Consider the following 56,016-nt stretch of genomic DNA (forward strand, 5'->3'; position numbering starts at 1 on the left):
CAATTCAAGTCTCACCAACCCCCTCGGGGCACAATATGAATGGACATGGCAGGTTACAATACCAAGCTTCGAAGGCGTGTTCTCACCAATCCTAGTATCATACACAGACAATCAAGGCGAGGAAATCCCACTAGAAGCAGGTGTTAAAAAGATAGTGGACATCGCAGATAAATGGGCGAAGCTAAGAGAACTCGAAAACAGCACCAAAAGGTTGGCCATTATAGTATACAACTACCCCCCTGGAAAGGATGGGCTCACAGCATCCTACCTTGACGTCTTCCAAAGTTTACATGAACTACTCACCAAACTCAAAGAAAACGGTTACAATACAGGAGAAATACCATCCCCAGAAGAACTCTACACACTATTGATAGAATGCGGTAACAAGGGCACATGGGCAAAACCACTACTAGAAGAATACATTTCAGAACACAAAACCGTGCTAGAGGAAAACGGGCAACTCATAAACCTTGAAACATATCTTAGATGGTTCAACGGACTCCCAGGGGAACTAAAGGAAGAGGTTATCAAGAAATGGGGAGAACCACCCGGAGAGGTTATGACAACAAATGGGACCATAGTAATCCCAGGGATAGTCCTCGGGAACATCTTCATAGGGATACAACCAAGCCGCGGATGGGAAGAAGCACAAGACTACCATAACTCCTACTTACCACCACACCACCAATACATAGCATTCTACAAATGGATAGAAGAGGTTTTCAGAGCAAATGCCATGATACACCTCGGAACCCACGGAACCCTCGAATGGCTCCCAGGCCGCATGATAGGATTAACAGAGGAAGACTGGCCATTCCAACTCACGAACTTGCCAAACATCTACCCTTATATAGTCTCCAACCCTGGTGAAGGGCTCGTAGCGAAGGACAGGAGCAACGCGCTTATAATAGATCATATGACACCAGCAATGGTCCAAAGTGGCCTCTATGGTGATCTCATTGAAATCCATGATCTCATACACCAGTACCAGAACGCATTGAAAGTGGGTAACATGCAAATACTCCCTGAACTTGAAAATGAGATAAAGACAAAGGCTTCAAAGTTGGGCTTTAAAATTTCAGGCAACTTTGAAGAGGCTCTAGAAGAACTCCATCTGAGATTACATGAGATCGAAAATGATATAATACCCCTTGGACTCCATTCCCTCGGCAAGGTTCTCAGTGGAGAAGAGCTCATCGAAGAAGTTTTTACCATAGCATCTTCAAGGTCAGATCTTCTCGAAAATGTGAAAAGGAAACTATACCCTTCACTCACATTAAGCTATTCTGAAATGTCCACAGACGCATCCTATGAAGATGAAGTGAAAAATATCAAGGAAACAGCAAAGGAATGGATAAGGAGTATAGTAAATGGCACCATACCAGATGATATCGACGTTAATGACCTCCAATTCATAAATGATACAATAAATAAGATCAAAGCTAACAGAGAATGGCAGAATCTCCTAGATGCCCTGAATGGGTGCTTCATAGAACCTGGATTGGCAGGGGACCCTGCATGGAGTGATGTGTTGCCAACAGGCGTTAACTTCTATGCCGCCAACCCAAAGAAGATGCCTACAAAGGCTGCGTGGGAAACCGCCAAGAAGATCGTGGACAATCTACTCATAGACTATTATAAAGTCCATGGCAAGTTCCCAGAGCTCGTGGGCATGGTCATGTGGGGCACGGAACTATTACGGACAGACGGACTTGCAATAGCAGAATTCCTATACCTACTCGGTGTAAAGCCAGTTTGGAACCCTAACGGTGACTTGAACCCGGAACCCGTCCTTATGAGTCCATCAGAGCTTAAAATAGTAGTCGATGGTGTGGAGATACAGCGGCCAAGGATTGACGTTTTTGTAACAGCTGTCACAGGATACCAAGGTTGGATAGACTTGATGAATAGGGCTGTTGAACTGGCAGCTTCAGCCAATGACACCATAAATTATGTTAAAAAACACTATGAGGAATGCCAATCCCTCGACAGAGTATTTGGTCTAAGGGGACTTGTACTTGAAGGCACTGGAGTTTCAGATCTTCTACCAAACACTTCAAAATGGCAATTGACAAGTGAACTCGCCGATGTTTATCTTTCCAGGGTTTCATATGCCTGGAGGTCAACAGCCACCGGCATCAGTATACAGCAGAATAAGGGAACATTCCAATACTTGCTCAAAAATATGGATCTCATGACACAGAATCTTGACAGCACCTGGCGTTTGCTCGACACAGACGACTATTACGACTGGTTTGGTGGAATGTTACTCGCTTCAAGACAACTAGGTGGAAACCCACACACTTCACTCGTAGATATAAGAAACAAGAATACCATCATCACAAGAAGCATCGAAGAAGAAGTTGAATTGGAAATAAGGTCCCAGCTTCTTAATCCAAGGTACATGGATTCTCTCCTAGGTTCCCCAAGTGGTTGGATGGAATATGCTTCAAGGTACAAGAATGCATTCGCAATAGCCGTCACCAGCAATTCTATAAGCGAACAACTATGGACACAAATGGCTGAGAACCTTTTAACGCCAAGATTTGGCGCTCCAGGACCTTATGGGGCGTTCGCAGTCCAATCAATGATCGGATGGGTGCTTGAAGCTAACAGACGCGGGATATGGACCCCAAGTGACAGTAGCCTGGTGACAAGCCTCGTAGACCGGTACATAGGAATCGCAAACCAGTATGGTGTGGCTTGTTGTCATCACACCTGTGGTAATATTGTGTTTAATCAGTGGCTTGTGAGTGTTTCATCATTGAATTCTGCGGCTCTTCAAAAATTTGCAGGTGTTTTTGCAGCGGCTACTGGAGCGAAACTCGTTGTTCCAGGCGGGTCAGAGACTCCCGGACAACCAGGCGTGCCGGGCACCCCAGGACAACCAAGTCCTGGTTATACTCGTAGTCAGGGGCATGGTGTGAGTCCCGGTTATACTGGTGGTCAAGGACAGGCAGGTGGACAAACCAGTTCAGGAGCTGGAAGTGCTGCAGCCGCCACGGCTGAGGGTGCAGGGCCAGGACCATCTGCAAGGAGAAGTGGCAGGGTTTTTGAGGTCTCAGCATCATCTGCAGGGGGTTCAGGGAGTCAAATGCCATTTTATGCACTACTAGGTGTCATAGGCATCGTACTCCTCATAGGCGCCGGTTACTTCCTCAAAGGACAAATATGATCTCTTCTATTTTCTCCTTTTTTTGTTTAGCTCTCCTAAATCTGGGTGTGAAGACTCCATGATAATGTATGTCATGTGATCTACAGGGGCTAATTATAAGAAGATACCCTTTTTTATATAATGTGAATAATCTATTATTATTGATTTTCCTAATTATCGGGGTGCTGTTAATGAAAGAGAAAACTAAAGAGATAGGTGCAAGAATCAAAGAATTAAGAGAACTTTCAAATATCACAATAGAAGAAATGGCAGACCATTTAGGGGTCCCTAAGGAAACCTATGAGAAATACGAGACAGGAGAGGAGGACATACCCGCCAGCATATTATTCGAGGTGGCCCATAAACTCGGTGTGGACATGGGCCTTCTTCTCACAGGAGAAGAGGCTAGAATGCATATTTTCACCGTCACAAGAAAGGGTAAAGGGGTTAAAGTTGAAAGGCGCAAACAATACAAGTATGAGAGCCTCGCTGAGAAATTCATCCACAAAAAGGCCGAACCATTCATAGTAACCGTAGAACCCCGAGAAGATAAACCAGAAATGAACAGCCACCCAGGACAAGAATTCAACTACATCCTAGAAGGTAGTATAAGATTCTATATCCACGATAATGAGATAATACTCAACGAGGGCGACTCAATATTCTTCGACTCATCATACCCCCATGCAATGGAGGCCCTCCACGGTAAAAGGGCACGATTCCTGGCCATAATAATGTAGAGGTGACATAGGATGGCATCAATACTAGGAAAATTCGTCAACAGGATAGAATTTGACTCATATGAGGACTTCAAGGAAAACTTCAAAATAATAGTACCAGAAAGTTTTAATTTCGCCTATGACGTAGTTGACTGGTACGCCCAAAAACACCCACGAAAGGAAGCCCTAGTATGGTGTAACGATCACGGAGACGAACGCATAATAAACTTCAAAGAGATGAAAGAATACTCAGAAAAGGCAGCCAACTTCTTCAAAGAATGTGGGATAAAAAAAGGCGACAGGGTAATGCTAACCCTAAAGGGCAGATACGACTTCTGGTTCGCCCTCCTAGGCCTCCACAGGATAGGGGCCATCGCAATCCCAGCAACCCACATGCTAAAAGAAAAGGACATAATATACCGTGTAAAAAAGGTGGATATAAAGATGGTGGTCTGCATAGCCGAAGACGGTGTCCCAGACTGTTTCGACAGGGCACACGAGGAGATGGGTAACATCCCCCTCATAAAGGCTATTGTAGGCGACGAGGACAGGCCAGGTTGGACTAACTTCAGGGAAAAAGTCGAGAAGATGCCGAAAACCTTTAAAAAACCTGAAGATTATCCATCAGATGATGACATACTACTAGTATATTTCTCATCAGGGACCACCGGGATGCCCAAGATGATAAAACATGATCACACCTATCCCCTAGCTCATATAGTCACTGCAAAGTATTGGCAGAACGTCCGAGAAGACGGTCTACACTATACAGTAGCTGATACAGGATGGGCCAAATCAGTATGGGGTGGGATCTATGGCCAATGGATCTGTGGAAGCGCAGTATTCGCCTATGACTATGACCGTTTCAACCCCATGAACATGTTAGAAAAACTAGAAAAATATAATATAACAACATTCTGCGCCCCACCCACAGTATACAGGTTCCTAATAAAAGAAGACATTTCAAAGTATGATCTTTCAAGCATAGAATATGCCGTGACGGCAGGAGAACCCCTAAACCCAGAGGTCTTCCATAAATTCTATGAACAAACAGGCCTGAAACTCATGGAAGGCTACGGGCAGACAGAATCCGTCGTATCCATCGCCAACTTCCCATGGATGGAACCCAAACCAGGATCAATGGGAAAACCAGTCCCGTTATATGATATAGAATTAGTTGACAATAACGGGAACCCAGTAGATGTGGGAGAAGAAGGGGAGATAGTCATAGACACCTCAAAGGGCAAACCATTAGGACTCTTCGGCGGCTACTACCGCGACGAAGAAAAAACAAAGGAAGTATGGTACGATAACAAATACCATACAGGTGACACAGCATGGAAGGACGAAGACGGATACTTCTGGTTCGTCGGGAGAACCGACGACATGATAAAAAGTTCAGGGTACCGTATAGGACCATTCGAAGTCGAAAGCGCGGTCATATCCCATCCAGCCGTCCTAGAATGTGCAGTTACAGGCTACCCAGACCCTATCAGGGGACAAGTAGTAAAGGCTACAATAGTACTCGCCAGAGGATATGAACCATCAGAAAAACTCAAAAAAGAAATACAAGACCACGTAAAGAGGGTTACAGCCCCCTACAAGTATCCTCGTGTAATAGAATTTGTTGATGAACTACCCAAGACCATCAGTGGCAAAATAAGGAGAGTTGAGATAAGAGAAAGAGACATGAAAAAAGCAGGAGAACAATAAATGGAACCATATCCAGTAATCAATCCACTGGAATGTAAAGGATGTGAAAGATGCATACTCGCCTGTAAAGGTAAAGTACTCTTTATGAGTGATAAGATTAATGAGAGAGGATACCACTATGTAGAATACAAAGGAAGCGGATGTAAAGGTTGTGGAAACTGCTACTACACCTGTCCAGAACCCCACGCCATAGAAGTGCACATCCCACTCAAGAAGAGGAGGAACTGACAAAATGGCGACACAGATGGTGAAAGGGAACACAGCAGTTATCATAGGGGCCATGTACGCTGGATGCGACTGCTACTTCGGGTATCCAATAACCCCAGCCAGTGAAATACTCCACGAAGCCGCTAAATACTTCCCAATGGTCGGCAGAAAATTCGTGCAAGCAGAATCCGAAGAAGCAGCTATAAACATGGTATATGGGGCAGCCGCGGCAGGCCACCGTGTAATGACAGCATCATCAGGGCCAGGGATAAGCCTCAAACAAGAGGGAATATCATTCCTCGCAGGCGCAGAACTCCCAGCAGTTATAGTCGATGTAATGAGGGCCGGCCCAGGACTCGGTAACATAGGACCCGAACAAGCCGATTACACCCAACTAGTCAAAGGTGGCGGGCACGGAAACTATAAAAATATCGTGCTAGCCCCCAATAGTGTCCAGGAAATGTGCGACCTTACAATGGAAGCATTTGAACTCGCAGACAAGTACAGGACGCCGGTTATTGTGCTGGCGGACGCTGTTCTTGGACAAATGGCAGAACCCCTGAAATTCCCAGAGAAGGCCATAGAACATGAACCAGACACTAGCTGGGCGGTCTGCGGCAACAAAGAGACCATGAAAAACCTTGTAACATCCATATTCCTCGATTTTGACGAGCTCGAAGAATTCAACTTCTACCTACAGGAGAAATACGAGCAAATAAAAGAAAACGAGGCGAAATACGAATCTTACATGTTAGATGATGCCCAGATCATCCTAGTAGCTTATGGTATAAGCAGTAGGATATCAAGGACAGCCATTGACATCACAAGAAGAGAAGGTATAAAAGTTGGACTATTCCGTCCAATAACAGTATCCCCATTCCCAGAGGACGAACTATCCAGGTTAAGCGAAGACAACCCAAAGTTCATATCAGTGGAGATGAGCAACGGCCAAATGCTAGAAGATATAAGATTGGCAACAGGATGCAAGGACATCGAACTAGTCAATAGGATGGGTGGAAACCTAATCCAACTAGAAGATGTTGTAAAAAAGATCAGGGAGGTAGCCCATGGCAGATGAGAGGATCATCAAAAAACCAAAATGCATCCATGACATCTTCGAGAGAAAAGGTGGAAGCGCGCCCACAGCAACACACTACTGCCCAGGCTGTGGACACGGCATACTACACAAGCTCATAGGAGAAGCCATAGACGAACTAGGAATACAAGAGAGAACAATCCTCATAAGCCCTGTTGGATGCGCAGTCTTCGCATATTATTATTTTGACTGTGGTAACGTACAAGTGGCCCATGGAAGAGCGCCAGCCGTGGGCACAGGAATATCACGTGCAGAAGATGACGCCATCATAATACTCTACCAGGGGGATGGGGACCTCGCATCAATCGGCTTAAACGAGACAATACAAGCCGCCAACAGAGGAGAGAAAATGGCGGTATTCTTCGTTAACAACACAGTATATGGTATGACAGGAGGCCAAATGGCCCCAACAACACTTATAGGCGAGCCAACCATAACATGCCCAGAGGGTAGAGATCCAAAATTCGCAGGCTACCCATTACATATGTGCGAATTACTCAACAACCTAGAAGCGCCTGTATTTATTGAGAGAGTCTCCCTGGCTGATATAAAGCATATTAGGAAGGCTAAAAGGGCTGTTAAAAGAGCCCTTGAGATACAACGTGACGGTAAAGGTTATGCATTCGTTGAGGTTTTATCTCCATGCCCAACAAACCTGCGCCAGGATGCTGAAGGCGCCCAGAGGTTTATAAACGAGGAAATGGAGAAGGAATTCCCTGTTAAAAATTTCAGGGACAAGACCGATAAGGTAGAACCCATCAAACGTGACAATAGCGATTTCTCCAAAGAAAGCCTTGACAGGATATTCCAAGTAGACGAGTCCCTCCCAGAACCCGAGGACGACCCGGAATTCGAGGAAATAAAGGTGAAAATAGCCGGATTCGGGGGTCAGGGGGTGCTTAGCATGGGCTTGGCCCTTGCACAGGCGGCTTGCACAGAATCAAGGCACGTTTCATGGTATCCTGCTTATGGACCCGAGCAGAGGGGTGGAACCTCAAGCTGTGCAGTTGTAATATCAGGCAGAATGATAGGCTCGCCAGTAGTAGATGAACCAGACATACTAATCTCATTCAACCAACCTTCACTCGAAGAATTCGCCCACACCGTCCCAGAGGACGGTTACATCCTATATGACTCCACAACCATAAAATACAAGGGCAAGGGTAATATCATCGGCGTTCCAGCCCTTAAAATCGCGAAAAGCCACGGAGTAGAAAGGGCTGCTAACACGGTCATGTTAGGGGTTCTCATGGAATCAGGCCTCACCAAAATCTCCAGAAGATCATTCGAAGAGGCTATAAAATTCATATTCAGTGGAAAAAAGAAAATCATAGACATAAACTTGAAACTATTGGATATAGGGGCCAGATGGGCCCGAGAAAACATAAAGGGGAGCTTATAAAATGGCCTATAGGGGTTTTGCAAAAAAAGTACTCGAAAAAGAATCTGTTAAAATCGGTGACAAAATCCGTGTGAAAAAGGATGATATAACCTATGAGGGAATGCTACTTGACAGGCCAGAGGATGCCGATGACAAACACCTCATACTAAAACTAGATAACGGCTACAATATCGGAGTAGAACTAGAAAGAGCCAGCATAGAATTATTAGAGGAAGGTTCAAGGCCGAGGATAAAGCTCCCACCAGTCGATGTTGAAAGAAACCCCCAACTCCCAGACATCTCAATAATATCAACAGGCGGCACCGTAGCATCAATCATAGATTATCAAACAGGTGCTGTTCACCCAGCATTCACAGCAGACGACCTACTAAGGGCAAACCCAGAACTCCTAGACATCGCCAATATACGTGGAAAGGCAATATTTAACATTCTAAGTGAGAACATGCGCCCAGAATATTGGGTTAGAGCCGCACATGCCATAGCAGATGAAATAGAAGATGGAGCCCATGGCATAGTAGTGGCCCATGGAACAGATACCATGCACTATACAGCAGCAGCACTAAGCTTCATCCTAAAAACCCCCGTACCAATAATCCTTACAGGAGCGCAACGAAGCTCCGACAGACCATCCTCCGACGCACACCTCAACCTTATAAGTTCAGTCATAGCAGCGAAATCCGACATAGCCGAAGTCATGGTTTGTATGCACGCCAGCATAGATGATAAAAGCTGCCACCTACACCGGGGAACAAAAGTAAGGAAAATGCACACCTCAAGAAGGGACACCTTCAAAAGCATAAACACCACACCCATAGCAGAAATCAAAGACAACAAAATAAAGATCCTAAGAGAAGACTATAAAAAGAGGGGCCTAGAAGAACTCCAAATCAGAGACAAGATAGAACCAAGGGTAGCACTAATAAAAACCTACCCCGGTATAAACCCTGAAATATTAGAATACTACATTGACAAAGACTATAAAGGGATAGTAATAGAGGGCACAGGCCTTGGACATTGCCCAGAGGACCTCATACCCGCCATCGAACGTGCGAACGAAATGGACATCATAATCGCCATGGCATCACAATGCATCAATGGTAGAGTAAACATGAATGTCTATAGCACCGGCAGAAGACTGCTCAGGGCTGGTGTGATACCAGTAGCCGACATGCTACCCGAGACAGCCTACGTAAAACTTATATGGGCCCTCGGCCAAAGCAGCGACCCCAAGACCGTGAAGAATATAATGCTTAAGAATATTAGTGGCGAGATCGAGGACAAATCATCACTCAGACACTTCCAAGGGTGAAAAAGTATGGACTGGGATAAAATCGGGTTAAAGATGGGCCTAGAGATACATCAACAACTCGACAGCAAAGGTAAATTATTCTGTCCCTGCAAGTGCGAGTTAACAGATGATGAACCAGAATATAATATAATGAGGAGGTTGAGGCCCACACAAAGCGAACTCGGTAAAATAGACCGGGCGGCCTTCGAAGAGGCTAAAAGGAAGCTCAAATTCTATTATCAAGCCTATTCTGATCATACTTGTCTTGTGGAAGCCGATGAGGAACCACCCCACCCAATAAACAATGAAGCCCTAGAGACTGCTGTGACAATAGCATTACTACTCAACATGAAAGTAGTTGATGAATTCCACACAATGAGAAAACAGGTAATAGACGGGAGCAACACCGGCGGATTCCAACGGACAGGACTCGTGGCCACAGACGGTTACGTTGAAACACCCCATGGCAGAGTCAAAATAGAAAACCTATGCCTCGAAGAAGATGCTGCGAGGAGAATAGAAGAAAAAGAAGATGGAATAGTCTTCCGCTTGGACCGGCTTGGCATACCCCTCGTTGAGATAACAACAGACCCATCAATCAAAGACCCCATCCAACTAAAGGAAGTAGCATATCAGATAGGGCAGATACTCCGCAGCACCAAGGTTAAAAGGGGTATAGGGACCATAAGACAAGACCTCAACATATCAATAAAGGATGGTGCAAGGGTCGAAGTCAAAGGAGTCCAAGACCTCGACCTCATACCAGAAATCGTTAAAAGGGAAGTTAAAAGACAACTAAAACTATTAGAGATACGAGAAAAACTTAAAAAGAGAAAAGCAAAAGTTGAAGATAAAATATATGACGTAGGGGACGTATTCAAACAAACATCCTCCAAGATAATAAAAAGGGCTGAAAAAGTCCTCGCAGTCAAATTAACAGGATTTTCAGGGATTATTGGCACCGAACTCCAACCTGACCGGAGATTCGGAACCGAATTGGCTGATTATGCGAAAAAGAGGGGTGTAACAGGTCTATTCCACACTGATGAACTCCCAGGTTATGGTATAAACAAGAAAGAAGTTGACGCACTATTCAAGACCCTAGGAGCTGATGAAACAGATGCCATTATAATCATAGCCGATGAAGAAGAAAAAGCAAAAGCAGCCTTAAAAGAGGTTATAATGAGAGCCAGGATGGCGATTGAAGGCATCCCCGAAGAGACGAGAAAAGCGCTCCCCGACGGCAACACCGCATATCTAAGACCCCTCCCAACCGCCAGTAGAATGTATGTAGAGACAGACATACCCCCATTCAAGATCGGGAAGAAAATGATCAAAAAGTTGCAGGAAGAACTCCCCGAACTGCCAACAGAAAAAAAGGAAAGGATAATGAGAGAATATAATCTAAGTGAGGATCTCGCATCTCAACTCGTCAAGAAAAACCTTGTAGATGATTTCGAAAAACTAGCCACCCTAAATGTTGACAAAAAAATAATAGCATCACTTCTTGCCTATTCACTCCAAGAACTTAAAAGAGACGGACATAACATCGAAAAATTAAAACTTGAAAATCTAAAAGATGTGCTCAGATTACTAGAAGAAGGTAAAATTTCAAAGGACGCCCTAAAAGATATAGTAGCTTGCGTAGCCGATGAAAAACTCGAAGCCCTCGAAGCCGCTAAAAAACTGAACCTACTACTATTAACAAGGAAAGAAGTAGAGAACATCATCAAGGAGATAATAGAGGAAAACAGCTCATTAGTAGCGGAAAGAGGAATGGGTGCCATGGGACCCCTGATGGGACAGGCAATGAAAAAACTCAGAGGAAAAGCAGATGGACAACTCGTAAACAAGATACTCAAAAAAATGCTAAAAGAGAAAATCTAATGTTTTCATAATTTTTAATAATAAACTATGAAAATAGTAAATTTAAAAAAGAAAAACCATCTACTTTTTGTTAAGTATTGAACATCCATACTACTAGGGTGTTCATGATGAAAAAATGGATGCTACTACTTATCATAGTAGCTACACTTGCATATCCAACAATAATATTAGAGTCAAATCATGTAAAAGCTGCAGATATAGAACATAACACGATAAACCTCAATAAGCTTCTACTAGAGAAGGGATATGCCACACTTTATGATAAAACGGAGCTTATACCACCAAAATTTCGCACAAGCCCTGATACATGGCCAGACAAGATACCAACAAGTGATGTTGACGCCGAGGGCACCTGTACACATGTAGTTGACGGGGACACCATAGACGTTCAAGGAGTTGGAAGAGTACGCCTAGCCGTAATAAACACACCCGAAGAGGGAGAACCGGGATACCAAGAAGCAAAGGATTATGTGACACAAGTTTGCCTCAACAAGAAAGTATACCTTGACATCGACCCCGAAAGGTCCCTCGACCAATATAATAGGATCCTTGCAATGGTGTACGTTTCCAATGAAACAAATAAAACACAACCCTTAATGAATCAAACACCAACAACACTTGCAATAGAGAATAATACAACAACTCCCCCCACCACCAAAATGCCACCAACAGGCACCCCCATCACCATCCTAGCCCTCGGAATCCTAACAATACTAACAGGAATAGTCTATAGTCACATGAAAAAATAAACTCCAAATATACACCTAGAAGAATTATGGCACCTCCCCTCCCACAACATCCACCTTTCTTCTCAACTTTAGTTCAACATCCCATTGGATTATCCCACAACCTTCCCATCCCTTTTTACGGAATATCCCACCTTTCCAACTTCATCAAGGGGGAGAAGACCTTCCATCAAGGAAGATCCACAGATGCTAACAATATCCTTAGGGGGGATGTTCCCACACAATGGTGAATAGGAAAGTTTCCAAACCAAATGTCTCCCATAAAATTTTCAAACCCCATGGATAGGAAGAGAATGGGGAGAGCAGGCAAGAACCTGCTTTTGGACGCTGGAAACCCCTCATTCGATAAAATGGGGTAATTCACTAGGATAAGCCAATGGAAAAGACTGAAGGGCTGACAGGCCAACTCGTAAAGCAAGATACTCAAAAAAATAAAGGGGGGTTAAAGCATGGGTTAATGAAGTTCCCTAGGTATTCCATCATATACTCATTGTTCTTCCTCTTCTCTGAGTGCTAATTCCCTGACTAGTTTTGTTATTTCCATTTCAATGTTTTCTATCATAATATATATTCTGAAGAGGAGATAGTAGGCTCCTATTATGGCTAATATGAGGATCAGGTCTAATCCTCGGCCGATCCCTATAACATTAGCGAGATATGATGTTGCATTGGGACTGATTGAGATTATGATCAGGGAAAACCAGACAACTAGCCAGATAATAGAGACTGTAGGGGATGTTCTACCCTCCTTAAACCTTTTCAAGGATACTATTATCCCTATCAGGCCAGTTAGCACTCCTATGATCTGGTATAGCAATCTCGCGCACCTTTCACAACTTTTTTAGTATGTTGATTATCATTTTTATCAGTATCTTAATACCTACAGTAATGTTTGTGCCCTTTGATATGGTCTGGGGTGTGTATATAGTTTTTATAGGCACGGCCTTTAACCTTAATCCATTCTTTTTAACTTCACTTATTATCTCAGATGATACACCATAACCCCTATCTTTTATTTTTATCCTCTCAGCCGCTTTACGGGTGAATGCCCTTAATCCAGATTGTGAATCTGGAAACCAGACCCCATAGAATATCAAGGTTATGATGTTCATGATGAGGTTTCCAATGTTCCTTGAGAATGGCATTTCATTGAAATTTCTTTGACCGATAACAACATCTGCCCTATCCTCAATTAATGGCCTGCAAACATTTTCTATATCATCTGGGTCATGTTGTCCATCAGCATCAAAGGTGAGAATATATGATGATCTTCTGGAGAGAGCCGCACTTATACCTGTTTTAAGGGCTGCTCCAAGTCCCCTGTTTATTATATGCCTGTAAACGTGGATTCTATCATCATCCTTAAACTTTCTGAGTAGATGGGGTGTTGAATCGGTTGAGCCATCATCTACAACGATAACAGTATAACCTCTATCCTTTAGTTCGCCTATAACCTGGAGTATTGTATCCTCCTCGTTATATGCGGGTACAATAACTGTAATGTCTCTTGGGTTCGCCTTTTTTGCCATTGCCACTCCCACTTTTATCCTAGAGGATCATACGATGACAATCATGGGTTTCTCTTGTTAGAGTGGGCCGACGTCTGGTTTGCCTTCCCTCATCCCCATACCGGCTTCCCTGGTCAGTTTTTCAGGTTTGAATAACATTTTTATAACATTCTGGGCGTGTTCACGGGCGCGATTTTCCGCGAGTATTTTAAGATCCTTTGGGTTGGATTCCTCATCCTCGTGGACGAAAACCTCGATTATGTGAGTGTTCGTCATGAGCTGTGCTTGTATGAGTCCTGTTGAGGCTTCATGGGCGCATATCTTATCTATTTTTTCAGGTCCGGGCATCCCAAAGGCCATCACAATCTCGCAGCCTTCTTCTTCGATGAGTTTTTTGCATGCTACTGGGAGGTCCTTGACACCCGGGACGGTCCTCCTTATAATCTCCAGGTTTGGAGCGTGCATTTTTAGTTCATTGATGGCAGCCTTCGCCATATCATATCTTGCGAAGGTGGTGTCACATATTCCTATGCGTTTCATCTTCTCACCCTGGATGGGGATGGTGCCTTTATTAACTTCCATTTTTCTAGTAGCCTTTTTCTTGCTTCCCCAATAGTCAGGGGGTAGGGTCTATGGAAGGGTAGTCTATCCTCCTTTTCAAGTATCTCGATGAGGTGAGCGATCCTTGGAAGCCTTAAATTAGCCTCTCTTATGGTTTTAACGTCCTTGAATACTTCCATGGGCGTGCCCTCTTTAATTATCTCCCCATTACTTATAATGTATATTTTATCAGCATATAATGGTGCCATATCAACATCATGTGTTGCTATGATTATAGTCATACCCTCTTTGTTGAGCTTGTAGAGTAATCTCATTATATGGGATGCGCCCCTCGGATCAAGGCCAGATGTGGGCTCATCCAATACCATTATCTGTGGGTTCATTGCTAGTATACCTGCTATTGCAACCCTCTTTTTTTCCCCGCCACTCAGATGATGTGGTGGTTTATCTTCAAATCCTAACATGCCAACTTTCCTCAGGGAATCCTTTACTCTTCTTTCGATCTCCTCCACTTCCAAGCCGATGTTAAATGGGCCGAATGCCACATCCTCCTTTACTGTTGGGGCGAACAGCTGATCGTCAGGGTTCTGGAATACTATACCAACCTTCTGCCTTACCTTCATAAGCCCCTCTTTGGTATACTGGATGGGTTCGCCTTCCACCCTTATTTGTCCCCTTTTGGGTTTGAGTATCCCGTTAAAGTGTAAAAATAGGGTTGATTTTCCAGCGCCATTAGGACCTAATAAGGCTACTACTTGTCCCTTTTCCACGTTAAAGTTGACACCTTTAAGGGCTCTTGTCCCATCCGGATACTCATATGTGACATTGACTGCTTCAAGTATCATATCCTACACCAAAAAACTGTATAATAGTGTTATTATGGGGATTGTCTAAAAAAGTTTATATAATTTTTATAGTCCTTGTAAAGTATACTCCGAAAAGTAGTGTTACCTCGAAGACCACTACTAGTATTATCCATTTTTTATCTGTTTCATGGATTTTCATGGTTGGAATTTCCCCATTATAACATCTGGCCTCCATCGCCTGGTATACCTTTTCTCCCTGCAACCAAGATCTTATGAATAGGTTGCTTGCAAGCAAGCCCAACGACTTTATAGAATTTCTGATACTATTATAGCCTAGTCTTGTCTCCTGTGCATTGTACATGGTGGACGCCTCCTCGAGGAAAATGAATATCATCCGATACATTAGGAGGGCTATCTCAATTATGATCCTGGGTACTTTTATCTTCTCTAATTGTTTGAATATCTCGTTAATGGGTGTTGTAAGTGAAAGGAAGGCCAGGCAGGTGAAACCTCCCATTATCCTCGAGAATGCCAGGAATCCCGTGTGCAGGCCATCCAGGTACACTCTAAACCAGGAGAATCCTATGGATGATGGTTTAACCCCGAAGAATAATGACATTAATATTAATGTTAAAAACCCGAAGGCGAATGGTACGCTAACAAATTTCAGATAATAACGTGATGGTACCCCGGCGATGAATACAATTATAAATGACATTAAGATGGCCACTATAATCGGGATTATAGGTGAAGGTGACAGTAACGATAATATCATTGTTAGGATACCCCAGGATAACTTCACCCCCGGGGGTATCCTGTTAAGATTATTATGGTGGGCATAGAAGTCTGTTGAAATGTTCATACTCCCCCAACTCTTTAGGCTGTTTTCTGTTTACCTTTATAGTAGCCGAATACATAGCCTATGATGAGGGCTCCTATAGTCGCTTGCACTGCGAAGAGCAGACTTTCTATTTCACCACTTGGGGGCTCCCATATGGGTTCAAACCATGGTTTGTAGCCGGTTTCTTCTATTATTTGGCTTGCCTTATCATCCGCGCCCCCGAAGTAGCCTTGTTCTTCCCCCAGGCCATTATAGAGTAGGAACGGTATAATGCAAATGAATGCGACGATTATCAGCATTATAATATGCCTTTTCTCCATTTTAATCACCCTGTGCTTGTCGGTTTTCTAATTAGCAGGTTTAGTTTTTCTGTGATGTCTGGTTTCAATTTTAGGATGTTTTCGAACACCACCACTGTGAGTAATCCTTCAGCTATCCCGAGGGGTACTTGCGTGTATGCGAATATTAACATAAACTTTGAAGCTGCCGCCATCAAGGTGGGTGTTGGGAATGCTAGGGCTAACTGGAATGATGTTGTTACATAGGTCATGATATCACCTAGGAACGCTGCAAAGAAAACTGCAACTGAAGTTGGTAGGTTTAGTTTCATGGACCCCCTGTATGTTAGCCATGCGAATACTGGGCCTATTATACCCATCGAGAATGTGTTAGCGCCTAATGTTGTTAACCCTCCATGGGCTAATAGGAGAGCCTGGAATATGAGTACTATGCTCGCCATTACCGTGGTTATCCATGGTCCGAATAGTATTGCGCCTAGTCCGTTTCCTGTGGGGTGTGAGCAGCTTCCCGTGACTGATGGCATTTTAAGGGAGGATAATATGAATATGAATGCTCCGCTCACTGCAAGTAATGGTTTTGATTCTGGGAGTTCATCCGCGACCTTTTTTATCCTTGTTATACCGTATATGATAACCGGTACTGATATGGCATACCAGAGGATGCACCATTGCCATGGTAGAAAACCTTCCATGATATGCAAGAATATCACCATCTTTTATTTTTTTTAAAGTAAACTTGAATAAGAGTTCGGGTTAGATCCCCTATAAATATTTTTCCCCCCAAACTTATCCGAAGAAAAATAAGCCCCCCGCCTATAAAATAAGTAATCTGGAAACATTACCGCAGCTTTATTGGTATCTGGAAAGTGCCTACACTCACACCACCAAGACCAACTCCACATATTATCTCCAGTCTGTTCCCCGAAGACTTGTAGGATCCTGTTTCCATTTCAAGGTAACTTGTCGTATTCCTTATAACATTGAAACTAGTTGATTCAAATGTGACTCCTCCAATGTCAACATTTGCCACAATCCTAAGAGGGTATGATGGGTCCATCTGAGCTACCGTTACACCACCAATAGTAACATTCGTAACTATCGAACCATTACCTTTAAATTCTGGGTTTAATAATGCTATAGAGAATCCTCCAGTGTTCACATTCATCGACACGTTCTTGAATGTTGCTTTATCGACTAGCAGCGTCCCCCCACCAGCATATTGAATCGTTGAATTTACCTTATCAACCTTTGAATCGTTTCCAAGGACTAGTGTGATTCCACCAACCTTGCTCCGAGTAGTTACATTGTAGATATACCTATTCGACAATAGGATATTCACAGAACCCTCATCTAATCCCATATCAACGTTGAGAGTGTCGCCTTCAACTGTATAATTGACTATGGGCTTAGCATCCTCAAGACCTCTCTCAGTTTCAATAGAATAAATAAAATCCGTACCATTCTCAAACTTCACAGCCACCCCTGATACATTAGATTCAACATTTATATTCACCCGTTTTATGCCTGATACTTGACTCTCATTTAAAGTGAAGGCATCCTTGATAGTCTTCTCCTCCGGTGGCCTGAAAAGTGGCGCCACCACCCCAGTTAAAAACGCCACTACTAATACCATGATAATTATGGTGCTGAAAAATTTCTCAAAATTCACTGGAACACCCCCACGAGCATCATTACCCCTATTATTACAAGGGCCGGTACTCCAAGAACCGATAAGAATGATCTCCCAAAACCGATCCTGTGCTCAATGCTTACAGCCGTTGACCCGATTATAATAGCCCAAATATACATTATGACAAAGAGCATGGCTGATGTGAAAATTGTCCCAATCAATATTAGTGTCATTAGAGCGAATATCCCGAGGATGAATGGCGCTGCTGAAAACCCCATGAGCTTAATGGTATTTGTAAGGCTCCCCTCTCCCTTAAAGACGAAAACTGCGACAACATGTGAAATAATAGCCCATACTATAAGTTTTAATAATGCTATCACCGTGACCACCACGGCAAAGGCTATTGGGAAAACTATCCACACCCCAGTTATCGCGGATACCACTCCACCTAACATAAAACCAAGGAATGCGCACATGAAAATGTAAAGGTACAAGCCTTGGTTTTCCAAACCCTTATCCTTCACAGCCTTAAAAGTCTCCTCTGGGGAGACCAAGACCTTTAGAAGGTCCCTGGAGAAATTCGCCACAATTTTAACCAGAAAAGACACCTCCACGTCCTCTTCTAGGGGGATAATCTGTCTATGAGAGGAAAATCCGGTTTCCTATATGAGACTTTCCAGGGTACCACCCCCCCACAATGGTAGAATGTTTCCCAAAGGTTGTATATAACCCTTTTTAATGAACCACCCTTCACCCCCATCAGATGTCGCTTCCTGCTTCAATGATGAGAGGCAAGAACATGGACTAGTGGGGAATGTCCCAGCCCGTTTCAAATATTCGGTTTATCAGATGATAATCCCCCGGGCTTGTGCCCTCCTGATTATCCTACTGGCTCCTTTAGCCCTTATAGGATAGGGTAAACTGAACACACACTAAATAAATCTTTTCTGGGCTCATGGGTTCTCCGCTGATAAAGTTAAAACCCGGGAATGTTTACTATTATGAGATTATTAGAGTGAAGAAAGGGAAATCAAATGCTTTCAGCGATTTTCTTTCTGATTTTTTCCTTTTCAACAACCTTTAGGTTCAGATCATCCACCACCTTTTGGAAGTCCTTCCATCTTATATTAAGCCATCTCGAATACTCATGGAATAACTCCTTTTCAATCAGAGCACTCCTATCTACTCTTATTTTATGTTTTGGCAGTTCTTTTCTGAGCCGCCATCTTGCATCCTTGTATGGTTGGACTTCGAGGACGGCCTCCTCCATATTCTTACCCTCGAATATCATCTTAAGGAGAATCTCCAAGATTAGGTTTATCCTATCCGGGACTCCTACCGTATCCCCCCTCAGTGATATTCTCCTCCTTTTGACTCTTATCCCATTTTCCTGGAGTTTTTCACCTATCCTGGGGGTGGCGCCTTTTTTGTCACCTGTTTTATCAACTATACCCCCTATTATGAAAGCCCTTGAAGTGAGCTCCTCAGGTCTTATATCCTCCTCTGCCCATAGGTCTAGGAGTGTCGCCTCTATAATCCCATTTTCAGCCAAAAATTTATGCGTGGGGCCCCTGAAGCCTGTTATCCTCTGGAGTGGGAAGTGCATGGAAGATTCCGCTCTCTTGTTAAGCCATGTGAGCACCAGTCTTTCACCCCATAGATAATCCCTTATAAGCCCATAGGATTGGTTTAATTGGAGAGCAAGCTTTCTTTTCTCCTTAGGTGTGTGCCGGTCCCAATACATTAAGTCTATTATAAAATAAGGGTGTTCATATTTTGAAAGTTCGCCTTTGATTTCTTCTATCCCTACCAGAATATCCTCATGGTCACCTTGTGAATAAGCGAACTGGCTGGATCCTACAAGCTCGCCATCTAAGCTCCAGGCTGGTTTCACAGGATCTTCTAATCTTACTATCACCCCTTTCCCATCCAAGATTGAAATAGCCATCTCCTGGAATGGATCATCCCCTCCCAGCCTATGAAGACTCCCAATCTTATCTATACCTTCACTCCTTAACAACTCCTTGAATATCATACCGAGACTCTTCATAGGAGGACACCTCCACATGGGGATAGTATCCTATGAACAGCCCCCCAAATCTAGGGTTTTTGAACCCTTCGTCAAAAAAAGAAGAGAATCTTCCAGTCTATTAGGATATTATCTTCCCTTGAAGATAAATATGATATGCTATTATATTCTACTATTATGAAGATAAAAAATAATATAATTTTAGCAATGGATTTAACAGACCCCTCAGAGGCTCTCAGGGTAACAGGCCAGGTAATAGATTATATAGACACGGTTAAGATAGGTTATCCGCTTGTACTCTCCGCGGGGATGGGATGCATACAAGAATTCAAAGAAGAATTACAATGCAAGGTCATAGCAGACTTTAAAGTTGCTGACATACCCGAGACAAACGAGAAAATCTGTAACATAACATTTGAGCATGGTGCAGATGCCATCATAGTACATGGTTTCACAGGCCCCGACAGTATAAAAGCTTGCATGGACGCCGCCAACAAAAAAGGGGGGGAAATATTCCTACTCGTGGACATGTCACATCCAGGATCCGGAAAGTTCATAGGCAGGGTATCAGAGGAAATGGCAAGACTCGGAGTACAACTAGGAGTGGAAAATTATGTGGCCCCAGCCACGAAACCTGAAAGTCTCATGGGGATAAGGCGCATAGTAGGTGAAGGGGCGTTCATCATATCCCCTGGTGTGGGATTCCAGGGTGGTGAAGCCACTGAAACACTAAAATTTGCAAATGCCATCATAGTCGGGAGGACGATCTACCTTTCAAAAAATCCGAGAAAGACAATAGAGGAACTTATAAAGATCCTAGGAGATGTTCATCAAACCGGCCCGTGAACTCATAGGATAATTCAAATAACAAGAAGAATATGAAGGAACACCATCCTATCCCATGTATCCACACTATAAAGTATGGGACTATTACAAGGGCTAATATTCCCATTTTAAGGATTAAACGATACTCAAATATCATGGAAAGATAACCCCCACCTTGTAGCCGGTCATGTCCAAACTCGTCCAAGAAGGCCCCGAGGACGCACACAAGCAAAGTCACCGGTTCAAGGACTGGTAACCCCCCCATGAGGGCTACTAGGAGGAAGAGGGCCCCTGCAAGGAAGTGGTTTAAGTTATCGATTTTACCAGCTAATAGGGTGCCTATAAATACCCCAAAGAATATATATGGGGCGTCAGAGCTTATAGTGACGAGTAATCCGACGAAGGCGCCGCAGAGGATCCCTGTGATGGCCCCAGCTATCCTAGTTGTGGTGTCATCGGCAAGATCGTCAGCAAGCTTCATAAGAAAACCAGAAGAAAAATATAAAAGCGGTTCTATCATACCCATTTCCTTCTCTCTTTGTGTAAGGGCTAAAGTGCGCCTGCCAGTATCAGTGGGAATAATATTGTAGCATCACCTATAACAGTCACTAGTTTAGAGTCTGTCTGCGCTTTTGCCCATGTTCTAGCCTCTTCTAATGGGGCTCCGCTAAGGCTTCCCGCCTCGCTCCTGTCCATGATTATCTGGATAGCCGCATCAACTCCCCCTCTGAGTATGGTTGATGCCAGAGTATAATGTTTAGGCACACCACCACCTAATATTATGGCACCTATCCTCTCGGATTCGAATACCAGATCTGACAGATGGTGCATATCAGCTACCGCGTCAAGGCATAACTGGTTTTCCTGGGTGAACATCCAAAGTTGGAGTCCTATCATACTATCGATTATCCCAGGGGCATAGATTGGTATGTTATTATCAGTTGCATTTTTTATTATGGAATTTTCATCCTGGATGTGTTTTCCTATCTCATGGATAAATTCTCTTATGGAAAAAACCTGCCTAGTGGAAGTTATCGATTCTAGGATCTTTGATATTCTCTCCTCGAAAACTTCGAAGTCTTCCGTTTTTGTGTAAATGTCCTTGATATGGCCCACTTTTGCCTCGCCGGGTTGGAGGTTGTGGTAGTGTCCGCCACCGAATGCCTCCAGTAGGTCATGGGTTAAGTTAGCCCCACTTGTGATAAGGGCTTGGATTCTACCCTCCCTTAGAAGGTCTGATATGATCCTTCGCATGCCACCAGCTACAAGGGGTCCTGCCATGCTAAGGAAGATGTTCATTTTATTGTCTTGGAACATTTCAGATAACAGTCTGGTGGCCTTGTATACTCTCCCAGCTCCAAGGACTCCCGCCCGGCCCATTTCATCTATTAGTTCTTTGACTTTCATTTCACCCTTTATTGTCATGTGTTGGACTCTCATGGTCATTTTCCTACCTGTTTTTGAGTCCTGAGATCGCATCTAGTATGTCTGTGCGTGTCACGATCCCTATGGGCCTCTTTTTAGAATCTACTAGGATTAGGCGGCCTATGTTGTGTTTGTTCATTATCTCTATCGCATCTGATATCATAACTGTCTTGTCAACTGTTACTATGCTGGTTGACATGATATCAGCGACTTTACATTGGTCCTTGCCTTCTGCTATTGCCCTGTTTATGTCGCTGAGTGTCAGCATCCCCACTATCTTGTCGTCTTCCGTTACTGGGGCGCCCTCAATGTTTTTCTCTGACAGTATCCTCGCCACTTCTTTAAGTGTCATTTCTGGTTTTATTGTCACCAGATCCTGGGTTGCCACTTCCATCACCGTCTTCTGTGGTATGCTCCTGATACCAGTCGTGTCTAGCAATATCATGTTATCCATATCATCTCTACCCACTATGATACCATCCACCACGAGCTTGTTCACCGGGGTTGGCCCCACCCTTATCCTGTCTCCCAGATCAAGATTTTTTATGCTGCCAACTACCTTTATGGCTGCTTCACATTCTCCTGGGTGTGGTATGCTTGTGAATTCTATCTTTGAAACTGAAAGGTCTTCAAGTTTTTCCCCGTTCTTGTAGATGGGGACCTGGGCTTTCATCTCCATGGGTGATATCTCAAGGTATTGGAATGCTTTTATTGTCGGCTTGTACCCGCCCCTGGGCCCTGGAACCCCCTTCACAAGGCCCAGGCTCCTCAGTGCCTGCATCTGGTTCCTTATAGTCCCCGGGTTCCTGTTCATTATCGCCGCTATCTCCTCGCCCTTGATAGATTTTCCATCAGCTTTTTTGTAAAGGTTGATGAGCGTTTGCAGTATCTCTTTCTGGACAGCCGTTAACATCTATAACACCTAAAATCATATCTATTATGAACAATAATTATAATTGTTTTTTAATATTAACTTGTCCCCAATATTTTTATCGGAGATCATCCAGCATCTAAAATTTTTTGACAAAAATTACACCACCGATATGGGGAGACTCCCCATTTCATGACAGAGGAAAACCCCCCAAGTGACCTCTTCTACCGGGGGGTTCACACTTTCATATCCTAGGGTAGTTTGGAATCGCCAAAGTGGGAGATAAACCCTTGAAGAAGCCCCATCCAAAAAAGCTCCTAAAAGGAGAAGGCTAAAAAAAAGGAACTGATGGGATACCTAACATCAGAGGACAAAACAAGTATCCTGCCAATAGGAGGTTAAGTGGAGAATTATGAAACCACCCTGGCTGAGACCCCCCCAGAATATTATGAATCTATAGGCTGGGTTCTGAAACATGCCCCCTCAGAAGTTTAATCATCACCCTAGAAAATATACCTTTTTTCTAACAATCTCTTAAAGACCGGGATGGTGAAAAATATCAGATTACTCCAAGCATATAAATAAGGGGATAAGCTCATCGCCATGATAGAGCATGTTGGTAAGATGAGACTATTGGCCCTTATAAATTTTATCCTCCTCGCATCAACATCATCTACCAGACCTTTTTTAACGGAATAATCCCAGTTAATATAAGATAGGGTTCCTACCAATAGTTGATTAACCTGGAATATTATATTAGCTGTGAAGTAACTGGCACCATATTCTGAGACCATTTCAGTGGAGAATGGTATCATAGCTATAAAGATCAAGGAGAAAATATTTATAGTTATCAGGGTAGGGTTTGTGCGTTTGATAAAATTGAACTGCTGATGATTAACACGCCACAAGCCACCCAGTATCCAGAAGGAGAAAAAATAGCAAAAAAACTGGGGCCATAACACTCCAAGTTGTTGTTAGAATGCTGCTTCAGTTAAAGAATTGGAAATTCTTGGAACATCCAATGTTAATACGAGAAGTGTCATTGAAATAGCGAATATACCATCCACAAGTGTTTCAATACGACCAGTCCTCATCCACAAATTAGACATTGAATAAAATCTCCACATCATATAATATTAGTATTTCCATAGGATGATAGAAATTCTTAAAAGAAACTAGAGGGGGATGATAAACCATGAAGATTATCCTAGGTTTGCCAAAGGGTAGCCTGAATAATGTTAATCGCGGGAACACCTACCAGGTATTTGTAGATGCCGGATACGAGATCAGAGGCTATGAACCCGGAAAAGAAGAAAACGAGATCAGGATACTCAACGATCCTGAGATAAAAGCTTATCTTACAAGACCGCAGAGCGCCCCAGTAGAATTAAACAGGGGCATGTTAGATATTGCGATAATAGGCGACGACTGGGTGCGTGAAGAATCCATAAACAACAATAATATGATAAAGAAGATAGGCAGCCTAGAGTACGGTCAAACACGCCTAATAGTTGCAGTGCCCAAAGAAAAACCGTATAATTCCCTACAAGAGTTTTTCCTAGCCAATAGGGATCGTGAAACCCCAATATTATGCTTCACAGAATACCCCAACATCACAAGGGAATTCTTCATGAAAAACCCCGGTTACAAGGAAATATTCGGTGAAAGCACTCCAATGGTCCAGATAAGGGGTCTTAGGGATGGTGATAATGAAATGGTCCAGATAATAAACTCAGATGGAGCCACCGAAGTATATATTGCAAAGGGCGCCGACCTTATAGTGGATAATACACAGACCGGCACCAGCCTAAGGAAAGCCGGCCTAAAAATTATCGACACCATAATGGAATCCAGCGCAGGATTATACGCCGGGCCAACCTGCAAAGGAGAAAAGTTGGAGAAGGCTAAGATGATATATCAGCAATTATTCGGGGCTATAAAAGCCCGAGATTACTTTGACGTTAAATTCAATATAAAGAATGAAAAACTAGAAGATGTTAAAGAATTCCTAATCTCCAGAAGATATTGTTCACAAGAGCCGACAATAGTAAAGGGTATGAAATTCTCACAGGTAAACGTCCTAATACCAAAAAATAAATTCCCAGAGATGCTAAGCGGCATTAAAAGCCTTGGAGCATCATCCATAGTAAGGGAGAAAGTCAAACAATACGTGGAATAACAATAATCCATGGGGGAGTGGAAACTTTTATAATTTACAAATGTTTAAAATTTGGAGAGAGGATAAAAAAATGAAATTTGAAGACTTGTTTAAAGAATGTCCACGTTGCGGTTCCAAGGATAAGATAGTTAAAAGGAAGATAGTAGACGAACATAAGGCCTTCGCCACCCTCAGGGAGATTGTATGCGAAAAATGCGGGTACGTATTCCAAAAAGGGGAATAGGAGGGTTATTCCTTGGCTTTTCATGTTATGATAATCCCTACTATGAATTGTCCATCAAATTGTAGTTATTGTTGGGGTGTTGAACGGGACTCCACCATAATGAGCATAGACATTATAAAGAAGATCGTCTCCTGGCTTAAGGGTTTCAGGATGGAGCCAGTGACCTTCACATTCCATGGAGGCGAACCCCTACTGGCAGGTTACGAGTTCTACAAGGAGGCCCTCTCCCTACTGAGCGGGGAATTAGCCATGTTGAATCCTGCCTTCGCAATACAGACAAACCTTTGGTTAATGGATGATAGGTTGGCTAAGCTCTTCGCCAAGTATAATATACCCATCGGCTCCAGTTTAGATGGGCCAGAACAGATAAATGATTTTCAGAGAGGTGAGGGATATTTTAAGAAGACCATGCGCGGGTACGAGGTTGCCAGGAGACATGGTCTGAATGTGAGCTTTATTAGTACTTTCACCTCCTATTCCATAAATTTTAAGGAGGAGGTTTTCAAGTTCTTTTTGGAGAATGGTCTGAATCTTAAATTGCACCCGGCCTTACCGTCTCTTAAGAGTGAGGATCCTAGAGAGTGGAGTATAAGTGCTAGGGAGTATGGTGAGCTCCTTGTTTATCTTCTTGATGAGTATTTGTCCCATTTTGGCGAGATTGAGATAAAGAATCTTGACCATTTTGCCAAGAGCATGTTTATGAGGCGGGGTGTTGTATGCACCCTCGCAGATTGTGTTGGTAATACCTTTGCTGTGGATCCCCATGGTGATATATACCCCTGTTATCGTTTTGTGGAGATAAAGGATTATGTTATGGGTAATGTGGAGGATAAGCCGAGTATGGATGATCTTGAGGAGTCCGAAGCTTTGAGGAGGCTTAGGGATTGGAGAAGGCTCGTGGATGAGGAGTGTTCATCCTGTGATTATTATCGTTTTTGCCTTGGTGGGTGTCCATACAATGCCATAAATATTGTTGATGGTAGGATGGAGCTTGATGGTGTGGATCATCAGTGCGAAGCCTATAAGATGATATTTGGTGAGATGAAAAGGAGGGTTAACAGGGATTTCATGGTCCATGGGATTGAAGGTGGGGATAGGAAGGCTAGGATTATCGATTTGATGTTGAAAGAGCTTTAATCTGCTTTTTTTAGTTTGTTCCCGTTGCAGTAGTATATTTCTGCTGGTATGTTGAAGACTTCTAGTTGTAGTTTTATCGTCTCCACAAGGTCTGGGGTTGTGACTATCCAGAATCTTGTGCCGTTGTTGTTGAATCCGAATCTTCTCCATTTTCTCATGTTCTGTGATAACCTTTTCTGACCTTTAGTGATTTCTATGATTATGTCCTTGAAGCTTTTAACCGCGTAGATGTTTGGTTTGAATCCTTGGATTTTGGGTATGTGTTTTTCATTGCATTTTACAGTGTAGCCTTCTCTTTTTAAATGTTCGGTGATTGTTCTCTTTATTTTCTCATGGTCTCTTTTCTTCATTTTTTTATCCCCACCCACAACAACTTTCTTGAACATTGTTTATAATCTTGGATCTTATAGTATAAATACTTATAGGTTATCATGGATTTAATACACAAAAGATATATATAGGTTTCTATCAATTGAAATTCGTGGTGATAGCATGGGCGTGTTAGATGATGAAACCATAAAGATGAGATACATCGAACTAGTAAAAAAAGGTATAATAGAAGAGGACGAATGCGCATCCTATACAAAAAAGATAGACCTCAAACCCTGCATGAGAAAAAAAGTAGAAGAATTTAAAGATTTTTTCATACCAGGCACAGTCCTGGTCAGCGAAAGGGCATCCTACCGACTAAGGATAGGATACCCAATGGAATAAACTTATATTATAACGAACCTTCCCGCTTTTGTAATAGAATATTTTTCCAGGAGATGGGACTGCTTCACAAGTCCCATCTCTATAAGGTCGCTCAGATGCTTATAGACCATGGCCCTTGATACCCCAACCCTTTCTGCGATTTCTACAGCTGTTAAATTTTCATCCTCTAAAACCTCCAAGATTTTGAGTTTCGAATCTGAAATATCAAGCCTGGGTAGGGGTAATCTGACTGATGTTTCCCTGAAACATGTGAAGATAGCGTCAACACCCTCTTTAAAGGCTGCGAATGCTAAAAGACCCCCCAAATCGTCACCATTATAGGCTACATAGACTTCACCATGCTTTTTAGCCCCTCTTATGATCTCGGATATCTTATAACATGCCTTGAGTGGGTCCTCGGTTTCTATTTTTATAAGACCCCCCTTAACGAATTTTTCAAGGGATAAATCATCAAATTTTTCACTCTGGACTAATATCAGGCCATCTATCTTATTTTTCATTGTAACATCAAAGAGGCATCGGCCCCTTAAATTTGTAACAAGAGTCTTCATATAATCACCCTCCAATGATCTCATATATGATCATATCAATCTAATATAAGTATTGACTCATCCATGGTATGATTCTAATGGATGGGAAGGTTTAAATAAACCCCACAAAAAACCAAATTATTAGACTTCACACAACAAACTCCCAAGGGGATAACATGAAAAAGGAATTAGTAATCTCAGGAGATGACCTATCCACCCGGAAAATCAACAAAATGATAAAAGAAGGCCTAAAAGACAACACAAAAAAATTCATAATAGAAAACGACAAAAAGCTCGACTCACTCGTCGTGGGAATCCGAGAAGAAGCAGAATTCATACTAAAAGGAGAATTCGGCGACTTCATAGGAGCGCTCAACGACGGAGCCCATATAAAAATCATCGGAAACACAGGAAGATACATAGGAGACAACATGACATCAGGCGAAATAATAGTTGAAGGATCAGCCAAAGACGGCGTCGGATTCGGAACATACAACGGCACAATAGTAGTACACGGAGACGCGGGAAACGGCGTCGGACAACTAAACAAAGGAGGAACAATAATCATAGACGGAGACATAAAAGACCTCGCAGGATTATACATGCTAAGCGGTGACATAATAGTAACAGGAGACGCTGGAAAAGACACAGGAGACTGGATAATCGGAGGCAACATCTACATCGCAGGAGACTTCGAAACAGGAACCAACGCCAAGGTAAGCCAACTAGAAAAAGAAGACACACTAAAACTCTCAAAATTATTCTATAACTATGGAATAGAAGCCCAAGTAGAAGAATTCAAAAAAATACACCACAAAAAACTCCGCCCATTCTACGGCTAAAAAAAGGTGATCTAAATGGTTCAAATACTCCTAACAGACCCCGAAAAATGTGACGGATGCAACGAATGTATAGAAGCATGCGAAAAAATCACAGGCCACGCTTCAATCTTTTTAAATGAACTGGAAGACGGCTACCACGCCATCGTATGCCAACAATGCGTCGACCCAGCCTGTGCAAGAGGATGCTTCAGAGACGCCATAAGAAAAGAACACGGGATAGTTAAAATAGAACAAGAAGCATGCATAGGCTGCAAACTCTGCATGCTAATGTGTCCAATAGGCGCCATAACATACTCAAAAGACGGTATGATAAAATGCGACCAAAGTTGCATAGAAAAACCAGGTGACACACCAGCATGCGTAGCAGCATGCGAAAAAAAATGCCTAGAAGCAGTCGACGTGAGAGAAGTTGTAAGCGACATACAAAAGGGATTCGAATTAAAAGCTGCAACATCATCAAGTTCACTAACACCATCATCACCATCATCAGACCTCGCAGCAGCCACCCAAGGACTCTGCGTATTCTGCGGAACCTGCGAAATGGTATGCCCAGTAGACGCCATAAAAGTCGTGGACAACCACCCAGAAATAGACAGAAAAAAATGTATAATGTGTGGGTCATGCCTAGCAGCCTGCCCAGTACTATTACCAAGCGGCGCTGGGAGCATATGGGACCCAAGGACAATAGCAAACATAAGATACACATCCAAAGCCGGTAAATACGTCCTGAGGGGTTTCGGAACCGAAAGGAGACTGCCAAACTTCGACGACATACTAATAGTACCCGCACAAGCATCAATAGCACCAGTAGACAAATACAGAGAACCCTGTAACACCCAAGTAACCCTCGGGACAAGATACGCAGAAGAACCCCTCACACTCCAAACGCCAGTACTCATAGCAGGAATGTCATTCGGAGCACTCAGCAGAGAAAGCAAACTGGCACTGGCTAAAGGCTCAACGATGGTAGGATCCTGCGCCAACACAGGCGAAGGCGGCATGCTACCAGAAGAAAGAGAACTAGCAGACAAACTCATAGTACAATACTCATCAGGAAGATTCGGAGTCTCATCAGAATACCTAAACGTTGGAGATGCAATAGAAGTAAAGATAGGCCAAGGAGCCAAACCAGGAATGGGAGGACACCTACTAGCCGAAAAAGTAAGCCCAGAAGTCGCCAAAATCAGGGGCATACCCGAAGGTACAGACGCCCTAAGCCCTGCAAGATTTCTCGACGCAACAGACAAAAAAGACCTGGCAAAACACATAGAACTACTCAGAGAAGTCACAGACTGGAAAGTGCCCATCATAGTAAAATTCGGACCAGGAAGAGTATACGAGGATGTTAGGATAGCAGCAGAAGCCGGAGCCGATATAATAGCCGTGGATGGTATGGAAGGCGGAACCGGAGCGGCCCCAGAGGTTGTGATAGAACATACAGGTATACCAACACTCTCAGCACTGGTGCAGGCAGTGAACAGCCTCAAAGACATGGGCCTAAAGGATGAAATAGACCTAATAATAACCGGCGGCATAAGAAGTGGTGCAGACGTTGCCAAGGCAATGGCGATGGGGGCAGACGCAGTATATATTGGAACAGGTGCAATGATAGCAATGGGATGCCGAGCCTGCAGAATGTGCTACACAGGAAAATGTCCAGTTGGTGTTGCAACCCAAGACCCAGAACTGAGAAAAAGATTAGACGTCGACATAGCAGCAAGAAAAGTCGCAAATTACATAAAGGCCATGACAGAAGAAACCAAAATGCTAGCCCAACTCGCAGGACATGACGACATAAGACAATTCAACCCAGACGACCTACGCGCCCTAGACACGAACACAGCAGCAATAACCGGACTAAAACTAATAAACGAATAAAACCCAAAGGGCATAAAGGACCATCCTCTTACTCTTTTAAAGCCCCATCATATTATTTTCTCTTTGAAATTCTATAGAACAGGTATCCTATGGTTGCAAGGCCAAGGGTAACTATTGAACAGAATCCCAGGATTAAGCCTTTGACTATCAAAGGGGACCTGTGGTGCACCCTGTATATTTTTATACTGCTTCTCTTAAGCTTGGGCGCTTGCCCTTCTTTTTTAGAGGGGGTGGATGGTGCAGATTTCACTCGAGGTTGTCTGCATGGACTATAATAGTCCCCTTCACGCTCTTCCTCCAATCTGGCCTCATCCTCTTCATCTCCCACCAATAATAGAATTATTTAATCTTAGGGTTAATATTGTATGAATTCTATCATGGGGATAAGGTCTTGGGCGCTTTCTATTCTCTTTTTTATGTCTAGGTTTATGTAGGCTTTTCTCCCTGCACTGTAACTTGATGATAGTATGATCTGGTTGCCTATGATTTGGAAGCCGTCTACTGGGGTGTGTCCTACTATCATGGCGTTACATTTAACCCTGTCTAGGAATTCATCTATATCCTTTTCTAGGTAGGAGCCGTAACGGTTCCATAGCATCTCATAGACTGCTGGGCTTTGGTAGCCGTCTTCTTTTATTCTGATTATATCATCTAGGCCCTTTATGTGCTTTGACGGTCCTGCATGGCTTATAAACACCCTATTTTTTGTCCGGATGGCGAATGGGAGTTCTTTGAAGAATCTTTTGTAGGATTCAAATTTTTCGATCCATTTATCCCCGAATTTTTCTTTTAATAGCATTTCAAATTCTAGGCTCTGGTTTATACCACCTTTAAACACGTCTATTCCTGTGATGTGTGACCATTCATGGTTACCCAAGAGGAGGTAAAAGTTCTTATAACGCCTATAATATGCAATTAGGGTTTCCAGGATTTCTATTGACCCGTCCTCGTATCCCATGGAGTGTATGAAGTCTCCGGTGAAGACGATAGGCGATTCTCTGCCATGATCCTCTTCCCATATTCTAAGGTAAATTTTAAAGTCTGTGAAATTTCCATGGATATCAGTGACAACCAGTAGGTTTTCGTTGCTGCCAATTTCGATAAGACTTCCCTTGATTGACATGTACATCGACCATTCTTTTATGATGATAAAACCTATATATAATAATTATGAGGATCTCCCATATCTCCTTGAGTGATAAGATAACACTTCTAACATATGGTTGTAATTTCAAGTGCAAATATTGCTTCTTCAAACCGTTAGCTTACAAAAACTTGCCAATAAAAGAATTATATAAGATCATATACAATATGATGGGAGAATACGAGCTTTCGAGGATTATGATAGCGGGTGGCGAGCCAACTCTACAAGAAGACCTTCCAGGGTTGACAAAACTCTTAGATGGCAAATTTTACACGATATTATCCACTAACGGCTCCCATCTCCTTAAGATAATAGACGAATTAAAGGTTAATGAGGTTCATGTGAGCCTTAAAGCCTTCAATGACAAGAAACATAAGATTCTCACCTCCAAGTCGAACAACAGCACCCTCGAGGCCATAGAATACCTTGGAGAAAACAAGGAAGACCTCGGATTTAAAGTGGAAATCTCAACCGTACTCATACCAAATATTATAGAAATTTCCGAGATTGATAAAATTGCGAAATTCATTGGAGAATGGGATCTGCCATATCATATCATAGCCCATGTTCCCTCCAAGTTAAAGGCGCCAAGACCAACCAAGAAACTGATAGAGGAAGCGAAAAAAACTAGCAAAAAATACCTCTCAAAGGTGTCAACATCACTAGAATCCAGAAAGCATATAAAAGGAGAGAAGATAATAATCTAAATAGGTGCCTGGATATGAACTCAACAATCTTATCCCTCGTAACATTATTCATATTAGTCTTGGGAGTTTTTGTAGTTGCAGCAGAAAATCAGACAACAAATGAGTCTGTAGGGAATAAATCAAAGAGTGCGAATAATACAAGTGTACAACCATTATCATTGTGGGTGTCTGTTAATGTAGAGCCCTCGGTTTTAAATCTTGGGACAGTACCCCCAGATGGTATAGAGAGAAGCTATCCGGAGGTTGCAACCGTAACAGTAATATATTTTTTGGCTTTTAATGATCGTCTTTCTGTGAGGGCGAGTGGCGATTTAGTAAATGCGGACGGTTCGACCATCCCCTTGTCGAATCTTAAGTTCAGCACACCCAATGTTCCTAAAAGATCCTTCACAACATCAGATTATACCATATTAACCTATAGCGGTTTGCGGGGTTCTCGTACAGTCCCTATAAGTTTCTATATAACAGTACCATTTTATAGTGACCCTGGAACCTATTCCGTCACTATAATCTATACAGCAACCTAACATACTTCACCTTCCCTAATTGCTTTATACCCACTATTGTGACAATTGTCACAAGATCTCCTTTTTTAAGTTCCAATTTTCACATAAATAGAAAATCTTAAATACAATACAAATCAATTAACAATTATAAAATAACCAGTCAAGGGTGATCTTATTGAATGGGAAAATAGGAGGACTACTGGCACTGCTAGTGGCCCTAACAGTAGCTATCGCAATAGGAACATATGACACATCATCCGCCGCCACTGCAGAGCAGACAGTAACCGTAACAGTACCAGAGGCCATATCAATAGAAGTCACCAACCCATTAGACTTTGGCAGCATAAGTGCAGGTAGTACCGGAGATAGTCCAGAGTATACTATTAAAAATACGGGGAACGTTAAGATAGACCTCTATGCAAAAAACAAATGATACAGATTTCAGGCCAACCACCGAAAATGTAACAGATACCATACCCATAGATGGTAACTACAAGATAAAGAGTAACGTAACTGGAAATTTCGAACAACTTTTAACTACCAATACGAAGATTTATGATAACATGAACAAGGCCCAGCAGGGCACAGGTACACCAACAACATGGACTACACTCCAGAGACTCACGGTACCATCATTCACAGAAGCTGGACAATACATAATAACGGTAATCTATACTGCTGTGAAACACAACGCACCAGCACCATAAAATATATAATGTTCTTTTTTCTATTTTTTCTTATTAAAGGAGGGAGTATTATGAGGTTTAGGGTTGGGTTAATTCTTTTGGTATTTATTTTCGTTGCGGGGTTATTGTATCCGATTTTTGCAACTGGCTTGTGGGCTTCGCCGGCTGAATTCCGCTACGATCTTAAACCAGGTGAAACAGTAACTGGGGAAGTTACAGTGAAGAATATAGGTGATGATGAGGTTAAAGTCACAGTTGAAAAAAAGAGGCTCCTCATGGATAGCATACACCTGGTATACTCTGATAAGGGTATTGCAAATTGGATAACAATTGATGGTAATACAACATTCAATCTTAAACCAGGAGAATCCAGGAAGATAAGATTCACGGTAAAGGCACCATCCCGGATAAATTACTCAGATGCCATGGGGGCCCTTGTAATAAGGGGCCTTCCCGTGACCCAGAGGGCTGCTGGTGGAATGCAGGTCACCCAGGGAGTTGAACTGGTAATCCCGATAAGGGTGGGGCTCCCAGGGCCTATCATAGAATCCCTCAAACTTCTAGATCATAAGGTTCCAAGTGTACTTTTAAGTTTTATCCCTGGCGAGTTTGTCTATGAGCTTAGGAATGATGGTACGGTCCAAGCCAACATGACCGGGATGATAGAGATCAAGGGTCTTACCAGGCACAGTCTACCCATAGATGGTGTGGTATACCCTGAGGACAATTACACCCTCGTTGAAAGGTGGACTCCTGGTTGGGCGGATATCGGATTATACAAGGTAGATACGAGGATAGAGTATGGGAGATTCCAAAAGGCCAAGAGCATAGAAACTACTGACACCCTTGTGGTTATACCAGTATGGCTTATAATCCTAATCATAGTAGGGGCGGTTATCTGGATATTGCGCAGAAAAGGCGTGGAACCACCCATAAGAGTGAAGATCGAAAAAAGAAAATAACTTATCAGAACTCTAATCCTTTTATCCTCTCCATTGCCCTTTCTGTATTTTTTCGACTGTTAAAGGCTGATATTCGGATGTATCCTTCCCCGTGGGGTCCGAATCCCGTGCCTGGTGTCACAACTACCTGGGCTTCTTCTAGTAGTTTGTCGAAGAACTCCCATGAACTCATACCCGGTGTTTTAACCCAAATATAGGGTGCATTAACCCCCCCATAATATTCTAGTCCAGCTTCTTTTAGGTTTTCTCTGATTATCCTCGCATTTTCCATATAGTATCCTATTGATTCTTGGATTTCCCTTTGTCCCCTTTTTGTGTATGTTGCAGCTGCTGCAACCTGTACTGGATATGATACCCCATTGAATTTTGTGGTCTGTCGCCTGTTCCATAACCTGTTTACCTGGTGGGTTTTGCCCTGGGTGTCCTCTGCCTCCAGTTCCTCGGGTACGATTGTATAGGCACACCTTACACCAGTGAAACCGGCTGTCTTTGAAAAGCTCCTGAACTCTATTGCAACCTCCCTAGCCCCCTCTATCTCATAGATACTATGCGGTATCCTCTCCTCCTGGATATAGGCTTCATATGCTCCGTCAAATAATATTATACTCTTGTTGTCCATGGCATAATCCACCCATTCCCTCAGCTGGTCTTTTGTCAAACTCGTCCCCGTGGGATTGTTCGGATAGCAAAGATAGATCAGATCTACTCTTTCCTCGGGTAAGGGTGGTTGGAAGTTGTTCTCTGCGGTGCATGGCAAGTATGTGATATTCTTGTAACGGCCTTCCTTGTCTAGTGGCCCTCCGCGGCCTGCCATGACATTACTCTCCACATACACCGGATATACCGGGTCTGTTATGGCGACTTTATTGTCTTTACTGAATATTTCCTGGATGTTTGCAGTGTCGCATTTAGCACCATCACTTATGAAAACCTCCCCTAGGCTTAGTTTAACGCCTCTTGGCTTGTAGTCGTTTTCTATTATCGCCCTCCTTAAGAAAGGGTAGCCCTGTTCAGGACCGTATCCCTTGAATGTTTCCTTTTCGGCCATTTCATCAACTGCCCTGTGGAATGCTTCTATAACAGCATGGGGTAATGGTCTTGTAACATCCCCTATACCCATGCTTATTATGTTGGCTTCTGGGTTTTTTCCCTGGTAGTCTTCCACTTTTTGGTTGATCTTGGAGAACAGGTAACTTTCTTCTAGGTGTAGGTAATTTTCATTGATTAGCGTCAAAATTATTATCCTCCTTTTATTTGTGGGTGTAGTAGAATATGATTTTCTTGTTTGTCTTGTCTACTCTTGCGAATCCGAATCTTTCAAGTTGTACTAGCTGGTCTGTTTTGAGTTTCTTGGCGTCTGGTTCAATTAGGCCTTCTATGATCTTTGTGCTTGGCATTATCACATTGGCTGGTATGCTCCCTTCTATGGGGACCCAGTGTATTATCCTTGCATTGTGCCTTCTAGCCTCCTTTAGGCTACTGCTGTGATATTCTAGGTCTTTGTTCTTTATTTTCACGTTAACCGCATCTACGAGCCTCAGTAGTTTAGCGCCCTTTAGGTCTTCTTTTTGGATGTAGACCCTGCCATTGAATGGTATTTGTCGATAGCCCCTCTCTGGGTGGTCTGGGTGCAGTGGCCTTTTGATCGTGGCTTTCAAGTCCTCTGGGAGGTTTCTGATCTTGAATGGTATGGGGTCTGAGACGAAGAAGTATCTGTCAGCAATCTCATCTACTATGTTTTTGTTCAGGCCATAAATCTTCTCCCAACTTAGGGTTGAATCAGCTATCTTGGCGCCGATTTCTATCATGGCTTCTCTTATGGCCTGGGCTTGTATTCCCCGCCTTTTTATGGCTCTTATTGTCCCGAGTCTTGGGTCGTCCCATCCCTTGTATGTTCCCTCTTGTATCCCCTTCCTTGTCTTGGATGTGCTAAGTTGTATGTTGTCCATGTGTAGTCGACCGTAGTGTATGAATGTTGGGGGCTCCCAGTTGAAGTGATTGTAGAGGTATTTTTGTTTTTCTGTGTTTGTTATATGGTCTTTTCCCCTGAGTACGTGTGTTATGCCTAGTAGGTGGTCGTCTATTGTTACCGCGAAGTTCATTGTAGGATATATGCGATATTTTCTGCCGGTGCGTGGATGGGCTTCTTCTACTATGCGGAGGCCTACCCAGTCCCTGATTGCAGGGTTCCTATGTTTGAGGTCTGTTTTCACTCTGAGGACCGCTTCTCCTTCTGACATTCCCCGCATTTTCTCCCAGCGTTTGAGGTTTTCCTCCTTTGGGAGGTTTCTGCACGGGCATGGTTTGGATTCGTCCTTTAATTTTTTGAATCTTTCCGGTTTACATGTGCAGATGTATCCTCCACCTTCCTGTAGTAGTTTTTTTGCATGGTCATAGTAGGTGGGGATTCTGTCGCTTTGTATTATGAGCTGGTCCCATTTTATCCCTAGCCATTCTAGGTCTTCTTGTATCATCTTGTAGGCTTGGGGGTCTACCCTGCGGGGGTCTGTGTCTTCCATGCGGAGTATTAGCTTTCCATTGTATTTTTTGGCGTATTCATGGTTTAGTATGGCTGCTCTTGCATGGCCTATATGCAGTGGACCGCTGGGGTTGGGCGCGAACCTCAGGATAACCTTTTCTTTGATGTTGGGTAGTGGTGGTAGTTCCTTCTTCTTTTTTTCAGCTCCCCTTTTTTCTTCTACTTTTATCCCTAGCCTTTTTAGTTCTTCTTCTTGTTCTCTGGGGGTTAGTTTGTTGACCTTTTCCACTATATTCTTTGTCTCCTCTAGGACTTTTTGGGCTTTTTTTCTGAGTTGTGGTTCGTTGCTCATAACCGCTCCTATCACTGCTTTTTCCATTGCCTTGCCCTTGTGTTTGACCGCGTTTATCAGGGCATATTTGTATATTATTTCTTCTAGGCCCATTATAGTCCCCGGGTTAATGTTTTCTCTCTATTATAAAGTCTGCTAGTTCTTCTAGGAGTTTTTTTGGCTGTGATTCTTCTAGTATTTTGAGTTTTTCCTTGGCCCTTTTTGTGTATTCTTGGGCTAGTCTGTGGGCGTATTCGATTGTTTCATATTTTTTGAAGATCTCTATGGCCTCATTAACGCCCTTCTGGTTTTTAGATTCTAGTATTCCTATCAGTTTTTCCCTGTCCTCTTTTGAGGCTTTTTCCAAGGTTTTCACTGTGAGTATTGTCATTTTTCCCTCTGCTATGTCGCTTCCTATGGGTTTTCCCAGGGTTTTTTCGTTTCCTGCTATGTCCAGGTAATCGTCGTGGATTTGGAATGCTAATCCTATCAGTTTCCCATATTCTCCTAATGCTTCGACTTCTTCGTGAGTGCCCCCACCCATTATCGCCCCCGATCTTGTAGCGGCTGATATTAGTGCTGCTGTCTTCTTGTATATCATCTCAAGGTATTCTTCTTCCTTGACTTTGAAGTTTCCTTCGAAGCCCATGTCCAGTGCCTGTCCTTCACATATTTTTATACAAGAGTCTGTGATGGTTGATAGTGCATTTGTAACGCGCTTGTATGATAGTTCATCGACCTTAGCCTTTAAGGCGCTTTCGAAGGCCTTGGAGAATAATATGTCACCTGCGAGTATTGCCATTGATTCCCCCCAGAGTACGTGGACTGCGGGTTGGCCTCTTCTCATCTCGTCCTTGTCCATGATATCATCATGTATTAGTGAGAATGTGTGTATTAGTTCTATGGCTGTTGCAACGTTTATCGCATCCTCTATTTCACCGCCTACGGCCTGGCAGCTGAGGAGGGCTAGTGTTGGTCTGATCTTCTTGCCCCCGGCACTTATAAGGTGCATTGATGCCCTGTATAGGCTCTCGGGTGTTATATCAGCTAATATTTCCTCTAGTTTTGGGTTTATGAGCTTGGAGTATTCTCCAAGTGTCTCCATTAGATCCAAATCATATCCCTCCATTGAAAACTTGGGCCTGTCCATTCCTTAGTATGTGGATGTCATTACCCAACCTGTAACCTTCTTCTTCTGCGAGTTCGGCATATGCTGATAGCATGTAAATGTCGCCGTGGGCTGGGATTACATGGACTGGGTTGAGCATCCTCAGGAAGTCCCTATGATCCTCCTTACCGGCATGCCCTGATACGTGGGCATTTGTATAAATCCTCGCCCCACTTGATATGAGTCTTTTCTCCATGAGGTTGCGGTTTGCTATATTCATTGGATTTGGTATGACTGGTGCGGATATGATGATGTTGTCTCCCCTTTTTACATTGAATTGTGTTTTGCCATTAGCTATCCTGGGTAGTAGGGCGTCTGGTTCGCCCTGGTGTCCTGTTGTCACGAGCAGGTAATTTTCTCTGTTGGCCTCCGCCCTTGCAAGGGCCCTGTTAACTGATTTGGGACTTCCGAATATGCTCGCATTTTCCGGCAGTTTCAGGATCCCCATGGATTCTGCTAGGCTGCAGTATCTTTCCATTGATCTTCCAAGTAGAAGTATTTGCCGGTTGCTCTTTTTTGCTATGTCACTTATAGCCTGTATACGTTCTATGTGTGATGAGAATGTGGTTACTATCATGGCGGATTTTTCTTCTAATGGTCTTTTCATCATATCCTCTAGTATTATCCTTGCAACCTTCTCAGATGGTGTTTTAACCTCCTCTGAGTCGGCTACTCTTGTCGTCTCCACTATTAATGCCAGCACGCCTTTACGTCCTAGTTCCTTTAGGCGATGGTAATCTGGTGGTGGTGATATTATCTGGTGGTCGTCGAATTTGAAATCCAAGCCATATACTATTATACCCTCTGGGGTGTGTAGGGCTGCTATTACTGACTGGGGTATGCTATGTGTAGCATTTATGAACTCCAGTGTCATGTCAGCTGATAGTTGGCATTTTTCACCAGCATTCAGAACCTCTAACCTATTGGGGACCTTGAATTTCCTCTCTGATTTTATTATGTGTTCTATTAGTGCTATCGTGTAGGGTGTCCCTATTATGGGTGCATTGTAACGGTGGGCTAGTTTGGCCACTCCACCGATATGGTCTAGGTGTCCGTGGGTGAATACTATTGCCCTTACTTTCCCGTTAACTTCCTTCATGAGTGTGTCATCTGGTATAACACCCCTTTCTATGAGGTCTAGGCTGTGCATTCTTGCAATGTCGGTATCCTCATGTACATGTACCCTGTCTAGGTGTATTCCCATGTCGAATATTACTATGTCGTCGTTTATTTTGACTGCTGACATGTTTTTCCCGACTTCTTCGTAGCCTCCGATGGCGATGATCTCCACGGTCAATATCGTTGCCTCCTCGCATATTTTGACGTGTTAAAGCCCCTTTCATGCAACCAAGTTCTTGTTTCGCCTTTTATCACTATTGGGGCTTTTTTAAGTTCTTCTATGTTCTGGGCGCCCACCAGGTACATTGCCACTTTCAGGGATTTGTTGAACCTCCTTATTACATTGACAACCTCCCTGTAGCCCTTCTGAGCCCCTTTAAGGACTGGTAGGGCTATCCCAACAGCATCAGCTCCTAGTGCTATGGCCTTGGCAGCGTCTAATCCGCTTCTTATCCCACCCGATGCTATCACGGGTATTTTAACCGTCTGCGCAACCTCCACAGTACTCGCGGCCGTGGGTATGCCCCAATCCCAGTACAATCTCCCAAGATGTTTTTCCTCGGCCCTATAGGTTTCAACGGCAGCCCAGCTGGTCCCACCAGCCCCTGCAACATCTATAGCTGCTACTCCAATCTCCTCTAATCTGAGGGCGTCCTCTGCACATATACCCGCACCGGTCTCCTTTACCATTACCGGCACTTTTATATTCTCCACTATCCTCTTGATAGAGTCTATCAGTCCACTGGAATTTATGTCACCCCCTGGTTGTATAGACTCCTGGAGGGGGTTTAAGTGGATTGCCAGGGCGTCCGCGTCTATCATATCCACTGCAGCCTCTGCATATTCTAGCTGGGGCGCTCCAATATTCCCTATCAGGAGTGTTGTTGGCGCTTCCTCCCTTGCAATAGTATAAGTGGCCTCCAGTGAAGGATCCTCTATACCCGCCCTTTGGCTTCCAACCCCCAATCCTATACCAAGTTCTTCAGCCGCCCTTGCAAGTGCCCTGTTTATATTGTAGGCCAGAGGATGGCCCCCTGTTATGGCTGTTATCATTATGGGTGATTTCAGTTCTTTTCCGAGTAATTTTATGCTCAAATCAATCTCCTCAGAGTCGACCTGGGTTAATGCATTGTGTACGAGTTCCACATCCTTGAATCCTGTATCTTTCTTGTATTCTACATCATAGTGTGTGCACAATAGTATGTGTTCCAATTTTCTGTCTGAGATCATCATATATCCCCATCTATAATTGTCCTCTTAAGTTCTCGGCCCAAGAGGGCTCTTTTGATATTCCCCGGCCTCTTGGCGTTGATTATCTCAGAGGTCACACCCTTCTCGGCCAATAATAGGAGTTCTCTTATTTTACCTAGCATGGCCCCGGTGACGTCCTCTGATGTTCCGGGCCGATATTTGATATCCTTGAGGGATTTTATCCTCTTTAGGAGTTTAGCGTCTGGGTGCTTTTTAGGGTCTTTGTCGAATACTCCGTCAACGTCTGTCCCTAGTATGACCCTATCAGGTTTTAGTATTTCTCCAAGGTATTTTATGATCTGGTCGCCTGAAAGTACAGACATTTTCAAGTTTTCATCCGCATCTAGGACCACATCACCATAGGTTACTGGTATGAAGCCCCTTTCAAGGTATGCGATTATTATCCTAGGATCTGCATGTTTTATCCTTCCATTATATGCTAATATGAAAGAAGAGGGTTGTACCGAAACAACCGGGATACCCTCCCTTCGTAGTGCGTCACATACATGAATATTTAAAAGTTTAACCCATCTTTGTATGATGGAGAATCCCATCATCTTTTTTTTCAATTCCCCCTTGCCTGTTGGGGCTCCTATCCTATACTTCTTCGCTAGGGGGTGGCCGAAGGACCCGGCCCCATGGACTATTATAAGGGATGATGGTAGGGACTCTGAGATCTCCCCTGCAATCCTTTTAAGGTTTTCATGGTCTAGGGTGGGCCTTTGGGCCTCTTTTTTTGTTATGACACTTCCACCCAACTTTAGTATGATCAATTCACGCCCCCTCATCGTATATTGGACTACCATGTACTTTTTTCCCTTTGAACCCTGGTTAAACTTTCAAAATCCACCTCATATGGGTTAAAGTGTGTGTGGGTTTAGCATGGTAGTGTTGGTTTATTGGATGAGAACTCCCCTGGTTGATGGGTTTGCTTTCATGGCATTATATCCTCTGGCTGTTAGGCTTTCTAGGATTTGGCCTGTCCTATCTGGGTGTGAGTATGCTATTATGCTCCCACCGCCACCGGCTCCTGTTATCTTGGAGCCTAGCGCCCCTGCTTCTCTGCTTGTGTATATCATCTCTGATAGGCTCTTGCTGTTGACTCCTATCGCGTCTAGTAGGCCCTGGTTTATGTTCATCAGTTCTCCGAGACATTCTTTATCATCGGATTTTAGTGCTTTTCTCGCTTTTCGCGTGATATGTGCTATGGCGTCCATGATAAGGTTCATGATCTGTGGGTGGCGTTCCATCCGTTCTTTCACGAGTTTAACCATCTTCGCAGTCTCTTCTGATCTAGTGTATCCTATGACCAGGGAATCTTTGAGGTCTCCTTTGATTTGTTCTATTTTTTCCTTGTCTAGGTATATTAGGCCACCGTGTGTTGATATGGACGTGTCAAGTGGACTCGCAGCACCTTGAACTTCTAATTCGACTCTGTGGGCTCTTCTGGCGATTGATGGTAGCGTACTTTTCCTCTTGTGGTAGTTGTCGAGTGCTGCTATGGTCGCGACTGTGACGGCGGCTGATGAGCCTAGACCAGCCCCTATGGGGATGCTGATTTTAAGTTTTATATTGATGGGTGTGGAGTCATGGTAAAATTCTAGGGCTTTGAGGATATAATTTAGGATGCCCATTTCACCCTTCTTTAATTTTAATCCGGTTTCTGGGCTGAGTATGGCTTCAAGGTCGAGGTCGTCAGATTTTATCCTCGTATAATCCCTGTGGGATTCCTTGATGGTTATGGTGGCCCTCTTGTCTATTGCCAATGCTATGGCTGGTTTACCATAAACTACGGCATGTTCCCCGAAGAGGATGGCTTTACCTGGTGCAGAGGCTTTCGAACCCATAGGACCACCACTATTTGTCCCCCTACTCTAGGATGACTGAAGCGTATCCCACAACTGATGAATTGTCACCTGTCATGTCACCACTAGTGGCATATTTAAGGAGTCTGCCACTGGTAGCCCCTAACCCCTTGGCTGCTATGATGGAAGCCGCCACCGGACCATAACCGCACATGCTAACATTGTATTGGTAGATCCTCTCATACAGGCTATTCTCGTCTAATGAGAGTATAGCCTCGAGGACTTTCTGGTCGTTTTTGTAAGCGACCTCGGCTGGTTCATAGTGTGTGAAATCTGTGCTTGCTATTACTAGAAAATCCTTCCCAGGGCTTGCATCTGTTATCGCGTTTCCTATTTCCTTCGCTGTTTCAAGGTCCTGCATCCACATGCAAATAGGCACTATCTTAAACTCCTGGTTGAAATATTGTAGGAATGGTAGGTGGACCTCGCAACTATGCTCTCCTAGGTGGGCTGATTCGTCCATGTCTATTATCCCAGAGGCTTCTAGGAGTTCTGTTGCGAGTTCTTCGTCGATTTTAACAGGGCCTAGTGGTGTTATCCATTCTCCTCTGGGCATGATGGATACGCCCGAGCCCCTGCCTGTATGGTTTGGACACAATATTATGAAGGTTTCTGGGAAGCCATCAGCTGCGACAGCATGATATGTGTGGGCTGCCACCGGCCCTGAGTAGATGTAACCTGCATGGGGTGCTATAACAGCCTTCAGCCTCCTCTTATCTCCTATTCTGGGTATTCCCCCGGGGCCTAGTTGGTGGTGGAAGCACCATTTTATCCTCTTTTTCAGGGCCTCTGCTTCGGCCTCGTAGAATGTTCCTGCTACTGCAGGTTTTCTTTTCATAAGATCACATCATATTTTTACTTCGAATTCTGTTGGGGGAACGTCAAGGTCCTCGTCTTCTTTTAGTATGCCCTTTTCTCTGAGGAATTGTCTTGTGAGCAGCCAGTAGACTAGTGCTAGGGCCTTTCTACCCTTGTTGTTCACTGGTATGGCTATGTCCACGTTCCCTAGCAGGTTTTCAGTGTCGCAGAGGGCGACTACTGGTATGTTCACCTGTTTTGCTTCTATGATGGCCTGGGAGTCTGCTCTTGGGTCTGTTGCGACGAGTACCTTGGGTTCTGTGAATTTTGGGAAGTTTGGGTTTGTTAGAGTCCCTGGGATGAACTTGCCGGGGATTGTTTTCGCCCCGGTTATTTCCCCAAACTTTTTCACGGGTTTTTGCCCGTATTGTCTGGTTGATACTGCGAGTATATCATCTGGTTCGTATTTTGCCAGGAATTTTGCGGCTGCTATGATCCTGTCATTTGTCTTCCTAATGTCTAATACGTAGAGGCCGTCTGATCTTACACGGTAGATGTATTTTTCCATGTCGGCTGTTTTTTGTTGTGTGCCGATATGTAGGCCTGCTGCTAGGTATTTGTCCAATGGGATTAGGAGTTCTGCCAAGCATATCACCTCTCTGGTAGGTTCGCCATCCTAGCGTATGGTATTTCTTCTTGTATTCGGATGAGTTCGTTTAGTTTGGCTATTCTTTCACCGCCTATGGCTCCTGTTTTTATTATGGGGGCTGAGAATGCTACTGCTAGGTGTGCTATGGTTTCGTCTGTTGTTTCCCCTGATCTGTGAGAGACTACTGGGATGTAATTGTTTTCCTTTGCTAGTTTCACCGTCTTGTAGGTGTCTGTTAGTGTGCCTATCTGGTTTGGTTTTATGATTATAGCGTTTGCGGCGCCCATTTCTATACCCTTTTTGAGTATTTTATAGTTTGTTACGAAGATGTCGTCTCCACAGATTATGCATTTGTCGCCTATTTCCTTTGTTAGTTGGGCGAATCCTTGGAAGTCTGATTCGTGGAGTGGATCTTCTATGAAGAACATTTTGTAGGTTTTTATTAGTTCTTTGACGAATTCTATTTGTTCTCCTGTGTCGCGTTTTATGTTTTCTCGCCTGTAAACGTACTTTTCCTCCTTGAGGTTCCAGAGTTCGGTGGCCGCGAAATCAAGGGATGGTCTTATTTCGATGCCTGTCTCGTCTCCTATCTCTTCACAGGCTCTTGCCTGTATTTCCAGGGCCTCATAATTGGATATCTTAGGCGCCCATCCTCCTTCGTCGCCTTTTCCCCCTGTGAATTCGGGGTCTTTGGCTTGTATCAGCTCCCGTATCCTCGCATGGACCTTTGAGTTTGCGAATACGGCTTCTTGGATGTCACTGGCACCCTTTGGTATTACTAGGAATTCTTGGATGTCTGGGGCGTGTTTTCCAGCGTGTGCCCCCCCGTTTATCATGTTCCCTAGTGGGTATGGTATGCTCGTGGCGAAATTACCACCAAGGAACTTATACAATGGGAGGTTGTATGATGATGCAGCTGCCTTGGCCGCTGCCATTGAAACCGCTACTATAGTATTCCCACCAATATTAGACAGGTTTTCTGTCCCGTCTATCTCCTTCAGGATGAGGTCTATGTCTTCAAGGTACTCCGCGTCCATTCCTATCAACTCAGAGGATATAACATCCTCTAGTTCGCTTATCACCTTGTCAACTCCTCCTTCCGGGAATGCTACAACCTCCCTGGTTCCGGTGCTGGCGCCGCTGGGTGCTGCTGCACGTCCAAAACCATTCCAGGTTATCACGTCTACTTCTATTGTAGGGTTCCCCCTACTGTCTAATATTTTCCTTACCCTAACATCTTCAATAACAGTCTCCACATGAACACCTCTTTTCTTATGGGAAAACTCTAAAAAAGGGTAGAAATAGTGGTTAATTTTTTTAGAGTTTTATTTTCTAACAGTTAATGGTATTACACTCTTTTTAAGTTCGAGGGTGGCTATGTCAATGGGGTCCTTGCTCTCCGAGATCTCGACTAATGGTTTGGCCCCCATTGCCAGTTGAAGAGCCCTCGCCCCTATCAACCTAGCCTTTTCAAATCGGGTCATCTTACTCATCTATCTTCCCCTCCTATGAGTTTAAAATATTTGGGGAGGATTTTTTTGATGGGACCGCCGAGATTTGAACTCGGGTCTCCAGCGTTCCAGTGGATCTTGTCCATCCCCGGGCTGGGAGGATGGACCAGGCTACCCTACGGTCCCATATTCTACCATGTATCAACATGTGAGATTAACATGCGCCTGCAACAATATCTTTTCAATCCCAGGTCATCGAGCACTTTCTTTGGGCTTTCACCTTCCTTTACTCTTTCCTGGTATTCTCTGAAATATGCTGATATTGGCTTTCCACAGCTGAAACATCTTATGGGGATCATCTTCTCCTCCATTCAATCTATCTTGTGAAGATATATAAGGTTATCGATAGCTCTTTTGTCTTCGAGCCCTGGCTCCTCTACCACCATACTTTTTGGGCTCTGAGCGTCTTGGGTCTCCGACGAGCATGGTACGGTCATATTGTGAGAATTTTTCTTTAAGTTCCATGTCATTTGTCCATTGTATAAGGCCCCTTGCTATGGCCATCCTAGCGGCTTCTGCTTGTCCCATGATCCCCCCGCCTCTCACATTCACCTTTATGTCTATATTCTTTGTGATTTCTTCACCGGCTAATTCTAGGGGTTCGAATATCTTGAGGCGGGCGAGTTCGGGTTGGTATAATTCTACTGGTGTCCTGTTGATCCTCACTCTCCCTTTACCCTCATAGAATGTTGCCCTTGCAATGGAGGTTTTCCTTTTTCCACTTGTATGTACTATCTTTTTCATCATAGCCAACTCCAATCTCCCTATTTTTTAGAATTTGGCGCCTAAAAGCCTTGATATTTCACCTAATTTCACGCCTTTGCGGATGGGTGATCTTTTAGCTTCTGGTATCTGGATTAAATCAGCATCCTTATATTCTCTTGGAACTCCTACATAGGCTCTCAGGCGTTTGAAGGCTTCCCTCCCCTTGGCTTTCTTGTATGGTAGCATTCCCCTTACTGTCCGCCTGAATATGTCGTCTGGTCTCCTCGGATACTTGGGGCCCATCCTCCTAGGATTGGATATGCTTGCCCTGTCTATTCTTTGTTTGTATTTTTTGTGGGCCCATTCCTTGGATCCTGTGATGATTATCTTGTCTGTGTTGAGGACCACTACCTTTTCGCCTTGGAGTAATTTTTTGCTCACAATACTTGCAAGTCTTCCTAGGATGTGTCCTTTAGCGTTGATGATCATGATATATCCCTCATGCTATTATTTTTATGTTGGTGCCCTTTGGGTTTTCTTCTAGTAGTTCTTCTATTGTGAGGTGTTGGCCTTTAGCCTCTCTTATTTTCTCTTTTGCTGTTTTTGAGAATTTCCATGCTGCTATTTTAACCTTGTGGTCTAGTTTGCCTGTTCCCAGCACCTTCCCCGGGACTATTATTGTCTCGTTCTCGGTTGTGTGCCTGTTTATCCTTGATATGTTGACCTCTGCCATTTGTCTTGTGGGTTTTTCCAGTCTCTTGGCGATGTCTTTCCATATTGCCACGTTTTCTTGTGATGATTTCCTTTTAAGGGTGCGTATAAGTTTTATGAGATTGGGGTTTGTCTTTGTGATCTTTTTTGCCAAATTTATATCCCCCTTTTTAACATGCTTTTGTTATATTTTCTGCTTTTTCTATTAGGATGTCACATGCTCTTTCCAGGACTTCTTCTGGTGGTATTGAACCGTCAGTTTCCATTTTGAAGATGAATGATCCTTCTTCGCATCCCACTTTTATAGCTCCCCTGTCACATGCCCTCATACAAGTTTTGCACATTGCACAATCCTCAATATTAACTATCTTGGGTCCTTCTTCTAGGATACCCCTGGGGCATGCTTTCACGCATTCATAGCATTGTTCGCATTCTTCTCCTATTGTTATCCTTGGATAGTATTTGTATGCGCATGCTGTGGTGGGCTTCCATTTAGCATGTTCTCTTCCAATGCCGAGTTGTGCTATGGCCTCTAGTTCTATCTCTTCATCCCTTCTAAGTTTTAGGATTGGTATGGTATCATATACTGGTTTTATTTTTTCATCCTCTGATACTAGATCCTTGGAGTAGACTATCCCTGGGCCTTTCTTTTTTAATGTTAGGGATACGCTGCATCTTGGACAGTAGTCTTCGCAGTCGCATTCACTCGGCATTAGGATCCCATTTATCGCCTCCTTATCCGATTTTAGTGGGATTAGGCCGAGTCTGTGCGCCACGATCTCGTCGAACATGGATGAGTCATTTTTTATTATGTTAACGTATTCTATTGCTATTTTGGGAACTTCTGTCATGCTTGTTCTTCTTATAGCGTTAACGAATGATGTGTCAGCATCCTTTATAATGAAGGTTATCTCGTTCTCGGATTTTTCTTTCATGGTTATATCCATTTTAGACCCTTCTCCCTCTCCTGCCTCCAGGTCTCCCTGTACCATCATGTGGTATTGGTGTAACATCCTCTATCTTACCTATCTTCAAACCTGCACGGGCTAAAGCCCTTATAGCCGCCTGTGCACCAGGTCCTGGTGTCCTTGGACCGTTTCCTCCAGGTGCCCTGACCTTTATGTGTAATCCTGTGACACCCTTCTCCTTCGCATCCTCAGCTGCCCTGGTAGCTGCTTCCATTGCAGCGAATGGTGAGGCCTCTTGTCTGTCAGCCCTTACAACTCTTCCACCAGACCATTGCGTCACTGTCTCGGCTCCTGTGATATCTGTTATGGTGATTATAGTGTTATTGAATGATGAGTAAATGTGGGCTATGCCCCATTTTTCTTTTCCTTTAGCCTTGGCCATATACTATCCCCCCTATTCTGTGTCTTCTGCCTTGGATTCCACCTGTCCTATCATAGGTGATAATGGATAGAATCCTATCTTATCCTCCTCACCTTTCTTTACTAGGTAGCCTGGGGCGTTGACCTTACCACCATCCAAGGCTATGTGTCCATGTACTATCATCTGCCTTGCCTGTCTTATTGTCTTTGCAAGTCCCTTCTCATATACCATGGTTTGTAGTCTGCGTTTCAACACGTCTTCTATTGTAAGGTTGAGAACATCTTCTAGTTTAGCATCATCTGCTAGTATACCCATCCTTTTAAGGTGTCCTAGGAGTTGTTCTCTCTCATTTCTTGTCTGTTCTTCTGGGAGGCCTAGGAGGTGCCTTGCATCCCTCCTGTATCTTCTGATCATTGTCTCGGCCTTCCATATCTCTTTTTTGTTTTTTAGCCCGTATTTTGTGAGTAGTCTGTTTTCTTCTTTTATCCTTTCAGCGTTCCATGGATGGGGTGGAGTGTCATACTTTTTACGGGGTTTTCTTGGGTGTCCCATACTATGATCCCCCCTTCTTATTTCCTTCTCCTTCTTCTAACACCTACAGATTGTCCTTTTCTGAAGGTTGATCTTGTCCTCTGGCCCCTTACTGGGAGGCCTAGTTCGTGTCTTATCCCCCTGTAACTTCTTATCTTCTTCAGACGGTTCAAGTCTTCTCTGAGGCTCATTTCAAGGTCCGCCTCGATTAGGTGCTTGTCTTCACCTGTTTCATAATCCTGGCGGCGATTCTTCATCCAATGGGGGATATCATACTCTTCAGGGTTTTTAAGAGCCTCTTCCAATCTTGTTATCTCATCCTCTGACAAGTATCCTATCTTTTTCTGGCCATCAAATCCAAGAACATTTACTATGGCCTTGGCGAATGCCTTACCAACACCTTTGATGTCTGTTAATGCATGTTCTATTGTCTTATTACCATCCAAGTCCTTTCTGGCTATACGTATTATGTGTTTGAATTCCTCTTCCATCTGTTTAACCTCCGATGGGGGTGTGAGAATGAATCCACAAAAACCTCTTGTGGATGTTATCCCCCCATTCTCAATGTGATAATGGGTAAAACTTAGGATCATATTCTTGCATTAACCCGACGCCGGGACTGGGATTTGAACCCAGGAGGAGCGAAGCTCCACAAGATCTCCAATCTTGCGCCTTACCTGGCTAGGCTATCCCGGCACCCGTATAATGAGATTAACCAGGGGGGATACTATACTATCATTAGGCTTTAGATTCTATTTAAGTTTTACCATAATCTTGGGTATGTTCCCCGTTCCATAAAAACTTTCTGGGTGTCTACTACGATACCCTTTTCAGCATCTAGGATCTCGAGGGAGGAGCACATGCTTTCACCGGCAGCTACGAGCTCGTCCTTGAGTGTCATCAGGACTACTGTGTCACCCCTTTTTATGTTATCATCTAATCCTATGATACCACCCACTGCAAGGTTTGCACCGTGGCAGATGGCATCAACTGCACTGTCCCTGATAACTATCCTTGGGAGGTGTCTGACTGCAAATTCCATTGGTTGTATACACTTTCGCAGGAAACGTTCGTCACCGTCTTCTACCCAGAAGTGGTATGCGTCGGTTAGATCATGGAGTGTTACGAGGGTCTCATCTTCGGTGAATGGACCCACCCTTGTACGTCTTAACTCGAGCATGTGAGCTCCCGTCCCAAGGGCTTCCCCAATATCATGACAATATTTCCTTATATAGGTCCCGGCTTCGCATCCGATCCTGAATAGCACGTCCTTCCCATCTACTTCTAGTATATTGGCATAGTAGATTCTCCTAACCCTTAGTTGGCGTTTCACAGCAGCTTTCATTGGTGGTGTCTGGAATATTTTACCCTGGAATTCTCGGAAAACATCCTCCAATTTTGACATTTCAACGGGCCCATGCAATCTCATGATACAAACATACTCTTTATCGGCTTCTAGGAGTAATTGGAGCACCCTAGTAGCCCTTTCAATGCCTATGGGTAGTATCCCGGTGACTTTAGGGTCTAGTGTTCCCCCGTGTCCGACTTTTTTCACGTTAAGTAGTCTGCGGATCCATGAGTCTACCTGATGGGATGTGGGACCTGGGGGTTTATCGAGGTTGATAACCCCCTTTTGTATGTGTTCCTCTATTGGCCTCTTATCTGGCGGGCAACCATATGCCGGGTCTGTTTCGGCTTCGGTTTTGAGTATGAACCTTGCCATGGGGCGCCCCAGGTGATCTCTTATTGCTTTTCGAGTTGTTTTTTAATCTCTTCTATGTCATCTGATTTTATTTCTATCTTTTTTCCTGTAGGCTCCAGGTGTTTTATGTTACACCTCCTGTTTTTGACATTGACTCCCACGACTTCTACGAAATTTTTATCGATTATATCAACTATTACGCATTCTTCTCCTGCTTCTCTGCCTGCGGTTTTGATGCATATTCTTCCCACTTCTATTGCTGTCATTTGATCACCTCGATAACTTTTATTATTATATTCGTGATTTCTTCGGGTTTGAAATGGGCACTATTCACTATTATGTCATAGACTTGTAGGTCTTCTATGTCGATCCCATGGATCTCCATGTATCTCTTGGCTTCGCTCTCCTCTCTCCTCTTAATCTCATCCCCGACAATCTTGATGGGTTTTGATTCTCTCCTGCTTATCCTCTCTGCTCTAACATCAAATGGTGCTATTATAAGTATTTTGAGATCTGCTTCGACAAAATGGGCTGAAAGTCTCCCTTCCACTATCAGATTCTCCGCGCCCCTGGCCATCTCCGCCTGTCTCTTATCTATCTCCCTGTCGATTTCATGGTCCTCCTCTGCTAATCTGCTGAATTCCAGGAGGTCCATTCCCCTTTCGGCGGCCATCTGCCTGAAAACGTCACCTGCTGATATGTATGGTATCCCTAGTTTCCTTGAGAGCATCCTTGTTATTGTTGTTGTACCAGCGCCTGGGAGACCGCTGATGGTTATTATCATGACCTTGCCTCTTCCTTAAAAACTTTTCTCATACACTCTGAACAGTAATAGCCACCATATGGCCTGTTAGGTCTTCTCTTTGACTTTGGCAGTTTTCTTATCTGGTATGGTCTTCCGCGTGGGACTCCATGGAGCGGCTTGCCACATCCTGCGCATACATGCTTTGACGGTTTTTTCTTCTTGTAGTGTATGACCGTCCTACCACCTGGAGTCCTCTTGAATGTTCTCTTATATGATCTGGATCTGTATCTTAATTCTGGCATAAGCGTTCCTCCAAATTACATTCCTTTAAGTCCCATGAATTTCCTGAATATCTGGGACATTGCAAATGAGCATAGTATATACCAGCCGAGCCATCCTATGGCATAGGCTGGTGAACCAGCAGGCATCTTATAGAACATATGCCATACTGGGACCAGGAGCACGTAATATGCTACCTGTGGGAGTATGATTGTGGCCTTTGAAATATGAGGGTGTTGGGCCATCCAATAGAATACCAGGATTATGGGTAGGAAGGTTACTATCATTGGCTTGAATGACATTGTCATCATTTCCCTCTGCTTGTCCATGAATTCCATCTGCTTCTCTTGCAGTTCCTCAAGGGCTTTAACGTCACTGGATTTCCTGGCCTCCATAAGCTCCTGCTGGAATTCCTGCATCTCACGTCTAAGTTCCTGTAATCGCTCCTGGTCTACGAGTAGTTTGTTTGCTAATGTTATTACGAAGGCTACTAGTGTGGCTACAACGAATATTGTGAGTATTGGATTTTGTGGATTAGGGTCTAATGCCAGGAACGGGCCGAATATGATATCCAATCCTTTGTATATTATGTCCAGTACCATTTTCTTGTTTCCCCTCTATAGTATCTTCTTCATTTCCTGAACCGCATTTTCTAGGCGGCTATTATGGTTTTCGATTATTTTCACTGTTGCACCTGTTAGGGTGGCATAGGCCATGGCAGCTGCCCTGTTCATCTGTTGGTGCAGGTTTATCTCTTTAAGCATTTCCATATCCCTTGTCCTTGTCTTGTCTGAGATTCTTCTCATGAATATTTCCTCTGGGTCTGCTTCGACGAGTATGAACATGTCTGGTTGGAGTTCTTCTAGGACCCATTGTGGTAGTCCTGGTAGAAAACCAGTTGGTGTTTTTATTGTGCAGTGGGTGTCAACGATTATATTAGTTTCCTTGGATCTTTCTCTTATATTTTTCGCAGCCGCCTTTTGTATCCTCTTCTGTTTTTCTGGTGAAAGTCTCCTCAACTGATCCCTGTCCTCCACCAGACCCTCAGATCTGGCTATTTCGAGCATCACATCCCCATAGTTTACGTTTATATAATCTAGGTCTTCTAGTGCATGTTTGAGTACTGTTGTACTCCCAGATCCTGGTATGCCCACAACTACAACAACCTTCATATCCATCAAACCCCATACTCTTTTATTCTCCTAGGAAGCGTCTGAGCATTGGATGCATGTCCATAAGTTGTTCCTGGGCTATCTCCTCATATAACCTGTAGACTATACCTACTGTTAAAAGCACACCGGTACCCCCACCCAGGGCCCCTGTTAGGTCAGCTATAAACGCCAGGAATCCTACGAAGGCCCCCCCAAGTATGGTGAGTGGGGGTATGTAACGTTTCAGTATCCTCTCAAACTGCTTTTTAGTACTCCTAAAACCAGGAACCTGTAATCCCATCTGGTATAATTGTTTGGCAACCTCTCGGGGTCCGAGGCCGCTTATCTCGATCCATAACCATGCGAATAAGACGGAGAATCCTATGAATACTATAGCATAAAATACAACCTTCAAGGGGTCTAGGTAGATGATGTCAATAGACCTTGGGGGGGTTAAAAGGTATGCTAGGCCGCTTATGGCCTGCCCCCTTGAAACTTCTCCGAGTATTGGGTGTCCTATCTTCTGGAATACGTTAGCCATTAATTGGACATTTAATAGCAGGGCGCTTGTGAGTATAACCGGCATGTTACTTGCATATACGAATCTGAGCGGATACTTGCCTATCGGACCCCTCCCCCATCTTTTACCTCCCCCCATGGTTAGGGGTATTTCAACCCTCATACTCTCTGCATAGACCACAATAAGGAATACGAGGATTAGGGCTAGTATCGGTATAATATAATATTGGAAGTCAGGGGATTGTCCAGTTGCCAGCAGGTATAGGAATCCTGGTATTCTGCCGGCTGGCACTCCTGGTTGTGCTGGTGAAGGTAGGGGGTTGAACGCCCCAACCATTATCTCCTGGGATACTCCCGCTGCTATGAATAATCCAACCCCACTTCCAAAACCCCACTTAGAGACCACCTCATCTAGGAATATTATGAGTATGCCGCCTATGGTCATCTGTAATATCAATATACCTATAAATGTGGAAGATAAGGGTGCTAGGGCGCCTGTTAATACGAGTATGGCAGCCTCGAAGACTGTGAAGATGATGGCTAACAATTTCTGGGTTCCCTGGAAGAATGCCTTGTCTTCGTGCCGTGAAAGATCCAATTTTAATAGTTTTCCACCTACTAGCAATTGTAGTATGATTGATGCTGAGACTATGGGCCCTATACCCAATGTCAGGATCGAACCAAAATTTCCTGCGATAACAGCCCTTAACTGGGCGAATTGGTCCACTGCAGTGGGGCTTAGACCATATAAGGGTATCTGGCCGAGGAAGAAATATAATATTAGGATTGTCCCAGTCCATTTAAGTTTTTCCTTGAATGTTTGCCTGTATTCAGGCCTTTTCACTTCTGGTATTACTGAGAATATGGGTTCCAGCTTCTCCCTCAAAGTGGTTCAACTCCCAGAGATTATATTATCTCGGTTTTTCCCCCGGCCTCTTTTATCTTCTCTTCTGCTTTAGCTGAGAATTCATGGGCTTTAAGGTGTAATGGTTCTGTTATCCTGCCACGGCCCAAGACCTTCTCGTAGCCTATACTGGTAAGGTCTAGGATGGTTATATTTTTTTCCTTTTTGGCTACGCCTTCTTCTATGAGTTCTGGTAGTTTTTCTTGGATTTCTCCAAGGTTTATCGTCTTCGGGTCTTTGATGAGTTTTCTTGGACGTTTGAATCCTCTTTTGCCGAAGTGTTCCGGGTCGTGTTTAACTATCCATGTCCAGTGGTGTTTGTGTCCACCTGCTTGTCCTCTGCCGCCGCGGTGGCCTGCTCCCCGTCTTTTCTTTGATGATCCTCCGCCGACTGTCCTGGAGCCTCTCATCTTTGTTATCTTTTTTCTTTTTCTGATCATCGTATCCCCCCAGATTATATCATTCGTTGTATTAGTTCGTTTATCTTATCTCCTCTGTAGCCTAGGCTTCCACCTTCTTTGAAGGATTTTTTCACACTCTCATAGCCTTTTCTGGGTGGGTGTAATCTGAATACTGGTTTTATATCAAGGTCTTCGAGTTTGGTTTCCCCTTTAATTATGGCCGCTGCTAGTTCTTTGAATGTTGAGTAGCCTTTATCTTTTATGTGTTCTTCTGTGATTTTTTTGTTGCCGGGTAATCTGCCCCTTTTCCTTATCATTGATGCTAGTGTTTCTTTGTCTATTTCTCCCCAGGTTATGTAGTCCTTTGCCTTTTGTAGCATGCCCTTGTAGTCTGGTGTTTCCTCTACTAGTACTGCATGGTTGATCCTGTGTAATCTTAGCATTTTGAGGGTGTCCTTGATGTCTTTTCTCACACCCACTGACCCCCTTACTCTTATGACTGCGAACATTCTAGATCACCCTCTATGCTGTGGTGACTCCAAGCCTTTTAAGGTCTTTTTCTGCTGCTTTTATCCTGCTTAGTTGTTTTAGGGCGTTGAATGTTGCCTTTGCAAAGTTTATGGTTGTCTGTGTCTGTCCCTTTGTCCTGGACCATATGTCTTCTATCCCTGCGAGTCTGAGTATTGTTTTTCCAACATCTCCTATGGCGAGTCCCACGCCTCCTGGTGCTGGTAGGAGTGTGACTCTGACGCTCCCGCTTTTACCCGTGACTTTGAATGGTATGGTGTGTTCCCGGCCACATGCGCATCCCCAGTCTCCGCATCCTCTTCTAACCTTTATTATGTTGAATTTAGCATCATCAACCGCTTTTCTTATGGCTGGTCCGACTTCTCTTGCCTTTCCTTGTCCTAGTCCCACGTACCCGTCCTTGTTTCCGACTGCTACTATGACTCTGAAGTTTACTTTCCGGCCTGATTTGTGCATTCTCTGGACTAGGTTAACGTCTATGACTTCCTCTTCAAGGTCTGGGAGTAGTGCGTCTATTATTTCAAGTTCCATTATGGGGAGCCCTTCTTCGAATATTTCGTCTATGCTTGTGATTTGTCCTTCCTTAACCTTCTGTCCTAGGCTTGTTCTGGGCTCCCATTCTTCGATGTCAAAGTTCATGATATTACCTCATCTATTTTCTTTTTGATCTCCTGGAAGTGTTCTGGTAATCTTGTTGGGGAAATCCCCCTTTCGAAGTATTTGGAGAACCTTTTTTTCACCTCTTCCTCATCTAATGACTTTGCATAGGCTGCTATGTGTTCTCCCTTTATCCTTGATTCGTCTGGTAGGATGGATTCACTGTGA

At 43.7% G+C, this 56,016-nt stretch carries 68 protein-coding genes, 2 tRNA genes and 1 pseudogene (2 of these 71 cut by a window edge); 21 read left to right on the top strand and 50 right to left on the bottom strand.

The features are described 5' to 3' along the window. From MTTB_RS05395 to MTTB_RS05435, 9 genes are all read left to right on the top strand, one after another. A protein-coding gene (locus tag MTTB_RS05395) for a cobaltochelatase subunit CobN (RefSeq protein ID WP_248564012.1) crosses the window boundary here: on the top strand, positions 1-3,175 show its 3' portion. Its footprint begins 1,340 nt before the window's first position; only the last 3,175 of its 4,515 coding nucleotides appear in the window; its start codon lies off the left edge, out of view; its stop codon occupies positions 3,173-3,175. Between the two features lie 170 nt (positions 3,176-3,345). After that, positions 3,346-3,894: a helix-turn-helix domain-containing protein gene (locus MTTB_RS05400; protein ID WP_248564013.1), complete on the top strand. Its 549-nt coding sequence runs from the start codon at positions 3,346-3,348 to the stop codon at positions 3,892-3,894. Between the two features lie 12 nt (positions 3,895-3,906). After that, positions 3,907-5,586 (top strand): AMP-binding protein, encoded by a 1,680-nt coding sequence (locus MTTB_RS05405; RefSeq protein ID WP_248564014.1) that lies wholly within the window; start codon positions 3,907-3,909, stop codon positions 5,584-5,586. Beyond that, on the top strand, positions 5,587-5,814 hold the full coding sequence (locus MTTB_RS05410; protein ID WP_248564015.1) for a 4Fe-4S dicluster domain-containing protein: 228 nt from the start codon (positions 5,587-5,589) through the stop codon (positions 5,812-5,814). It begins immediately after the preceding gene. A gap of 4 nt (positions 5,815-5,818) precedes the next feature. Beyond that, positions 5,819-6,871 (top strand): 3-methyl-2-oxobutanoate dehydrogenase subunit VorB, encoded by a 1,053-nt coding sequence (gene vorB, locus MTTB_RS05415; RefSeq protein ID WP_248564016.1) that lies wholly within the window; start codon positions 5,819-5,821, stop codon positions 6,869-6,871. Continuing rightward, positions 6,861-8,291: a 2-oxoacid:acceptor oxidoreductase family protein gene (locus tag MTTB_RS05420; protein ID WP_248564017.1), complete on the top strand. Its 1,431-nt coding sequence runs from the start codon at positions 6,861-6,863 to the stop codon at positions 8,289-8,291. The genes vorB and MTTB_RS05420 overlap by 11 nt, the downstream gene beginning before the upstream one ends. A gap of 1 nt (position 8,292) precedes the next feature. Then, positions 8,293-9,600, top strand: a complete 1,308-nt coding sequence (gatD, locus tag MTTB_RS05425) for a Glu-tRNA(Gln) amidotransferase subunit GatD (RefSeq protein ID WP_248564018.1) — start codon at positions 8,293-8,295, stop codon at positions 9,598-9,600. Between the two features lie 6 nt (positions 9,601-9,606). Further along, on the top strand, positions 9,607-11,466 hold the full coding sequence (gene gatE, locus MTTB_RS05430; protein ID WP_248564019.1) for a Glu-tRNA(Gln) amidotransferase subunit GatE: 1,860 nt from the start codon (positions 9,607-9,609) through the stop codon (positions 11,464-11,466). Positions 11,467-11,570: 104 nt separating this feature from the next. Next, entirely contained in the window at positions 11,571-12,215 is a 645-nt protein-coding gene (locus MTTB_RS05435) for a thermonuclease family protein (protein WP_248564020.1), read from the top strand. 484 nt (positions 12,216-12,699) lie between these two features. Here MTTB_RS05435 and MTTB_RS05440 read toward each other — a convergent pair whose 3' ends face one another. The 10 genes from MTTB_RS05440 to MTTB_RS05485 form a co-directional block, all read right to left on the bottom strand. Beyond that, positions 12,700-13,029, bottom strand: a complete 330-nt coding sequence (locus MTTB_RS05440; RefSeq protein ID WP_248564021.1) for a DUF2304 family protein — start codon at positions 13,027-13,029, stop codon at positions 12,700-12,702. Between the two features lie 13 nt (positions 13,030-13,042). Then, positions 13,043-13,741, bottom strand: a complete 699-nt coding sequence (locus MTTB_RS05445; RefSeq protein ID WP_248564022.1) for a glycosyltransferase family 2 protein — start codon at positions 13,739-13,741, stop codon at positions 13,043-13,045. Positions 13,742-13,798: 57 nt separating this feature from the next. After that, positions 13,799-14,260: a riboflavin synthase gene (gene ribC / locus MTTB_RS05450; RefSeq protein WP_248564023.1), complete on the bottom strand. Its 462-nt coding sequence runs from the start codon at positions 14,258-14,260 to the stop codon at positions 13,799-13,801. After that, a complete protein-coding gene (locus tag MTTB_RS05455) occupies positions 14,257-15,126 on the bottom strand; it encodes an ATP-binding cassette domain-containing protein (RefSeq protein WP_248564024.1) in 870 nt (289 codons plus the stop codon). Before MTTB_RS05455 ends, ribC begins: the two co-directional genes overlap by 4 nt. 55 nt (positions 15,127-15,181) lie before the next feature. Then, the gene (cbiQ, locus tag MTTB_RS05460) at positions 15,182-15,949 is read right to left on the bottom strand and encodes a cobalt ECF transporter T component CbiQ (RefSeq protein WP_248564025.1); all 768 of its coding nucleotides are present in this window, start codon (positions 15,947-15,949) and stop codon (positions 15,182-15,184) included. A gap of 14 nt (positions 15,950-15,963) precedes the next feature. Continuing rightward, on the bottom strand, positions 15,964-16,248 hold the full coding sequence (locus tag MTTB_RS05465) for an energy-coupling factor ABC transporter substrate-binding protein (protein ID WP_248564026.1): 285 nt from the start codon (positions 16,246-16,248) through the stop codon (positions 15,964-15,966). 5 nt (positions 16,249-16,253) lie between these two features. Beyond that, positions 16,254-16,928: a cobalt ECF transporter S component CbiM gene (cbiM, locus tag MTTB_RS05470; protein WP_248564027.1), complete on the bottom strand. Its 675-nt coding sequence runs from the start codon at positions 16,926-16,928 to the stop codon at positions 16,254-16,256. A 137-nt stretch (positions 16,929-17,065) separates the two neighbouring features. Next, positions 17,066-17,896 carry a hypothetical protein gene (locus MTTB_RS05475; RefSeq protein WP_248564028.1) on the bottom strand — a complete coding sequence of 277 codons (831 nt, stop codon included), beginning with the start codon at positions 17,894-17,896 and terminating at the stop codon, positions 17,066-17,068. Beyond that, on the bottom strand, positions 17,893-18,444 hold the full coding sequence (locus MTTB_RS05480; RefSeq protein ID WP_248564029.1) for a YIP1 family protein: 552 nt from the start codon (positions 18,442-18,444) through the stop codon (positions 17,893-17,895). The genes MTTB_RS05475 and MTTB_RS05480 overlap by 4 nt, the downstream gene beginning before the upstream one ends. 443 nt (positions 18,445-18,887) lie before the next feature. Then, positions 18,888-19,907: a hypothetical protein gene (locus MTTB_RS05485; protein WP_248564030.1), complete on the bottom strand. Its 1,020-nt coding sequence runs from the start codon at positions 19,905-19,907 to the stop codon at positions 18,888-18,890. 156 nt (positions 19,908-20,063) lie between these two features. Here MTTB_RS05485 and pyrF point away from each other — a divergent pair, with 156 nt between their 5' ends. Next, on the top strand, positions 20,064-20,732 hold the full coding sequence (gene pyrF, locus MTTB_RS05490; protein ID WP_248564031.1) for an orotidine-5'-phosphate decarboxylase: 669 nt from the start codon (positions 20,064-20,066) through the stop codon (positions 20,730-20,732). Here pyrF and MTTB_RS05495 read toward each other — a convergent pair. From MTTB_RS05495 to MTTB_RS08370, 4 genes and pseudogenes are all read right to left on the bottom strand, one after another. Beyond that, positions 20,692-21,192 (bottom strand): hypothetical protein, encoded by a 501-nt coding sequence (locus tag MTTB_RS05495; RefSeq protein WP_248564032.1) that lies wholly within the window; start codon positions 21,190-21,192, stop codon positions 20,692-20,694. The genes pyrF and MTTB_RS05495 overlap by 41 nt on opposite strands. Before the next feature lie 68 nt (positions 21,193-21,260). Continuing rightward, entirely contained in the window at positions 21,261-22,151 is an 891-nt protein-coding gene (locus MTTB_RS05500) for a deoxyhypusine synthase (RefSeq protein WP_248565285.1), read from the bottom strand. A gap of 10 nt (positions 22,152-22,161) precedes the next feature. Continuing rightward, positions 22,162-23,049 carry a CBS domain-containing protein gene (locus MTTB_RS05505; protein ID WP_248564033.1) on the bottom strand — a complete coding sequence of 296 codons (888 nt, stop codon included), beginning with the start codon at positions 23,047-23,049 and terminating at the stop codon, positions 22,162-22,164. A 461-nt stretch (positions 23,050-23,510) separates the two neighbouring features. Continuing rightward, positions 23,511-24,137: pseudogene (locus tag MTTB_RS08370) on the bottom strand (TMEM175 family protein). A gap of 65 nt (positions 24,138-24,202) precedes the next feature. Here MTTB_RS08370 and hisG point away from each other — a divergent pair. From hisG to MTTB_RS05530, 3 genes are all read left to right on the top strand, one after another. Further along, a complete protein-coding gene (hisG, locus tag MTTB_RS05520; RefSeq protein WP_248564034.1) occupies positions 24,203-25,186 on the top strand; it encodes an ATP phosphoribosyltransferase in 984 nt (327 codons plus the stop codon). A gap of 70 nt (positions 25,187-25,256) precedes the next feature. Continuing rightward, a complete protein-coding gene (locus tag MTTB_RS05525) occupies positions 25,257-25,409 on the top strand; it encodes a TIGR04165 family Cys-rich peptide (RefSeq protein WP_248564035.1) in 153 nt (50 codons plus the stop codon). 12 nt (positions 25,410-25,421) lie between these two features. After that, the gene (locus MTTB_RS05530; RefSeq protein ID WP_428343359.1) at positions 25,422-26,546 is read left to right on the top strand and encodes a TIGR04083 family peptide-modifying radical SAM enzyme; all 1,125 of its coding nucleotides are present in this window, start codon (positions 25,422-25,424) and stop codon (positions 26,544-26,546) included. Here the strand turns inward: MTTB_RS05530 and MTTB_RS05535 are convergent. Beyond that, complete coding sequence (locus MTTB_RS05535) at positions 26,543-26,896, bottom strand: hypothetical protein (RefSeq protein WP_248564036.1); 354 nt, start codon at positions 26,894-26,896, stop codon at positions 26,543-26,545. The genes MTTB_RS05530 and MTTB_RS05535 overlap by 4 nt on opposite strands. A gap of 142 nt (positions 26,897-27,038) precedes the next feature. Between MTTB_RS05535 and MTTB_RS05540 the strand changes: the two genes are divergently transcribed. Further along, a complete protein-coding gene (locus MTTB_RS05540; RefSeq protein ID WP_248564037.1) occupies positions 27,039-27,260 on the top strand; it encodes a hypothetical protein in 222 nt (73 codons plus the stop codon). A gap of 2 nt (positions 27,261-27,262) precedes the next feature. Here MTTB_RS05540 and MTTB_RS05545 read toward each other — a convergent pair whose 3' ends face one another. Continuing rightward, positions 27,263-27,811 (bottom strand): ArsR family transcriptional regulator, encoded by a 549-nt coding sequence (locus MTTB_RS05545; protein WP_248564038.1) that lies wholly within the window; start codon positions 27,809-27,811, stop codon positions 27,263-27,265. A 155-nt stretch (positions 27,812-27,966) separates the two neighbouring features. Here MTTB_RS05545 and MTTB_RS05550 point away from each other — a divergent pair, with 155 nt between their 5' ends. Together MTTB_RS05550 and MTTB_RS05555 are read left to right on the top strand one after the other, a co-directional pair. Further along, positions 27,967-28,632 carry a GltB/FmdC/FwdC-like GXGXG domain-containing protein gene (locus MTTB_RS05550; protein ID WP_248564039.1) on the top strand — a complete coding sequence of 222 codons (666 nt, stop codon included), beginning with the start codon at positions 27,967-27,969 and terminating at the stop codon, positions 28,630-28,632. A 15-nt stretch (positions 28,633-28,647) separates the two neighbouring features. Beyond that, positions 28,648-30,510, top strand: a complete 1,863-nt coding sequence (locus tag MTTB_RS05555) for a glutamate synthase-related protein (protein ID WP_248564040.1) — start codon at positions 28,648-28,650, stop codon at positions 30,508-30,510. Between the two features lie 52 nt (positions 30,511-30,562). On the opposite strand, the gene MTTB_RS05560 is transcribed toward MTTB_RS05555, so the two are convergent. Together MTTB_RS05560 and MTTB_RS05565 are read right to left on the bottom strand one after the other, a co-directional pair. Beyond that, complete coding sequence (locus tag MTTB_RS05560) at positions 30,563-30,841, bottom strand: hypothetical protein (RefSeq protein WP_248564041.1); 279 nt, start codon at positions 30,839-30,841, stop codon at positions 30,563-30,565. A 24-nt stretch (positions 30,842-30,865) separates the two neighbouring features. Then, a complete protein-coding gene (locus MTTB_RS05565) occupies positions 30,866-31,633 on the bottom strand; it encodes a metallophosphoesterase family protein (RefSeq protein ID WP_248564042.1) in 768 nt (255 codons plus the stop codon). A 68-nt stretch (positions 31,634-31,701) separates the two neighbouring features. Between MTTB_RS05565 and MTTB_RS05570 the strand changes: the two genes are divergently transcribed. From MTTB_RS05570 to MTTB_RS05590, 5 genes are all read left to right on the top strand, one after another. Beyond that, positions 31,702-32,361, top strand: coding sequence for a radical SAM protein (locus tag MTTB_RS05570; RefSeq protein ID WP_248564043.1), 660 nt, complete (start codon positions 31,702-31,704; stop codon positions 32,359-32,361). Positions 32,362-32,375: 14 nt separating this feature from the next. Further along, positions 32,376-32,888: a hypothetical protein gene (locus MTTB_RS05575; protein ID WP_248564044.1), complete on the top strand. Its 513-nt coding sequence runs from the start codon at positions 32,376-32,378 to the stop codon at positions 32,886-32,888. A 154-nt stretch (positions 32,889-33,042) separates the two neighbouring features. Beyond that, positions 33,043-33,300: a hypothetical protein gene (locus MTTB_RS05580; protein WP_248564045.1), complete on the top strand. Its 258-nt coding sequence runs from the start codon at positions 33,043-33,045 to the stop codon at positions 33,298-33,300. After that, the gene (locus MTTB_RS05585; protein WP_248564046.1) at positions 33,284-33,574 is read left to right on the top strand and encodes a hypothetical protein; all 291 of its coding nucleotides are present in this window, start codon (positions 33,284-33,286) and stop codon (positions 33,572-33,574) included. Before MTTB_RS05580 ends, MTTB_RS05585 begins: the two co-directional genes overlap by 17 nt. Positions 33,575-33,678: 104 nt before the next feature. After that, positions 33,679-34,515 carry a COG1361 family protein gene (locus MTTB_RS05590; RefSeq protein ID WP_248564047.1) on the top strand — a complete coding sequence of 279 codons (837 nt, stop codon included), beginning with the start codon at positions 33,679-33,681 and terminating at the stop codon, positions 34,513-34,515. 4 nt (positions 34,516-34,519) lie between these two features. Here the strand turns inward: MTTB_RS05590 and MTTB_RS05595 are convergent, their stop codons facing one another. The 32 genes from MTTB_RS05595 to MTTB_RS05750 all read right to left on the bottom strand — a co-directional run. Further along, positions 34,520-35,752 carry an LL-diaminopimelate aminotransferase gene (locus tag MTTB_RS05595; RefSeq protein WP_248565287.1) on the bottom strand — a complete coding sequence of 411 codons (1,233 nt, stop codon included), beginning with the start codon at positions 35,750-35,752 and terminating at the stop codon, positions 34,520-34,522. Between the two features lie 13 nt (positions 35,753-35,765). Further along, positions 35,766-37,439: a glutamate--tRNA ligase gene (locus MTTB_RS05600; protein ID WP_428343360.1), complete on the bottom strand. Its 1,674-nt coding sequence runs from the start codon at positions 37,437-37,439 to the stop codon at positions 35,766-35,768. Between the two features lie 13 nt (positions 37,440-37,452). Then, on the bottom strand, positions 37,453-38,430 hold the full coding sequence (idsA, locus tag MTTB_RS05605; protein WP_248565289.1) for a short chain isoprenyl diphosphate synthase IdsA: 978 nt from the start codon (positions 38,428-38,430) through the stop codon (positions 37,453-37,455). Between the two features lie 10 nt (positions 38,431-38,440). Beyond that, entirely contained in the window at positions 38,441-39,790 is a 1,350-nt protein-coding gene (locus MTTB_RS05610; RefSeq protein WP_248564048.1) for an RNase J family beta-CASP ribonuclease, read from the bottom strand. Beyond that, positions 39,787-40,842 carry a type 2 isopentenyl-diphosphate Delta-isomerase gene (gene fni / locus MTTB_RS05615; protein WP_248565290.1) on the bottom strand — a complete coding sequence of 352 codons (1,056 nt, stop codon included), beginning with the start codon at positions 40,840-40,842 and terminating at the stop codon, positions 39,787-39,789. The genes MTTB_RS05610 and fni overlap by 4 nt, the downstream gene beginning before the upstream one ends. Beyond that, on the bottom strand, positions 40,842-41,636 hold the full coding sequence (locus tag MTTB_RS05620) for an isopentenyl phosphate kinase (protein WP_248564049.1): 795 nt from the start codon (positions 41,634-41,636) through the stop codon (positions 40,842-40,844). The genes fni and MTTB_RS05620 overlap by 1 nt, the downstream gene beginning before the upstream one ends. A 123-nt stretch (positions 41,637-41,759) precedes the next feature. Further along, the gene (mvk, locus tag MTTB_RS05625) at positions 41,760-42,710 is read right to left on the bottom strand and encodes a mevalonate kinase (protein ID WP_248564050.1); all 951 of its coding nucleotides are present in this window, start codon (positions 42,708-42,710) and stop codon (positions 41,760-41,762) included. Between the two features lie 22 nt (positions 42,711-42,732). Beyond that, positions 42,733-43,566: an AmmeMemoRadiSam system protein B gene (amrB, locus tag MTTB_RS05630; protein WP_248564051.1), complete on the bottom strand. Its 834-nt coding sequence runs from the start codon at positions 43,564-43,566 to the stop codon at positions 42,733-42,735. 9 nt (positions 43,567-43,575) lie between these two features. Beyond that, positions 43,576-44,172 carry a 30S ribosomal protein S2 gene (gene rpsB, locus MTTB_RS05635; protein ID WP_248564052.1) on the bottom strand — a complete coding sequence of 199 codons (597 nt, stop codon included), beginning with the start codon at positions 44,170-44,172 and terminating at the stop codon, positions 43,576-43,578. Between the two features lie 5 nt (positions 44,173-44,177). Next, positions 44,178-45,431 (bottom strand): phosphopyruvate hydratase, encoded by a 1,254-nt coding sequence (gene eno / locus MTTB_RS05640; protein WP_248564053.1) that lies wholly within the window; start codon positions 45,429-45,431, stop codon positions 44,178-44,180. A gap of 69 nt (positions 45,432-45,500) precedes the next feature. Beyond that, positions 45,501-45,668 (bottom strand): DNA-directed RNA polymerase subunit K, encoded by a 168-nt coding sequence (locus tag MTTB_RS05645; RefSeq protein ID WP_248564054.1) that lies wholly within the window; start codon positions 45,666-45,668, stop codon positions 45,501-45,503. Positions 45,669-45,717: 49 nt separating this feature from the next. Beyond that, positions 45,718-45,812: transfer RNA gene (locus MTTB_RS05650), tRNA-Pro, on the bottom strand. Positions 45,813-45,817: 5 nt separating this feature from the next. Next, entirely contained in the window at positions 45,818-45,985 is a 168-nt protein-coding gene (locus tag MTTB_RS05655; RefSeq protein WP_248564055.1) for a DNA-directed RNA polymerase subunit N, read from the bottom strand. Positions 45,986-46,025: 40 nt separating this feature from the next. Further along, the gene (locus tag MTTB_RS05660; protein WP_248565291.1) at positions 46,026-46,430 is read right to left on the bottom strand and encodes a 30S ribosomal protein S9; all 405 of its coding nucleotides are present in this window, start codon (positions 46,428-46,430) and stop codon (positions 46,026-46,028) included. Positions 46,431-46,457: 27 nt separating this feature from the next. After that, positions 46,458-46,880, bottom strand: coding sequence for a 50S ribosomal protein L13 (locus tag MTTB_RS05665; RefSeq protein ID WP_248564056.1), 423 nt, complete (start codon positions 46,878-46,880; stop codon positions 46,458-46,460). Positions 46,881-46,890: 10 nt separating this feature from the next. Then, the gene (locus MTTB_RS05670) at positions 46,891-47,256 is read right to left on the bottom strand and encodes a 50S ribosomal protein L18e (protein WP_248564057.1); all 366 of its coding nucleotides are present in this window, start codon (positions 47,254-47,256) and stop codon (positions 46,891-46,893) included. Positions 47,257-47,272: 16 nt separating this feature from the next. Further along, positions 47,273-48,049, bottom strand: a complete 777-nt coding sequence (locus MTTB_RS05675; RefSeq protein WP_248564058.1) for a DNA-directed RNA polymerase subunit D — start codon at positions 48,047-48,049, stop codon at positions 47,273-47,275. A gap of 1 nt (position 48,050) precedes the next feature. Then, positions 48,051-48,452 carry a 30S ribosomal protein S11 gene (locus MTTB_RS05680; protein ID WP_248564059.1) on the bottom strand — a complete coding sequence of 134 codons (402 nt, stop codon included), beginning with the start codon at positions 48,450-48,452 and terminating at the stop codon, positions 48,051-48,053. A 12-nt stretch (positions 48,453-48,464) separates the two neighbouring features. Next, the gene (locus MTTB_RS05685; RefSeq protein WP_248564060.1) at positions 48,465-48,983 is read right to left on the bottom strand and encodes a 30S ribosomal protein S4; all 519 of its coding nucleotides are present in this window, start codon (positions 48,981-48,983) and stop codon (positions 48,465-48,467) included. A 17-nt stretch (positions 48,984-49,000) separates the two neighbouring features. Continuing rightward, the gene (locus tag MTTB_RS05690) at positions 49,001-49,453 is read right to left on the bottom strand and encodes a 30S ribosomal protein S13 (RefSeq protein WP_248564061.1); all 453 of its coding nucleotides are present in this window, start codon (positions 49,451-49,453) and stop codon (positions 49,001-49,003) included. Positions 49,454-49,573: 120 nt separating this feature from the next. Then, positions 49,574-49,658 (bottom strand) — tRNA-Ser (locus tag MTTB_RS05695). 67 nt (positions 49,659-49,725) lie between these two features. Next, positions 49,726-50,685 (bottom strand): RNA-guided pseudouridylation complex pseudouridine synthase subunit Cbf5, encoded by a 960-nt coding sequence (locus MTTB_RS05700; protein WP_248564062.1) that lies wholly within the window; start codon positions 50,683-50,685, stop codon positions 49,726-49,728. 20 nt (positions 50,686-50,705) lie between these two features. Then, positions 50,706-50,930: a 50S ribosomal protein L14e gene (locus MTTB_RS05705; protein WP_248564063.1), complete on the bottom strand. Its 225-nt coding sequence runs from the start codon at positions 50,928-50,930 to the stop codon at positions 50,706-50,708. Continuing rightward, positions 50,927-51,448: a (d)CMP kinase gene (gene cmk, locus MTTB_RS05710; protein ID WP_248564064.1), complete on the bottom strand. Its 522-nt coding sequence runs from the start codon at positions 51,446-51,448 to the stop codon at positions 50,927-50,929. Before cmk ends, MTTB_RS05705 begins: the two co-directional genes overlap by 4 nt. After that, positions 51,445-51,711 (bottom strand): 50S ribosomal protein L34e, encoded by a 267-nt coding sequence (locus tag MTTB_RS05715; protein WP_248564065.1) that lies wholly within the window; start codon positions 51,709-51,711, stop codon positions 51,445-51,447. Before MTTB_RS05715 ends, cmk begins: the two co-directional genes overlap by 4 nt. Before the next feature lie 15 nt (positions 51,712-51,726). Then, complete coding sequence (locus MTTB_RS05720) at positions 51,727-52,290, bottom strand: EMC3/TMCO1 family protein (protein ID WP_248564066.1); 564 nt, start codon at positions 52,288-52,290, stop codon at positions 51,727-51,729. A 15-nt stretch (positions 52,291-52,305) separates the two neighbouring features. Next, the gene (locus MTTB_RS05725) at positions 52,306-52,860 is read right to left on the bottom strand and encodes an adenylate kinase (RefSeq protein WP_248564067.1); all 555 of its coding nucleotides are present in this window, start codon (positions 52,858-52,860) and stop codon (positions 52,306-52,308) included. A gap of 22 nt (positions 52,861-52,882) precedes the next feature. Continuing rightward, positions 52,883-54,244, bottom strand: a complete 1,362-nt coding sequence (secY, locus tag MTTB_RS05730; protein WP_248564068.1) for a preprotein translocase subunit SecY — start codon at positions 54,242-54,244, stop codon at positions 52,883-52,885. A gap of 20 nt (positions 54,245-54,264) precedes the next feature. Then, complete coding sequence (locus MTTB_RS05735; RefSeq protein ID WP_248564069.1) at positions 54,265-54,702, bottom strand: uL15m family ribosomal protein; 438 nt, start codon at positions 54,700-54,702, stop codon at positions 54,265-54,267. Between the two features lie 14 nt (positions 54,703-54,716). Then, positions 54,717-55,172, bottom strand: coding sequence for a 50S ribosomal protein L30 (locus MTTB_RS05740; RefSeq protein WP_248564070.1), 456 nt, complete (start codon positions 55,170-55,172; stop codon positions 54,717-54,719). A gap of 13 nt (positions 55,173-55,185) precedes the next feature. Continuing rightward, a complete protein-coding gene (rpsE, locus tag MTTB_RS05745; protein ID WP_248564071.1) occupies positions 55,186-55,830 on the bottom strand; it encodes a 30S ribosomal protein S5 in 645 nt (214 codons plus the stop codon). Next, on the bottom strand, positions 55,827-56,016 hold the end of the coding sequence (locus tag MTTB_RS05750) for a 50S ribosomal protein L18 (RefSeq protein WP_248564072.1). The gene runs 392 nt beyond the window's last position; the window shows 190 of its 582 coding nt (coding positions 393-582); its start codon lies off the right edge, out of view — the gene reads right to left on this strand; the stop codon is at positions 55,827-55,829. Before MTTB_RS05750 ends, rpsE begins: the two co-directional genes overlap by 4 nt.

This window comes from Methanothermobacter tenebrarum (assembly GCF_023167465.1).
GTDB lineage: Archaea > Methanobacteriota > Methanobacteria > Methanobacteriales > DSM-23052 > Methanothermobacter_A > Methanothermobacter_A tenebrarum.

Excerpts from the sequence above, each read along its gene's own strand:
- amrB (WP_248564051.1), bottom strand. The coding sequence starts at position 43,566 with ATGAAAAGAAAACCTGCAGTAGCAGGAACATTCTACGAGGCCGAAGCA.
- MTTB_RS05500 (WP_248565285.1), bottom strand. The coding sequence starts at position 22,151 with ATGAGAGTCCAACACATGACAATAAAGGGTGAAATGAAAGTCAAAGAA.
- mvk (WP_248564050.1), bottom strand. The coding sequence starts at position 42,710 with ATGGGTTCGAAAGCCTCTGCACCAGGTAAAGCCATCCTCTTCGGGGAA.
- cmk (WP_248564064.1), bottom strand. The coding sequence starts at position 51,448 with ATGATAATAACCATCAGCGGTCTCCCAGGCGCTGGTACAACAACAATA.
- MTTB_RS05700 (WP_248564062.1), bottom strand. The coding sequence starts at position 50,685 with ATGGCAAGGTTCATACTCAAAACCGAAGCCGAAACAGACCCGGCATAT.
- MTTB_RS05455 (WP_248564024.1), bottom strand. The coding sequence starts at position 15,126 with ATGATACTTGAAGCAGTCAATGTCACATATGAGTATCCGGATGGGACA.
- MTTB_RS05565 (WP_248564042.1), bottom strand. The coding sequence starts at position 31,633 with ATGTCAATCAAGGGAAGTCTTATCGAAATTGGCAGCAACGAAAACCTA.
- hisG (WP_248564034.1), top strand. The coding sequence starts at position 24,203 with ATGAAGATTATCCTAGGTTTGCCAAAGGGTAGCCTGAATAATGTTAAT.
- MTTB_RS05665 (WP_248564056.1), bottom strand. The coding sequence starts at position 46,880 with ATGATCATCAACGCTAAAGGACACATCCTAGGAAGACTTGCAAGTATT.
- MTTB_RS05685 (WP_248564060.1), bottom strand. The coding sequence starts at position 48,983 with ATGGGACACCCAAGAAAACCCCGTAAAAAGTATGACACTCCACCCCAT.
- MTTB_RS05485 (WP_248564030.1), bottom strand. The coding sequence starts at position 19,907 with ATGAAGAGTCTCGGTATGATATTCAAGGAGTTGTTAAGGAGTGAAGGT.
- MTTB_RS05720 (WP_248564066.1), bottom strand. The coding sequence starts at position 52,290 with ATGGTACTGGACATAATATACAAAGGATTGGATATCATATTCGGCCCG.
- gatD (WP_248564018.1), top strand. The coding sequence starts at position 8,293 with ATGGCCTATAGGGGTTTTGCAAAAAAAGTACTCGAAAAAGAATCTGTT.
- MTTB_RS05690 (WP_248564061.1), bottom strand. The coding sequence starts at position 49,453 with ATGGAAGAGGAATTCAAACACATAATACGTATAGCCAGAAAGGACTTG.
- MTTB_RS05505 (WP_248564033.1), bottom strand. The coding sequence starts at position 23,049 with ATGTTAACGGCTGTCCAGAAAGAGATACTGCAAACGCTCATCAACCTT.
- MTTB_RS05445 (WP_248564022.1), bottom strand. The coding sequence starts at position 13,741 with ATGGCAAAAAAGGCGAACCCAAGAGACATTACAGTTATTGTACCCGCA.
- vorB (WP_248564016.1), top strand. The coding sequence starts at position 5,819 with ATGGCGACACAGATGGTGAAAGGGAACACAGCAGTTATCATAGGGGCC.
- MTTB_RS05550 (WP_248564039.1), top strand. The coding sequence starts at position 27,967 with ATGAAAAAGGAATTAGTAATCTCAGGAGATGACCTATCCACCCGGAAA.
- MTTB_RS05420 (WP_248564017.1), top strand. The coding sequence starts at position 6,861 with ATGGCAGATGAGAGGATCATCAAAAAACCAAAATGCATCCATGACATC.
- MTTB_RS05675 (WP_248564058.1), bottom strand. The coding sequence starts at position 48,049 with ATGGATATAACCATGAAAGAAAAATCCGAGAACGAGATAACCTTCATT.
- MTTB_RS05540 (WP_248564037.1), top strand. The coding sequence starts at position 27,039 with ATGGGCGTGTTAGATGATGAAACCATAAAGATGAGATACATCGAACTA.
- ribC (WP_248564023.1), bottom strand. The coding sequence starts at position 14,260 with ATGAAACGCATAGGAATATGTGACACCACCTTCGCAAGATATGATATG.
- MTTB_RS05400 (WP_248564013.1), top strand. The coding sequence starts at position 3,346 with ATGAAAGAGAAAACTAAAGAGATAGGTGCAAGAATCAAAGAATTAAGA.
- fni (WP_248565290.1), bottom strand. The coding sequence starts at position 40,842 with ATGATCTCAGACAGAAAATTGGAACACATACTATTGTGCACACACTAT.
- MTTB_RS05740 (WP_248564070.1), bottom strand. The coding sequence starts at position 55,172 with ATGTTCGCAGTCATAAGAGTAAGGGGGTCAGTGGGTGTGAGAAAAGAC.
- MTTB_RS05645 (WP_248564054.1), bottom strand. The coding sequence starts at position 45,668 with ATGAGTAAGATGACCCGATTTGAAAAGGCTAGGTTGATAGGGGCGAGG.
- MTTB_RS05660 (WP_248565291.1), bottom strand. The coding sequence starts at position 46,430 with ATGAAAAAGATAGTACATACAAGTGGAAAAAGGAAAACCTCCATTGCA.
- MTTB_RS05465 (WP_248564026.1), bottom strand. The coding sequence starts at position 16,248 with ATGGAGAAAAGGCATATTATAATGCTGATAATCGTCGCATTCATTTGC.
- cbiQ (WP_248564025.1), bottom strand. The coding sequence starts at position 15,949 with ATGAACATTTCAACAGACTTCTATGCCCACCATAATAATCTTAACAGG.
- MTTB_RS05725 (WP_248564067.1), bottom strand. The coding sequence starts at position 52,860 with ATGAAGGTTGTTGTAGTTGTGGGCATACCAGGATCTGGGAGTACAACA.
- MTTB_RS05575 (WP_248564044.1), top strand. The coding sequence starts at position 32,376 with ATGAACTCAACAATCTTATCCCTCGTAACATTATTCATATTAGTCTTG.
- MTTB_RS05555 (WP_248564040.1), top strand. The coding sequence starts at position 28,648 with ATGGTTCAAATACTCCTAACAGACCCCGAAAAATGTGACGGATGCAAC.
- pyrF (WP_248564031.1), top strand. The coding sequence starts at position 20,064 with ATGAAGATAAAAAATAATATAATTTTAGCAATGGATTTAACAGACCCC.
- idsA (WP_248565289.1), bottom strand. The coding sequence starts at position 38,430 with ATGGAGACACTTGGAGAATACTCCAAGCTCATAAACCCAAAACTAGAG.
- MTTB_RS05715 (WP_248564065.1), bottom strand. The coding sequence starts at position 51,711 with ATGCCAGAATTAAGATACAGATCCAGATCATATAAGAGAACATTCAAG.
- MTTB_RS05705 (WP_248564063.1), bottom strand. The coding sequence starts at position 50,930 with ATGACAGCAATAGAAGTGGGAAGAATATGCATCAAAACCGCAGGCAGA.
- MTTB_RS05525 (WP_248564035.1), top strand. The coding sequence starts at position 25,257 with ATGAAATTTGAAGACTTGTTTAAAGAATGTCCACGTTGCGGTTCCAAG.
- MTTB_RS05535 (WP_248564036.1), bottom strand. The coding sequence starts at position 26,896 with ATGAAGAAAAGAGACCATGAGAAAATAAAGAGAACAATCACCGAACAT.
- MTTB_RS05435 (WP_248564020.1), top strand. The coding sequence starts at position 11,571 with ATGATGAAAAAATGGATGCTACTACTTATCATAGTAGCTACACTTGCA.
- MTTB_RS05655 (WP_248564055.1), bottom strand. The coding sequence starts at position 45,985 with ATGATCCCCATAAGATGTTTCAGCTGTGGAAAGCCAATATCAGCATAT.
- MTTB_RS05735 (WP_248564069.1), bottom strand. The coding sequence starts at position 54,702 with ATGATCAGAAAAAGAAAAAAGATAACAAAGATGAGAGGCTCCAGGACA.
- MTTB_RS05495 (WP_248564032.1), bottom strand. The coding sequence starts at position 21,192 with ATGAAGCTTGCTGACGATCTTGCCGATGACACCACAACTAGGATAGCT.
- MTTB_RS05410 (WP_248564015.1), top strand. The coding sequence starts at position 5,587 with ATGGAACCATATCCAGTAATCAATCCACTGGAATGTAAAGGATGTGAA.
- gatE (WP_248564019.1), top strand. The coding sequence starts at position 9,607 with ATGGACTGGGATAAAATCGGGTTAAAGATGGGCCTAGAGATACATCAA.
- MTTB_RS05600 (WP_428343360.1), bottom strand. The coding sequence starts at position 37,439 with ATGGGCCTAGAAGAAATAATATACAAATATGCCCTGATAAACGCGGTC.
- rpsE (WP_248564071.1), bottom strand. The coding sequence starts at position 55,830 with ATGAACTTTGACATCGAAGAATGGGAGCCCAGAACAAGCCTAGGACAG.
- MTTB_RS05405 (WP_248564014.1), top strand. The coding sequence starts at position 3,907 with ATGGCATCAATACTAGGAAAATTCGTCAACAGGATAGAATTTGACTCA.
- MTTB_RS05680 (WP_248564059.1), bottom strand. The coding sequence starts at position 48,452 with ATGGCCAAGGCTAAAGGAAAAGAAAAATGGGGCATAGCCCACATTTAC.
- MTTB_RS05545 (WP_248564038.1), bottom strand. The coding sequence starts at position 27,811 with ATGAAGACTCTTGTTACAAATTTAAGGGGCCGATGCCTCTTTGATGTT.
- MTTB_RS05585 (WP_248564046.1), top strand. The coding sequence starts at position 33,284 with ATGCAAAAAACAAATGATACAGATTTCAGGCCAACCACCGAAAATGTA.